The organism is Dongia sp., from assembly GCF_041906375.1.
Classification (GTDB): Bacteria; Pseudomonadota; Alphaproteobacteria; order Dongiales; family Dongiaceae; genus Dongia.
In genome coordinates this window covers 1-48,959 of the sequence record NZ_JAYRJJ010000010.1, presented here as the reverse complement: position 1 = coordinate 48,959, position 48,959 = coordinate 1, and the positions used below count along the sequence as shown (strand labels likewise).

Genomic DNA, 48,959 nt, shown 5'->3' with positions numbered 1-48,959 from the left:
GCGAGTTGATGCGTATCGTCATCGTCGGCCATGTCGATCACGGGAAGTCGACCCTGGTCGGCCGCCTGTTCCACGATACCGGCTCATTGCCCGAAGGCAAGTTCGAGGCCATCAAGGCGATGTGCGAACGGCGCGGCATGCCGTTCGAATGGGCCTTTCTCATGGATGCGTTCCAATCGGAGCGCGATCAGGGCATCACCATCGATACCGCGCAGATCTGGTTCAAGACCGCAGCGCGCGACTATACCATCATCGATGCACCGGGGCACCGCGAGTTCATCAAGAACATGATCACCGGCGCCTCCAGCGCCGAAGCAGCTTTGATGCTGATCGATGCAGGCCAGGGCATCCAGCAGCAATCGCGCCTGCACGCCTTCCTGCTCAACCTGCTCGGTGTCAAGCAGATCGCGGTGCTGGTCAACAAGATGGATCTGGTGGATTTCCAGGAACAGCGCTTCAACGACATTGCGCAGGAATACAGCCACTATCTGGGCTCACTCGGCATTGCAGCCAACTACATTATTCCGATGACGGCGCGCGATGGCGACAATATCGTCCAGCGCTCGGCGCGGATGAGCTGGTATCAGGGGCCGACCCTGGTGGAAGCGCTCGACAGTTTCGAGCCGGCGGCACCTCTTGCCGCTTTGCCGCTGCGCCTGCCGATCCAGGATATCTACAAATTCGACGACCGGCGCATCCTGGCCGGCCGTATTGCCAGCGGCAGGCTGGCCGTGGGCGATACGCTGCTGTTCTCGCCCAGCAACAAGACAGCGCGGATTGCCTCGATCGAAGCCTGGGCGGCACCGGAACCGCAGAGCGGCGAAGCCGGCCAGTCAGTCGGCATCACGCTCGACGAGCAGCTGTTCATCGAGCGCGGCGAGATGGCGAGCCATGTCGATGCGGCCCCGCTCGAGAGCCATGTCTTCAAGGCCAAGCTCTTCTGGCTGGCGAAAACGCCCTTGCAGCTCGGCGCCAATTACCGGCTGCGCTTGCAGACGCGTGACGTCAACGTCGTCGTCGAGAGCATCGCCTGCGTCTACGATCCCGAAAGCTTCAGCGCGCGGCAAAGTGCGGCGGTCGAGCGCAACGACATCGCCGAGGTCGTGCTGCGCTCGCCGGCCCTGCTGGCGCTTGATTCGGTTGAAGCCAATCCGAAGACCGGCCGCTTTGTGCTCTCCGACGGGCGCAACATTCTGGCCGGCGGCACGATCGCCGTCGAAGGCTATCCGGACCAGCGGCGCCTGGTGACGATCCGTTCCAGCAACATCACCGAAGTGGCGCATGGCGTGACGCTGGCACAGCGCAGCTTGCGCAACGGGCATTCCGGCGGCGTGCTGTGGTTGACCGGTCTCTCCGGTGCCGGCAAATCGACCATCGCCATGGCGCTGGAGCAGGAATTGTTCCGTCGCGGTTTCCACGTCTTCGTGCTGGACGGCGACAATGTGCGCCGGGGCTTGAGCGCCAATCTGGGCTTTGCACCGGAAGACCGTGCGGAGAACATCCGCCGCATCGGCGAGGTCGCGGCGCTCTTTGCCGAATCCGGGCAGATCGTGATCACGGCATTCATCTCGCCCTATCGCGGCGATCGCGACCGTGCGCGCCAGGCGGTGGCCAAAAGTCTCGCGGGGAGCGAGCGTGCTGAGGCCGGTGCCGGCGCTTTCCATGAAATTTATGTAAAGGCGGATCTCGCCACCTGCGAAGGGCGCGATCCAAAGGGGCTCTATCAGAAGGCGCGTGCCGGCCAGATCGCCGAGTTCACCGGCATCAGCGCGCCCTACGAACCCCCGGTCGAGCCGGAACTCGTCATCGACACGGAGAAGCTGAATATTACCGAAGCCGTTGCTTTGGCCGTGCGCTATGTCGAGGCCCATTTCCGTCGGCCTGTGTGAGTTGCGCAGATTATATCAACTCATTGATCTAGAATGTTTTTCATATAAATGAGGGGCGCCCCTACCCGAGGCGGGTTGATTCGGCTTGCGTCCCCTTTTCGGTCCGCCTAAGTTAAATCCGATAATAATAAATTAACGATTTGCCGTGGCAGCAACAGCTGCCTTCGGTGCAATCGTCAGGGGGGCCAAGATCGCTTGGTCCGGTATGTGTCACGCGCCACACGGCGTCGGCTATCCGAGGGGTTCGCGGGTCGGTCGGGGAACGTAGGGCGGCTATGGGTCAATTGAGCGTCCTACCGTGGGGATGGGATCGTGGTAACCGGAAGAAAACCTGAAAAATTGTCACCGCGTCATATGGTATCGCGCGTTGCCGCGACTCTCTCGAAGCATTTCTCGCCGCGCGAACTCATCGTGCGCAGCGACGGCAAGATCAAATATGTGCGCCTGTCGACGCGCAGCCAGCTGGTCGGCGCATCGCTCATCGGCGGCATCGCTGTCCTGTCGCTGGCGACCTCGATCGGTCTTGCCATGCAGCAGGTGACGTTGCACGGCCGCGATATCGCCGTGCGCGAGGCCGAGGGCGCCTATACGGGCCTGCTTGCCGAAGTCGCCGATTATTTCGACCAGTTCAAGGGCAGCACCGGTAAGCTCGGTGACGATGAGGCTTATCTGCTGGGCCTGTCCGGCGAAAACGCCACGATGCGCGACGGGCTGCGTTCGATCGCCACACAGATTGAAGGCCCGGCACCGCTCGATGGCGCTGCCACTGGCAGGACTGTGGCCGCGGGCGAGGATCCGCTGCGCGCCAAACTGCGCGAAGCGCTGAAGAATCGGCTGCTCGCCTTCGACAGCGATCTCAAGCGCATCGCCGCGCGCAACCAGTCGCTGACCAACCAGATTGCCGATCTGAAGTCGGAAATCCGCGGCATTGAAGGCGATCGGCGCCGCATGGCGGCCGAACGCGACGAATTGACGGCGATGCTCGAACAGAGCCGCCAGAGCAACGGCAATCTTGCGACCCAGGTTGCTGACCTGACCGGCCGCCTCAATACATTGCGCCGCGATCATCAGGCCGCGACTGAGCAGGTCGCGAGCCTCACCGCCAAAGTCGGCTCGCTGCAGTCCGAGTTGCAGGTGGCGCAGGCGAGCAACGCCGATCTCACCCGCCAGGTGGCGCAGACCAAGCTGGCGCTCACCACGGTGATCAGCCAGCGCAATGCGTTGCAGCTCGGCCGCTCGGACCTCGGCCGCACCATCGACGAACTGCGCGACAAGGTGGCCTCCGTTCAGGAGAGCCAGGCGAATTTCGTGGCCTCGGTCACCGAGCGCACGCGCAACAGCCTCGAGGAAATGGAAAAGACCCTGGTGATGACCGGGCTCGACGTCGAGAACATGATTGCGGCGGCCGAGCAGAACGGCATCGGCAAGGGCGGTCCGTTCCTGCCGGACCCGGCGACCGGCGCCGATGAGACGGAACAGAAGCTGCTGGCCAACGTGGCGACGCTCGATGACGAAGTCGCGCGCTGGGAGAAGATGCAGGTCGTGCTGCGCTCCGTGCCGCTGGCGGCTCCGGTCGACCATTACTACATCTCCAGCGGCTTTGGCGCCCGCGTCGACCCGTTCAACGGCGCCCGTGCGCGCCATGAAGGCCTCGACATGGTCGGCACCCTGCGTTCGGACGTGCTGGCGACGGCGCCCGGAACCGTGATCGCCGCCGGCTGGAAGGGGAATTACGGCCGTGTCGTCGAAATCGACCATGGTCTTGGCATACATACGCTTTATGCCCATCTGGATTCGGTTGCCGTGAAGGTCGGGGATGTGGTGGACTACCGGCAGCTGGTCGGCAAGCTCGGGTCATCCGGGCGGTCGTCCGGCCCGCATTGCCATTACGAAGTGCGCTACAACGACAAACCGCTCGATCCCATGGGCTTTCTCAAGGCAGGTCGCTATGTTTTCAAAGGTTAACAAATCCGGGCAGCCGACGACGGTTCATGACTCGCCGCGGCCGAGCGTGAAGGCCGGCATTCCCTCCATCATCAGTGCCGATCTGCGCATCACCGGCGACCTCGTCTGCAGCGGCGACGTGCAGATTGACGGCTGGGTCGAGGGCGATATTCAGAGCCGCAATATCACCATCGGCGAGGGCGCCACGGTCCAGGGCGGCCTGCAGGCCGAATCCGTGCGCATCTGCGGTCTGGTGAATGGCGAGGTCCGCGCCGACATGGTCGTGCTGGAAAAGACCGCGCGCGTGACCGGCGACATCCTTCACAAATCGCTCGCCATTGAGCAGGGCGCTTACCTTGAGGGCATGTGCCGCCGCACGGATACGCATCCGGTCTCGGCGGTCGCGACCACCACGGTCGAGCCGGCCAAGGAAGTGACCAAGGAACCGCTGGAGAAGAAGGCCGCGACGGCCTGATTCTCCCGCCTAGCGATTAAGTTCAGACAAGCGGGTCGTCCCTGTCGGCGGCCCGCTCGATCATTTCGGGATCGGCATTGCCGCCCGAGCAGACGATGGCGACCGTCTTGCCGGCAAGCTCTCGCCGCATCGCCAGCGCACCGGCCAGAGCCGCAGCCCCACCGGGCTCCACCACCAGTTTGAGATGCCGGAGGGCGAAGTTCATCGCATCCAGCACGGCATCGTCGCTCACCACGCATGAGCCGGCCAGCAGCTTGCGGTGGATCGGGAAAGTGAGCGCCCCGGGCCGCTCCGCCATCAGCGCGTCGCAGATTGAGGGCGTCTTGCCCTGGTTGGGAAGGCGCTCTCCAGCGGCCAGCGAAAGATTGAGATCGTCGAAGCCCGCGGGTTCGGCGGCATAGATCGCGGCGTCGGCGAACTGGTCCTTCACTGCAAGTGCGACGCCGGCCACCAGCCCGCCGCCACTGCAGGGCGCCATCACCACGTCGGGCCTGGCATTGAGCGCCAGCGCTTGGCTGCAGATCTCCAGCCCCACGGTGCCCTGGCCGGCGATGACGAAGGGATCGTCATAAGGTGGGACGATGAGCCCGCCTTCTTTCGTCGCAATCGCACGGGCGATCGCCTCGCGATCCTCACTGCGGCGTTCATAGGGGACCACCTCGGCGCCATAGCCCTTGGTGTTGGCGACCTTGATCGCCGGCGCGTCGGACGGCATCACGATGGTGGCCTTGAGGCCAAGGAGCTTGGCCGCGGCGGCGACGCCCTGCGCATGATTGCCGGAGGAGAAGGCGACGACGGCACGCAAGCCCGGATCCGCCGCCTTGGCGGCGAGCAGCCGGTTGCAGGCGCCGCGGAACTTGAACGAGCCGGTGAGCTGCAGCGTCTCCGCTTTGATCAGCAGGCGGAAGCCCAGCCTTTCGCTCACCAGCGGATAATCGAGGAGCGGTGTGACGACCGCTCGTCCCTGCAGCCGTTCGGCTGCCTTTCGCACATCGGCGGCACTTGCCGCGAAGGCGGCTTCAGCCTGGATCGGCACGCTCACGATCGGACCTCGTCAGTTCAGGGTGAGGTTAGTTGATGGCAGGACGGTTGAGGTCGTCCTCTAGGGCGATGCGGGCACCATTCTCGGAGAGGCGGCTGCGATAGATCTGCAGATTCTCCATCACGCGCTGCACATAGTTGCGGGTTTCGTCGAAAGGGATGTTCTCGACCCAATCGATCGCGTCGGTTTCGGCCGAGCGCGGATCGCCATAGAGAATCGTCCAGTCGCGCACCCGGCTGGGGCCCGCATTGTAGGCAGCCACGGCCATGATGTAGGAGCCGTTGAAACGGTCGATCAGCTTTTCGAGATAGAGGCGGCCGAGGCGTACGTTGAACGCCGGATCGCTGGTGAGCTTCTTCTCCTGCAGCTTCTTGACGCCAAGCTCCTTGGCCAGCGGGCGCGCGGTCGAGGGCATCAGCTGCATCAGGCCCATGGCGCCGGCCGGTGAACTGATCCGCGCGTCGAAGGCGCTTTCCTGCTTGATGATGGCGAGGACCAGCGCCGGTTCCGGCTCCTTGCCGGCCGGCAGCTTGATGGTGGGGAAGAGGTATTCGGACAGCTCGAAACCCTTTTGCCGAGCATCCTTGGCGACGGCGATGGCAAGATCCTCGCGCTTGGCCGATTTGGCGAGGTCAGCCAGCAGCACGTAATCGGTGGCCTTGGTCGCGCGTGCCGTCATCGTCATGATGAAGGGGCGCACGCGCTCTTCGGCGCCGACCTTGGCCAGCAATTGCACGACCCGGACCATCTCGCGCTTGGCGAAGGCCGCTTTCTCGGCACCGCTCGGGCGAACGCCGCTGTCGAGCACCAGATGCTTCGGGTCGGTGAGGCGGGCCGCGGCCAGCTGGCCGTAATAGACGCTCAGATTCTTGGCGGCGTTGCGGTACCAGTCGGTTGCCGCCGCCATGTCGCCCTTGGCTTCGGCGGCACGACCGTTCCAATAGGCGGCCCGCGTCTTGCTGATGACCGATTTGGCGCCGTTATAGAGATTGGTGAAATGCTTGCGGGCGACGTCCGGCTCCTCAAGATAGCGCAGCGCCACCCAGCCGGCGAACCACTCGCCCTCGACGAAAGCATCGCCCGTATCGGCATTGTGCGCGGCGGCGAGGCGATAGGCGGCGCTGATGTCGCCATTGCCCAGCAGCTCGCGCGCGGCACGATAGAGTTCGTCCCACATGAGGTCGGGCCGCGCCACCTTTGCCGGCGGCGGATCGAGGAGCTGGAGCGCGCGCTCGATCTTGCCCTGCTTGCGCCAGGCGCGCGCCATTTCGTAGATGAGGCCGGCATCGTCGCGCAGTTCCAGCGGCACGAGGCCGCCGACCGCTTCGGGCGATATCTTTTTGTCCTGCAGCCGCATACGCGCGCTGGCAAGGGCGGCATGGCCGGAATCGACGCGCTTGAGCATGCGCACGGCCTGCTCGCGATCGTCTTCCCACAGCAAATTGTCGAGCCGCACGACATGGTCGGCCATGGTGATGATGTCGCCGAAGCGCAGCAGGAAGGTGTTCTCCTGCTCCTTGTTGAAGTCCTCGGTGGTCCAGGCAAGGACCGCGACCTTGCGGGCGCGGTCGAACTGGCGGTCGGCGCGGAGCGCGCCCAACAGCTTGATGGCCCCATCTGCCGTCAGCGGGTCGCGCGCGCCAAACCAGTTCAGCACCGCGGCGGTCGGGTAGATGTCCGGCATGGCGCGCTCGGCCTGGGCGGTGAGCGTGTCCCGCAGCGGCCAGTCCGGGTTGGCCTTGAGGAAGCGGGTCATTTCATCGAAGGAACGGCCCGGGCCCGGCCGGGTGAGGTCCAGCCACTGGACCACCTTGCCGAGCAGCGGCTCCTTGGCGAGGTCGGCGAGGCGCCGCGCTTCCTTCCAGCGGTCCTTTTCGATGGCCTGGAAGGCTTGCTGATAGAGTTTCTTGTCGTGCGCGCTGAGATTGACACCGTCGGCAAGGCCCGGCCGGACCAGGCCGGCGAGGCAGAGGAAGGCGGCAAGAGAGAGCCAGATCAGGCGCGACAGGAAGGCTCGGGGCAGGATGGCTGACCCCGATCGGGTGGTGCCGGACGGTGCCAAGGCACCGGAATTGAGAATTATGTGCTTCATTTCCTCGCTCGGCTGCGCGCGAATCGGCAGGCGCAGGCCCAGCATTCTATGAGCCAATTGCCTCTCACTCAATGGATTCAATGTGTTGGCCATCACACACTGATGCAGCACCTTCATTTATTGAGGCTAACTGACGCCAAAATACCACAGGCGGCGATTCGTCGGTTTTTTCGGCAGAACGCTTGCGGCGGGTTCGGTGGGCCGCTATTTTCCGGGCCCGATTTGCAACCACCCGCGGCGCCGGCCGCTCTGCGGGCGACCTGATGGAGCCAGACATGTTCAAGGGTTCGATGACCGCTTTGGTCACCCCGTTCCGCAACGATGCGGTGGACGAGGCTGCGTTCCAGAAATTCGTCGACTGGCAGATCAAAGAGGGGATCGACGGCGTGGTGCCGGTGGGCACCACCGGCGAATGCCCGACGGTCAGCCATGAGGAACATCACCGCATCGTCGAACTGGCCATCGAGGTGGCCAAGGGCCGCGTCCCCGTCATCGCCGGCACGGGTTCCAATTCGACCCAGGAAGCCATCGATCTGACCCGCCATGCCGAGAAGGCCGGCGCCGATGCCGCGCTGGTGGTGCTGCCTTATTACAACCGCCCCACCCCGGAGGGGCAGTTCCAGCATTTCAAGGCGATCCACGACGCCACCAACCTGCCGATCATCATCTACAACGTGCCGCCCAGGAGCGCCGTCGACATGTCGATCGACACGATGAAGCGCTGCGCCGAACTGCCGCGCGTGATCGGCGTCAAGGATGCGACGGCGGATCTTGCGCGGCCTGCCCGCACCAAGCTCGCCATCGGCGCCGATTTCTGCCAGCTTTCGGGCGAGGATGCGACGGCGCTGCCGTTCCTCGTGCAGGGCGGGGTAGGCTGCATCTCTGTCACCTCGAACGTGGCGCCGAAGCTCACGGCGCAGATGCACGCGGCCTGGCGTGCCGGTGATTTGAAGCAAGCGATGGAAATCAACGAGCGCCTGATGCCGGTCAATGATGCGATGTTCTGCGAGACCAGCCCGGGGCCGGTCAAATACGCACTCTCGATCATGGGCCATATCCAGCCGGACCTCAGGCTGCCGCTGGCACCCATCTCGGATGCCTCCAAGCAGAAGGTCGAGGCGGCATTGAAGAAGGCCGGCCTGATCGGCCAGTAAAAGAGCCAGTAACAGAACATGGCGCGCGACATCTCGACCAACCGCTTTGCGGCGCAGAACCGCAAGGCCCGGCATGATTATGCCATCACCGATACGATGGAAGCCGGACTCCAATTGATGGGGTCGGAGGTGAAGTCGCTGCGTCTTGGCCGTTGCAGCATCAACGAGGCCTTCGCTGCCGAACGCGATGGCGAGTTCTGGCTGCTCAATGCGCATTTCCCGGAGTATGAGGCGGCCAACCGCTTCAATCACGAACCCGGCCGGCCGCGGAAGCTACTGCTGAAGAAGCGCGAGGTCGTGAAGCTGGTGAATGCCACCCAGCGCGAGGGCATCACCGTGGTGCCGCTCTCGATCTATTTCAACGAACGCGGCCGCGCCAAATGCCAGCTCGGCATCGCCAAGGGCCGCCGCCAGGTCGACAAGCGCGCCGCCATCAAGGAACGCGACTGGAAACGCGACCAGGCCCGCGTCGTGCGCAACCGCGGCGGGGATTGAATCTCGCAAGCTGCTGCGCGACGGAGCATTTGCTGACATCCCCCCTCACCCTGACCCTCTCCCGCGAGGGGAGAGGGAATGAGATGCCGGTGGCAGAAGTCATCGACTTTGAAAGTTGTTGCCCAGGCCGCACCAAGCCCCTCTCCCCTCGCGGGAGAGGAGTTGGGGTGAGGGGGCGTCAGAGCCCCGCTGCCTTCTTCACCTGGTTCATCGCCTCACGGAACATCGCGGGCGTCAGCACGCCGGTATTCGTGTTGTAGCGCGAGCAGTGATAGCTATCGATGAGGACGCGGCCGTCGCTTAAATCGTGGCGACGGTTATGGCCGAATTTGAAGGCGCTGCGTTTTTCGCCGAGCGCCATCAGCGCCGCGTCATGGGCGATGGCGCCCAGGGCCAGATAGCAGCGCGCCGGTGAGGCTTCGAGTTCGCTTTTCAGGAAGGTGTTGCAGGTCCTGATCTCGGCCGGCAGCGGCTTGTTCTGTGGTGGCACACAGCGCACGCCGTTGACGATGCGGCAGCCCTTCAGCGTCAGCCCGTCATCGGGGCGCTCGTCATAGGTGCCGGTTGCAAGGCCCAGTTCCAGCAAGGTCGCAAAGAGCAGGTCGCCGGCCCAATCGCCGGTGAAGGGGCGGCCCGTCCTGTTGGCGCCGTGCAGGCCGGGCGCCAGGCCGATGATCAAGAATTTTGGCTTCGCGTCGCCGAAGGCGGGCACCGGTGCATTGAAGTAATCCGGCAGCTTCCGACGATTCTCGGCGCGGAAATCGGCGAGGCGCGGGCAGAGCGGACAGTCCAATCCCGGCGATACGGGGGCGGCTGGCATGGTGGATCAGACGTTGTCGCGGATCATTGGCCGCTCGGTTCATCATCCGGATGCGGTTCGCGCGGCGGCTGGTCGCGCGACGGGTCGCGATTGGGATCGCGCGGGCGCGGGTTATGCGCGCGGGCGACGATGGATGAAAGCTCCTCGAGCTCGACGAACATGTCGGCCTGACGCCGGAGTTCGTCGGCCACCATGGGCGGGTTCGAACGTACCGTCGAGACGACCGAGACGCGCACACCGCGCCGCTGCACCGCTTCGACTAGGCGGCGGAAATCGCCATCGCCCGAAAACAGCACGACATGGTCGAGATGCGCCGACATTTCGAGGACGTCGATGGCGAGCTCGATATCCATATTGCCTTTGATCTTGCGCCGGCCCATGGCGTCGGTGAATTCCTTGGTCGGCTTGGTCACCATGGTGAAGCCGTTATAGTCGAGCCAATCGACCAGGGGGCGGAGCGGTGAATACTCCTGGTCCTCGACCAACGCCGTGTAATAGAAGGCGCGGATGAGGCGGCACTGCTCCTGGAAATGCTTCAGCAGGCGCTTGTAGTCGATGTCGAAACCGAGCGCGCGGGCGGCGGCATGGAGGTTGGCGCCATCAATGAAGAGACCGACCCGTTCCTGGGCGTAAAAGCGAAGGGGCATTATGTTGTCCTCGTCGGCAATATGAATGAAAGATATGTTGGTCCGGTGAGCCGGCATCTATATGAGACGCTCTGCGCGGACCTTAGTGCCGATGGCCGGCGCCTCGCAAGATTTAATGAGGCGAACCATCCAATCCCGGTTCGGCGCTGGCGCGATACGGACAAGTGCAATCGAAAGTCGGAAAAAGCGGCGTGACGGAAAGCATTTTTATCGGATTGGGAGCGAACCTGCCCAGCGATGCGGGGAGCCCGGTGGCGACGCTGGAAAAGGCGGTGGCCGACATCGCCGCGGCCGGGATCGACATCCGCCGCCGCTCGCCCTGGTATGAATCCGCCCCCGTGCCAGCGGCACCCGACCAGCCCTGGTATGTGAACGGTGTCATCGAGGTGGCGACGGAACGCTCTCCGGCCGCGCTTCTGGTTTTATTGCAGCAGCTGGAAGCCGCCAGCGGCCGGATCCGCTCGGTCGCCAACGCCGCCCGGCCGCTCGATCTCGACATCATTGCCTATGGTGAGCGCGTGGCCCAGCATATGATGGGGGATGTGGCCGGGGATGTGGTGGGGAATTCTGGGCCCCTGCTGCCGCATCCGCGGATGCAGGACCGCGCTTTCGTTCTGCTGCCGCTCCAGGCCATCGCGCCCCATTGGCGCCATCCGGTGAGCGGCCGGAGCGTGGCCGAGCTCATTGCGGCCCTGCCCGCAGGCCAGGAAATCCGTTTGCTTTGAGGCGCTTGCGGCGTTGTTTCGCACGGTCGCAGCGCCATGCGCCTGCGGCATGATGCCTGCCCGGCCCCGCTGCTTGAACCAGCAAAATCAATATAGTAGGTTCAGGCAATTAGGCGAATTCCTGGAGATTATCGAAAATGGCGCGCGTTACAGTCGAAGATTGCGTAGACAAGATCCCGAACCGGTTCGAATTGGTCATGCTGGCTGCCCAGCGGGCCCGCGAAGTGTCGGCCGGTGCCCAGATCACCGTCGATCGCGACAATGACAAGAACCCGGTCGTGGCCCTGCGCGAGATTGCCGACGAAACCGTCGTCCTTGCCCAGCTCACCGACAACCTCATCACCGGCCTGCAGCGTCATGTCGAAAATGACGAGCCGGAAGAAGAAGGCACCGGCTTTGGCACCGGCGCCGGCGATCTGCTGGCGGAAATGCAGCAGGCGCAGATTTCCGATGACGAGGCCGAAGAGGCCGACATGGCTATCGACGGCGAGTTCGAAGATGCCGCGGAGGCCGATGACGGCAACTGATCGGGCATTCCCGTCGTCAGTTACCTTATTCCTGAACAAGGGAAAGGATTGGTTTCACCCGCATGTAGGTAGAGCCGCAGAAGCGGCGAGAGGTACATCGAGGACCGCATGATCCGGCAATTCGAACTGGTCGAGCGGGTGAAATCTTACGATCCAGGCGCGGATGAGGACCTCCTCAACCGCGCCTATGTTTTTTCAATGAAGGCCCATGGCAGCCAGGCGCGTGCCTCGGGCGATCCCTATTTCTCGCATCCCCTGGGCGTCGCCGAGATCCTGACGCGGTTGAAGCTCGATTCCGCTTCGATCGCCACCGGCCTCCTCCACGACACGGTCGAGGACACCGAGGCGACGCTCGAGCAGGTGCAGAGCATGTTCGGCGGCGAGGTGGCGCAGCTGGTCGACGGCGTTACCAAACTCTCGCGCCTGGAACTGCAGTCGGACAACACCAAGCATGCGGAAAACTTCCGCAAGCTGGTGCTGGCGATGTCGAACGATATCCGCGTGCTGCTGGTGAAGCTCGCCGACCGCTTGCACAACATGCAGACGCTGCATTTCATCAAGAATGCGGACAAGCGCCGGCGCATCGCTGCGGAGACGATGGAAATCTATGCGCCGCTCGCTGAGCGCATGGGCATGCATCAGCTGAAGGACGAGCTTGAAAACCTCGCTTTCTCCGAACTCAATGCCGATGCCTATCAGTCGATCATCCAGCGCCTCTCATACTTGCGCGAGCAGGGTGCGGATATCTGCACCAAGATCATCGCCGAGCTCTCGAAGACGCTGAAGGAAGCAGACGTCGTGGCCGAAGTGTCGGGGCGCGAAAAGACGCCCTTCTCGATCTGGCGCAAGATGCAGAAGAAGCGCATGGAGTTCGAGCAGCTCTCCGACATCATGGCCTTCCGCGTGATGGTCAAGGATATCGGCCAGTGCTACCAGGCGTTGGGCGCCCTCCACGGCAAATATTCGATGATCCCCGGGCGCTTCAAGGATTACATCTCGACGCCCAAGCCCAATAACTACCAGTCGCTCCATACCGGCATCATCGGCCCGCAGCGCATGCGTATCGAAGTGCAGATCCGCACCGAAAACATGCATGAAATCGCCGAAATGGGTGTGGCGGCCCATTGGGGCTACAAGCAGGGCGCCAACAAGATCGACGGCCGGCAATATCGCTGGCTGCGCGAGCTCCTGGATATTCTCGAACATGCCTCCGGCCCCGAGGAATTCCTCGAGCATACCAAGCTCGAAATGTTCCAGGACCAAGTGTTCTGCTTCACGCCTAAGGGCGATCTCATTGCGCTGCCGCGCGGGGCGACGCCGGTCGATTTCGCCTATGCGGTGCATTCGGAAGTGGGCGACACCTGTGTCGGTGCCAAGATCAACGGCCGCATCATGCCGCTGCGCACGGAATTGCAGAATGGCGACCAGGTCGCCATCGTCAATTCCAAGGCGCAGACTCCCTCGCCGGCCTGGGAACGCTTCGTCGTCACGGGCAAGGCGCGTGCCTGCATCCGCCGCTTCATCCGCACGCAGCAGCGCGCGCAATACATGGAACTCGGCCGGGCGATGCTGCACAAGGAATTCGCCCATGCCGGCTATGAATATACCGAAAAGGCGATCGACGGCGTCCTCAAGAAGTTCAAGGCGGACGAGATCGAAGACCTGGTGACACAGGTCGGCGAAGGCCTGGTCAGTGCGCGCGAAGTCGTCAACGCGATCTTCCCCGGCAACAAGACGCAAGGTGCGCCCAGCGACAAGGTGGTGCCGCTCAAGCGCGACGCCAAGAAGGGCAAGGGCGCCCATGCCATTCCCATTCGCGGCCTCATTCCCGGCATGGCGATGCATTTTGCCGGCTGCTGCCACCCGCTGCCCGGCGACCGTATCGTCGGCATCGTGACGACCGGCAAGGGTGTCACCATCCACACCATCGATTGCGAAACGCTGGAAAGCTTTGCCGACACGCCGGAGCGCTGGCTCGACGTCGCCTGGGACCAGGACAAGAACGCGGTCGAACAGCATACCGGGCGGCTCGACGTCGTCATCGCCAACCAGCCGGGCAGCCTCGGTTCGCTCACCACCGTCATCGGCAAGAATTCCGGCAATATCTCGAATTTGAAGATCATCAACCGCTCGATCGACTTTTTCGAAATCATCGTCGATGTCGAGGTGAAGGATCTCAAACACCTCACCAACATCATCGCCGCCTTGCGCGCGACACCCTCGGTCAATTCGGTCGACCGGGCCAGGGGCTGAGGGCTAGGTGTACAATGTCACCTCTCCATTCTCCGTCATGCCCGGGCCCTGTCGGCGCATGCCGACATGCGTCGGCGGGGCCCCGGGCATCCACACGTTCAACTGCAGCAGTGGATCCCCGGGTCTTCGCCCGGGGATGACGACATAAGAAATGCAGGGCCTGTCAGTTTCATGATCCTCGGCATCGGCAACGACCTCATCGACATCCGGCGCATCGAGAAATCGATCGAGCGTTTCGGCGACCGCTTCATCCAGCGCGTCTTCACCGAGGTGGAGCAGAAGAAGTCCGACCGCCGGGCGCAAAGGGCCGCCTCCTATGCCAAGCGCTTTGCCGCCAAGGAGGCTTGCTCGAAGGCGCTGGGGACCGGTTTTCGCGACCAGGTCTTCATGAAGGATATGGGGGTGGTGAACCTGCCCAGCGGCAAGCCGACCCTCGCCCTCACCAATGGTGCCCTGCGGCGCCTCCACGAGATCACGCCCCCCGGCATGGTGGCGCAGATCGACCTCACCATTACCGACGACTTTCCCCTGGCGCAGGCCATCGTGATCATTTCGGCGATGCCGGCTCCGGCCAAATAGTTATCCGCACCCCCTCACCCCGACCCTCTCCCCGCTATCGCGGGGCGAGGGGGTTTCGACCCAGGCAGTTGGAAAGCCCCTCGCCCCTTTTGGGGAGAGGGGTTGGGGTGAGGGGTTTCGGCTAAACCAGCGGAATATCTCGTAAAAATCCTGGTGCAAAGACGCTGAATCGGCCTTAAAGCCTTGACTTTGCTGGGGTTGGCTGGCTTGATCCGCCCGAAACGCATGCTGCAAAGGCATGCCTGACGCTCCACCCGATTCCCACGCATAAGGCCCTTTTACCCACCATGGCGCGAAAGACAGAGACCGAGCCCAGCCAGATCGTCGAGACCGTAAAGACCATAGCCTGGGCCGCCGTGATCGCCGTGGTGATCCGCACCTTCGCCTATGAACCGTTCAGCATCCCGTCGGGCTCGATGATCCCGACCCTGCTCATCGGCGATTATCTCTTCGTCTCCAAGACCGCCTATGGCTACAGCCGCTTTTCCTTCCCCTGGGGCGTGGTACCCCTCAAAGGGCGCGTCTGGGAAGACAAGCCCGAGCGCGGCGACGTCATCGTCTTCCGCCCGCCGGGAGAGCCGCAGACCGATTTCATCAAGCGCCTCATCGGCCTGCCGGGCGACACTGTCCAGGTCCGCGACGGCCTGCTCTACATCAATGGCGCGCCGGTGAAGCGCCAGCGCATTGAGGATTTCGTCAATCTCGATAACGGCCTGGCCTCGCCCCAATATGTCGAGACGCTGCCGGGCGGCGTTGCCCACCGCATCATCGAGACCCGCGGCGACCAGGGCGAGCTCGACAACACGGCGGTCTATGTGGTGCCCGAGGGGCATTACTTCATGATGGGCGACAATCGCGATTCATCGAGCGACAGCCGCGTGCTGGCGGGCCTGCCGCCGGCCGACCTCAACACCCGCATTACCGATCCGGCGCAGCTCGGCAATGTCGGCTTCGTGCCGGCCGAGAACCTGATCGGTCCCGCCAAGGTGCTGTTCTGGTCCTATGACAACAGCCTGAAACTTACCAATCCGATCACCTGGGTCACGGCGTTGCGCTGGCGGCGCCTGGCTGATCTCGTGGAGTGATGGGTGGCCAAGGCTGCCCTACCTGAGCTCGCCCCGATCCTCGGTCATGTCTTTGCACGGCCGGATCTGCTGGACACGGCCATCACGCATCCCAGTGCCACCGGGCGCAACCGCACCAAGCGCGTCCGCCGCACGGCCAAGGCTGCTGCCGAAGCCAAGCTCGCGGACAATCAGCGCCTGGAATTCCTCGGCGACCGGGTGCTCGGCCTGATCGTCGCCGAGATGCTGTTCGCAACCTTCGCGGAAGAGGATGAAGGGGCGCTGGCCAAGCGCCTGGCCTCCCTCGTGCGCCAGGAAGGCTTGGCGCAGGTGGCGCAGGGCATCGGGCTCGGCCGCTTCCTGGTCCTTTCCAAGGGCGAGGAGGAAAGCGGCGGCCGCGAGAATCCGGCGACCCTCGCCGATGCCTGCGAAGCCATTATCGGGGCGCTCTATCTTGATGGCGGCATCGATGCGGCGCGGATCTTCATCGAGCGTTACTGGCGCCCGATGATGACCGCCGACCTCAATCCGCCGCAGGACGCCAAGACGGCGCTGCAGGAATGGGCCCAGGCCGCCGGGCTCAATCTGCCGCGCTACCGGGTCATCCGCAGCGAAGGCCCGCCGCACGACCCGGTTTTCGAGGTCGAGGCCGCCGTCGAGGGCCATCCGGCCCGGAGCGGTACGGGCCGTTCCAAGCGCGCTGCCGAACAGGCGGCCGCCACCCAATTGCTGGCTCTGGTGCGACCCGAGGGCTTGAGCGAAGATCAGACCGTCGCGGTCAACCCGGCTTGAGGCCGCGTTTCAGGAAAGCAGGCGTCCCATGACTATCGAAACCGCATGCGGCTTCATCGCCGTGCTCGGCGCCCCCAATGCCGGCAAGTCGACGCTGGTTAATCGCGTGGTCGGGCAGAAAGTGTCGATCGTCAGCCCCAAGGTGCAGACGACCCGCGCCAAGGTGCTGGGCATCGTCATGCACGGGCCCGTGCAGATGATCTTTGTCGACACGCCGGGCATCTTTGCGCCCAAACGCCGACTCGACCGTGCCATGGTGGCCGCGGCCTGGAGCGGGGCCGGCGATGCCGATGCCGTTCTCCTCATGGTCGATGCCAGCCGCAAGGGTATCGATGACGACACCAGGCGCATCATCGAGGGCCTGAAGGCGCACAAGCGCAAGGCGGTCCTGGTTCTCAACAAGATCGACCAGGTCAAGGAACGCGAGCGCCTGCTGGCCAAGACCGCGGAACTCAATGCCCTGGCCAATGAGGGCGAGGAGCTTTTCACCGACACCTTCATGATCTCGGCCGAGCAGGGCGACGGGGTCGACGATCTGGTGGCTGAACTGGCGCGCCGCATGCCGAAGGGGCCGCATCACTATCCGGAAGACCATATCACCGACGCGCCGCAGCGCTTCCTCGCGGCCGAGGTGACGCGCGAGCATCTCTTCCGCCAGCTCCATGACGAAGTCCCCTATGCGCTGACCGTCGAGACGGAAGGCTGGGAGGAATTCAAGGACGGCTCGGTCAAGATCACGCAGATCGTCTTCGTTGCCAAGGAAGGGCAGAAGGCCATCGTCATTGGCAAAGGCGGCGCCAAGATCAAGGCGATCCGCGAAGCGGCGCAGCGCGAGATGCAGCAGGCGTTCGAGCGCCAGGTGCATCTCTTCCTTTTCATCAAGGTGCGCGGCAGCTGGGCCGAAGACCCCGAGCGCTACCGCGAAATGGGCCTCGATTTCGAGAACTGACGCGCGGCAGGCGGCAGTGGATTTCACCGACACCGCCTTCGTTCTGTCCGCCCGCCGCCATGGCGAGGGCGATCTCATTCTCTCCTGCCTCACGCGCGCGCATGGACGGCATATGGGGCTGGTGCGGGGCGGGGCCGGGCGCCGGTCGCGTGCCACCTACGAGGTCGGCAATGCGATCAGCGTCAATTGGCGGGCGCGGCTTTCCGAACAGCTGGGGCATTTCCAGGCCGAGATGATCGAGGCCAATATCGCGCATCTGATGGACGATGCCGATCGCCTCTCGGCCTTGAGTGCCGCCGCCGGTGTCATCGATGCGACCCTGCCGGAGCGGGAGCCGCATCAGGACGTCTATAACGATTTCGCAGCGCTGATCGCCGGGCTGGTGGCTTCCGTGCCGGATTGGGGACGGCTCTATCTGCGCTGGGAACTCAAATTGCTGGCCGATCTCGGCTTCGGTCTCGATCTCACCCGCTGCGCCGTCACCGGCGCCACCGATGGTCTGGTCTTCGTCTCACCCAAGACCGGCCGCGCGGTCAGCCGGGCCGGGGCCGGGCAATATGCCGAGCGCTTGCTGCCGCTGCCGGCCTTCCTGCTGGCCGATGACGCAGCCGCGGACGCAACGGCCTTGGCGCAAGGGCTGCGCCTCACGGGCCATTTCCTCCACGCCCATCTGCTGCCCACCGGCGGTGCCGAAAAACGCTTCAGCGCCCGGGACCGGCTGGTCGAACGCCTGACGCGCTGAGTGTTTTTGCCGCAGCTTGATTTGGCGGCCGGCCTTCGCCATGCTCCCCCATTCGAGTATCGGGGGTCATCGGGGTATCATGAGCAATCGGCATTTCATCGTCATCGGCGCCGGCATCGTCGGCATTTCCACGGCACTCTATCTGCAGAAGGATGGGCATCGCGTCACCGTGATCGACGGGCGCGACCCGGGCGAGGGCACGTCGAAGGGGAATGCCGCGGTCATCGCGACCGAATCCTGCATCCCGGTGGCGACGCCAGGCATCCTGTGGGATGTGCCCAAGATGCTGATGGACCCGCTGGGGCCGCTCGCCATCCGCTGGGGATACCTGCCCAAGATCGCGCCCTGGTTGCTGCGCTTTGTTGCCAATAGCGGCGAGAAGCGGGTCGAGCAGATTTCGATCACGCTCCGCGCCGCCCTGGTGCAGGCGCTGGCAGCGCATAAGGAATTGGCCGCACTTGCCAACCAATCGCTGATGATCAAGGACACAGGCTGGCTCGGCGTCTTCGAGAAAGACGAAAAGTTCCAGAGCTATCAATGGGACCTTGCCCTGCAAAAGCGCCGCGGCATCGATTTTCAGGTGCTGAAGAAGGAAGAGATCCGCCAGTTCGAGCCGAGCCTGCAGCCGATCTACAATCACGCGGTCTATTACCCGGAAAATTCCTTCGTCACCGACAACTTTGCGCTGGTGCAGCGCCTCGCCAATCATTTTGTCGCCAATGGCGGCAAGATCGTGAAGGCTGACGTGACGGGTTTCGAGATCGGTACCGACGGGCCGAGAGCGGTCAAGGCCGGCGGGCAATCATATGCGTGCGACGCCGTGGTCGTGGCGGCCGGCGCCTGGTCGAAGAAACTGAGCGCCATGCTGGGACATAAGGTGCCGCTCGATACCGAGCGCGGCTATCATGTCACCCTGCCCAATGCGCAGAAGCGCCCGCGCATGCCGCTTTATTCCGGCGATCATTCCTTCGCCATCACGCCGCTCGATGTGGGCCTGCGCTTTGCCGGCACGGTCGAACTGGGCGGGCTGGAGGCGGAGCCCAATTACGCTCGCGCGCAGAAGCTGATGAACCATGGCAAACGCATGTTCGGCGATCTCGACGAAACCGGGCGCAGCGACTGGATGGGCTTCCGTCCCTCGATGCCGGACTCGGTCCCCGTGATCAGCCAGGGCGGGCGCTTCAAGAACACCTATTTCGGCTTCGGCCACGGGCATATCGGCCTCACTTTGGGCCCAGTGACGGGCCGCATCATTGCCGATCTGGCGGCCGGGCGCGATCCGGGGCTCGACATGCAGCCCTTCCGCATCGACCGGTTCTGAGACCATGCGCGCGCCCGACAGGCCAGCCGAAGGCGGCTTTTCGCTGCGTCTGCTCCTGCCCTCGGATGCGCCGCAATACCGGTTGTTCCGGCTCAACAATCTGCGGCTCTATCCGACACTCTTCCGCGCCGATGCGGCGGAAGAGTCGCTGAAACCGCTGGCGACGTCGGAGCGGCGCTTGAAACCGACGCCGCTCAACCGCTGGCAGGGCGCCTTCGATCAGGCCGGCATTCTCATCGGCGCAGTCGGCTTCCGGCGCGAACCCGGCGCCAAGCGCCAGCATATCGGGCAGATCATCGGCCTCTCCGTCTCGCCGGATTGGCAGGGGAAGGGCATCGCCACGGCGCTGATGCTCGGCGTCATCGATTATGCGCGCAGCCTCGACGGGCTGCGGCAACTGCAGCTGACCGTCACCATTCCCAATCCGGCGGCCGAGCAGCTTTACGACCGGCTGGGCTTCCAGGTCTTCGGGCTGGAGGAAGACGCACTCAGGATCGGCGGCGAATCGCATCCGAAACAGCATCGGCAATTGTTCCTCGACCGCTAAGCGATTGATCGGCCTTGAAAGATAACAGGACTCGCAGGCTTGACGTGGGGCCAGCGCCGCCTAGGATGGCGCCCGATTCACGCCTTTAGCTGAAAGCTGATTCCCCTTATGGCCAAAAAAGCCGCTTCGACCACGCCGCCCCCACAGGGTGAGATCAAACTGACCAACCTCGCCGAGGCCCTGGGCGAGCGTTATCTGTCCTACGCGCTCTCCACCATCATGTCCCGCTCGCTGCCCGATGTGCGCGACGGCTTGAAGCCGGTGCACCGGCGCATTCTCTATTCCATGCGGCAGCTCAGGCTCGACCCGGGTTCCGGATTCAAGAAATCGGCCCGCGTGGTCGGCGACGTCATGGGTAAGTTCCATCCCCATGGCGATGCCTCGATCTATGACGCCATGGTGCGCTTGGCGCAGGATTTCGCCGTCCGCTATCCGATGGTCGAAGGCCAGGGCAATTTCGGCTCGATCGACGGCGATAACCCGGCGGCGATGCGCTATACCGAGGCGCGCCTCACCGAGGCCGCGGCCCTCATGCTGCAGAACCTCGACGAGGATACGGTCGATTTCCGCCCGTCCTATGACGGCGAAAATCTGGAGCCAATGATTCTGCCGGCGGCCTTCCCCAATTTGCTGGCCAACGGTTCGCAGGGTATCGCGGTCGGCATGGCGACCAGCATCCCGCCGCACAATGTGGCCGAGATCTGCGATTGCTTGTCGCATCTTCTCAAAACGCCCAATGCACGCATCGAGACGCTGGTGAATTTGATGCCGGGGCCGGATTTCCCGACCGGCGGCCTGCTCTGCGAAACGCGCGAGACCATTGTCGAGGCCTATCGCACGGGGCGCGGCTCGTTCCGCATCCGCGCGAAATGGGTGAAGGAGGAATTGAAGGGCGGCGGCTACCAGATCGTCGTCACCGAAATTCCCTACCAGGTCGCCAAATCGCGCCTCATCGAAAAGATCGCCGAGCTGCTGCAGGACAAGAAGCTGCCCTTCCTCGACGACATCAACGATGAATCGACCACCGACATGCGTCTGGTGCTGACGCCCAAGTCGCGGAACATCGAGGCCGAGCATCTGATGGAGCAGCTGTTCCGCCAGACCGACCTCGAGACGCGCTTCAGCCTCAATATGAACGCGCTCGATGCCAACCAGACGCCGCGCGTCATGCCGCTCAACGAGGTGCTGCAGGCCTATCTCGACCATCGCCGCGTCGTGCTGCAGCGGCGCTCGAAATTCCGCCTCGGTGAAATCGAACGGCGTCTCGAAATCCTCGACGGCTATCTCGTCGCCTATCTCAACATCGACGAGGTGATCCGCATCATCCGCTTCGAAGACGAGCCCAAGGCCGTCATGATGAAGAAGTGGAAGCTTTCGGACATCCAGACCGACGCCATCCTCAACATGCGCCTCAAAGCTTTGCGCAAGCTTGAGGAAATGGAGATCAAGGGTGAGCACAAGGAGTTGTCGGCCGAACGCAAGGCCTTGCAGGCCCTGCTGGCCTCCGACGACAAGCAATGGGAAGCGATCGGCACCGAGGTGCTGGAGCTGAAGAAGCTCTATGGCCCGAAGACGACCCTGGGCAAGCGCCGCACGGAACTCGGCGAGGCGCCCTCGGCCATGATCATCCCGCTGGAAGCAATGATCGAGCGCGAGCCGATCACGGTGGTTTGCTCGTCGAAGGGCTGGATCCGCGGCATGAAGGGCCATGTCGAGGAAGGTGCCGAGATCAAGTTCAAGGAAGGCGATTGGGCGAAGTTCCAATTGCATGCCGAGACGACCGACAAGCTGGTGATCTTCGCCACCAACGGCAAGTTCTATACGATCCCTTGCGACAAGCTGCCGGGCGGGCGCGGCCATGGCGAGCCGGTCAGGCTCTATATCGACCTCGGCAACGAGCATGACATCGTCACCATGATGATCCACAAGCCGGGCCGGAAGCTGCTGGTGGCCAGTCATGACGGCCGCGGCTTCGTCGTCTCGACCGACGAGATCCTGGCCCAGACCAAGAACGGCCGCCAGGTGCTCACCGTGCCGGAAGGCGAGGAAGCCAATGTCTGCGTGCCGGCCGATGGCGACATGCTGGCCGTGATCGGCGACAACCGGAAGCTCCTGATCTTCAAACTCGCGGAAGTGCCGGAGATGACGCGCGGTCGCGGCGTCATGCTCCAGAAATACAAGGACGGGGGTCTCTCCGACGCCAAGGTCTATACCAAGGCGGAAGGCTTGACCTGGCGCCTCGGCGACAAGATCCGCACCGAGACGCACGGCAACCTCAAGGACTGGATCGGCGAACGCGCCCAGGCCGGCCGCCTGCCGCCCAACGGATTCCCGAAGGCGAACAAGTTCGGCTGAGGCCTGATAGAGACAGATTGGATCTAGATCCCCGCGCTGCCGACAGGCTCGCGGGGATTTTGCTTTGAGTGCGCATCGCTCTGTAACAAACAGAACGATGCCGGCGAAACCTCCTTTGCTGGCCGGGTTCTGCGCCTGACGCGCTGCCCCGCCCGCACCAACAACACTTCTGGAGGGAGCGCTTTATGACGACCATGACCAAGATCACCACCAGCACTTTGGCCGCCGCAGCTATGGCTCTGTTGGCCGGCGGCACGATCAGCCTCAGCACCACGCCTGCCCAAGCCGATGCGGTGCATTGCGCCGGCATCAATGCTTGCAAGGGCCAGGGTTCCTGCAAGAGCGCCAACAATTCCTGCAAAGGCCTGAACAGCTGCAAAGGCCAGGGCTGGATCGAACAGCCGAGCGCCGAAGCCTGCACCGGCGCCGGCGGTATGGTAGTGGAATAAGCGCGACCATCGGTTAGGCGGGGCGGTTGGGCGGGCGGCATCATCCCCGTGGCTGCCGCCCGCCAGCCACCATCGGCAAGTAGAGTTGAGGCAAACATGTCCTCTCCCTTGAGCGGCTTCGGCCTCGGGCTGCGCCCGGTTCATTATGACGATCTGGCGGCGCATGCCGACGCGCCGGCGCGGCGCGTCGATTGGCTGGAGATCATCTCGGAAAACTACATGCGTGTCGGCGGCAAGCCGCGTCGGCATCTGGTTGAACTGCGTGCGCGCTACCCGATGGCGATGCACGGCGTATCGTTGTCGATCGGTTCAACGGCACCGCTGGACCGGGACTATCTTGCTGCCTTGAAGGAATTGGCCGAGGATCTGGAGCCGGCCTGGATTTCCGACCATCTATGCTGGACCGGCATGGCCGGGCTCAATATGCACGATCTGCTGCCGTTACCCTTCACCGAGGAAGCGCTGGGCCATGTGGCGGAGCGGCTGCTGCGGGTGCAGGATTTTCTAGGGCGATCCATCCTGCTTGAGAACACATCGAGCTATGTGACGTATGTTCAGTCGGCGATGCCGGAATGGGAATTCATTGTCGAACTTGCGCGCCGCACGGGATGCGCCCTTCTGCTCGACGTCAACAATGTCCATGTGAATGCGTTCAACCACAATTTCAATCCGCTGGACTTCCTGCGCGCCATCCCACCGGCATTGGTGCGGCAGATTCACCTGGCCGGCCACGAAGATCACGGCACGCATATTATCGACACGCACGATCACAAAATCGCGCCGGCAGTCTGGGATCTGTATGCCGAAGCTGTCGCGCGTTATGGTGCGATACCGACCATGATCGAGCGTGACGATCACATCCCGCCGCTGGGCGATCTGCTCGTCGAGCTTGATCAGGCCCGAGAAGTCGCCGCTACTGCAATGCGTGCGATGCGGGTGGCATGATGCAGTTGCCGGTGTTACTGGCCGCGTTCCAGGCGTATCTGCAGCGGAAATCCAGCGACATGCTGTGCCATGTCCGAGGCAATGAGCGGCTTCCGGCAGCAGATCTGCTGGAGGTCTACCGGCGTGGTTACGGGTTGCGGCTGGTGGAAGCTCTGGGGAATGATTTTCCGGGCCTCAGGGGATTGCTGGGCGAAGACGATTTCGCCAATGTCGCGCGAGACTATGTGGCCACACATCCGTCGCGGCATCCGTCACTGCGGTGGCTGGGGTCCGGCCTGGCGGATTTTCTCGCCGACCATGGAAGCGTCCTTTCTGCCGACATGGCGCGATTCGATTGGGCCGTTGCCCTTGCCTTTGATGCCCCCGACCAGTCCACCGCCTCGCTTTCCGACCTGTTTTCCCTGCCGGCCGAAACATGGGAGACATTCGGTCTGCGCTTTGCCGATTGCGTCAGCGATCTGACGGCCGATAGCTCTATCGCCGCGCTACGTCATGCGTTGTTGCGCAGCGAATCGGATCTCCCGCCCGCCACGGGATACGAAATGTCCTGGTTGGTCTGGCGCCAGGGTGAGGACGTGCAGTACCGTCCATTGCCGGAAGACGAAGCGCAGGCATTCGCGTTCATGCGCGCTGGCGGTTCGTTCGGCAACATGTGCAGCCTGCTGGCATCGACTTGCAATGAAAGCGAGCCATCCCGGCGCGGTGCCGAGATACTGCAAGATTGGTTGTCGCGCGGACTGGTGGCGGAAATTCCACCGCTGGCGCCCGAACTCAGGCCGGCTGCAGTTCCTGCCTGAGCGGCAACTTCAACGTGACGGTCGTGCCCACCTCCGGCTCGGAGGCGACCGAGAATTCGCCGCCGAGGATGGCGGTGAAGCGTTGTACCAGGGTGAGGCCGAGGCCGGTTCCCTCAATCGTCCGGCTATGCGCCCGCTCGACCTGGGCAAAAGGCTGCAGCGCCCGTTCGATTTCCGGTCCGGACATGCCGATGCCGGTATCGGCGATGGCGATCACAAGATGTTCGCCGTCGTCATGGTGTGCGGCGCTGAGGCTGATGCGGCCGCCCTCCCGGTTGAACTTGACCGCGTTGGACAGGATGTTGAGCAGCAATTGCTTGAGCAGCCGCCGGTCACTGCGCAATTCAATTGGCGGGATGTCGAGCTCGATCGAGAGCGATTTCGGACGCGCCGCCGGTTCCAGATAACCGACGCATTCCTGGGCCACCACCTGCAGCGGCACGTCGACCGGTCGCAATTCCAGACGGCCGGATTCGACCTTGGCCAGGTCGAGAATGTCGTTGATCAAGCTCAGCAGATGGCGGCCGCTCTGCAGGATGATGCCGTGATATTCGCCCTGCTTGTCCGTCGCCATGTTGGCGCCGAAGGTCATCAGCAATTCGGAAAAGCCGATGATGGCGTTGAGCGGCGTGCGCAATTCGTGGCTCATCGTTGCCAGGAATTCGGACTTTGCCCGGTTGGACTGTTCGGCTAGCTGCGCCAGCCGACCTGATTCTTCGATAAGGCGGCGCAGCTCGGCTTCGCTGTTCTTGGTGTCGGTCACGTCCTGGGTGACACCGACCGCCCACAGCCTTCCCGTCTCCGCATTGCGATAGACATGGCCGATCTCGCGGAACCAGCGCAGCTCGCCGTTCTTGGTGAGGGCACGGAATTCCTCCTCATAGCGCCGACCGGCCTCGGTCAGGCCCCTTTCGTCGTCTTCAGGCCGATAGCTCGGCAGGGGATCGTGTCTGATCTTCCGGTCGCTGTTCCGCTCGCGCTCGAATTCCGCCACCGACATGCCGAAGAGGGCCGCCAGTTCTTCCGAGCAGACCATGCAGCGATCGTCGGTGACGTCCCACATCCAGGTGCCGAAACGACCGATCTCGGCGCCTTGCCGCAGCAGGTTCTCATGCCCCCGCAGCGCCTCTTCGGCCAATCGGCGCGCGCTGACGTCGATCACGGCGCCGATCGTGCGCAAGGGGCGCGATGCGGCACCCGTTCCTGCAAAATAGGTTTGCGACCGGTTGTCGAGCCACCGCACCGTGCCATCGCGGTGCAGAATCCGGTATTCGATATCGAATCTGCCGTCACCGTCGGGGTCGTGTGCCGCCTTGAGGGCGGCAAGAACGCGGGCGCGGTCCTGTAGATGAATTTGCGCGGCGAGCTTCTCGATGGTGACCGGCTCGGTCATGTTCCAGCCGAAGATGCGCCGTTGTTCGGGCGACCAGAAGATGGCATCGGATTCGTGATCGTGATCGAATATCCCGATATGCGACAGCTGCGCCACTTCCTGCGTCAGCTGTTCCTTGCGCCGCAGCGTGTCCTGTATTTTCAGCCGCTCGGTTACGTCATGCCCGATCGCCAGAAGTGCAATCACGCGGCCATCGCCGTCACGGATGGGCGTGTCCGACCATTCGATCATGCGTTCCTGCCCGCTACGCAACCGGACCGGATTGACATGGCCGCGCGTGGGCGTACCGCCCAGCGCAGCATGCATGGCGAGACGAATCTTTCCCTGGAGGGGCTCGGGCACGAAGGTTGATATCCAATCCCTGCCGCGAACCTCCTCAAGGCGGTATCCGGTCAACTCCTCGCAATAGGGATTGACGCGCTGGATCACACCTTCGGGCGAGAGCAGCAGAACGAGGGCGGGGACGGCGTCGATGAGCGCGTCAGAGAATGCGCGCTCGGCTTCAGGCGGCGTCCCGTCCGCTTCCGACCCGGTAAGGTCGTTGAAGGACAGGCAGCAGCCCCAGACATGGCCGTCGCCATCCTGCTGGGGTGCGCAATCAAGCCTGACGCGACGCCGGATCTCGCCGGCAAAGGGGAATGCCAGATGCAGGGTGACAGGCGTGCCGGCCAAGGCGCCGTTGATCGCATCCACCAATTGTTTCGGCGCCGATCCCGCCGGCAGGATGTCGGCCAGTTGCCGGCCGGTTGCGGCGTGTCCGTCGACCGCACACCAGCGGGCCATCGTACGGTTGAGATAGAGCAGGCGATGGGATGCGTCGAGAAGCAGGATTCCGCCTGGCAACGTATCCAGGATGTCGCTCAGCATTGACGCGTTGGGCAATTGAATGGTCATGCCGCGACGTTAGGCGGGACGACCTTAAATTTGATTTAAAACCCGACAGGTGTGCCCGACAGGTATGGTTGCCACGCAATACGCATTCACTCCCAAGGACAGGCATGAATACCGGCATGAATTCTGTCTCTTGCCGTATCCGCGGCAAGGCCATACCGGTATGGGAGTGATGATCTGCGGATAAGACACTGGACCCATACCTATGTTTCCTAGAGATCGCGGGTCGGACGGAAACCGGGGATCCTTTCGTATCCCCGGCCATCAACCGGGTCGCGGCGGGCCAAGCGACGGCCCCATTGCCCGCCGACCCTGCGCCGCCACGGCAAAACCCGGCGCAGGGGTGTCGTTCTCCACGCGGGCGATTAAGGATCCATGCTTTGAAGGTGCGTTGCCGGGTGGCCGGGGTGAATAAGGGAGGGGGAGCAATAAGGAGCTTCGACTCCGGGCCGAGCCGGCGGGCAACGATCTGAATTGATTTTTAGGTAATTTAATTACCAAAAAGCTGAGCTTTTCAGTCGGAAAGGCCGGGCGAGGCTAGAAGTAGGGGGCTGGGGCCCTCAAGGGCCCAGCGTATGGTAGTTATGCACAGACCGTCGTGCTGCTGTTAAGCCTTTGAAAAATCCCGATTTCAGCCCGGATTCTTCTGCTTGACCGGGGGTATTCGAATCAATATATTCCGCCCGCCTTTAAGGGGGCTGGTGGTAGACCTTTGGCGCGCAAGCGCCACCACAGTCTAGACGCTGTCCCCGCTTAAGCATCCGAAGCGACATATGGCTCCTCTGCCTTTGAGCATGAGCAATCTGGCGTTTTTAGCGACCGCATCGAGACGCGAAAGCGTCGGTAGTTCGATGAGGTCGCGTTTGCATATGGCAACCATTTGCATGTCGCAAATCTGCGCCAATGGGCTCGGCCCGGACGCGCAACGAGGTGAGGAAGAAGAATGCCGACGATTAACCAGCTGATCCGCCAGGGCCGTGCGCCCCTGAAGGCCCGTAACAAGGTCCCGGCGCTTGAAGCGAGCCCGCAGAAGCGTGGCGTGTGCACCCGCGTCTACACGACGACGCCGAAGAAGCCGAACTCAGCGCTGCGTAAGGTCGCGCGCGTGCGGCTCACCAACGGTTTCGAAGTCACCTCATACATCCCCGGCGAAGGCCATAACCTGCAGGAGCACTCGGTCGTCATGATCCGCGGTGGCCGCGTAAAGGATTTGCCGGGCGTTCGCTATCACATCATCCGCGGCACGCTCGATACCCAGGGCGTGAAGGACCGCAAGCAGCGTCGTTCGAAGTACGGCGCGAAGCGGCCGAAGTAAGGAGATCCAGAGATGTCGCGTCGTCACGCAGCTGAAAAGCGCGAAGTTCTGCCGGATGCCAAGTTCGGCGACATCGTGCTCACCAAGTTCATGAACAGCCTTATGTATGCCGGCAAGAAGTCGACGGCAGAAACCATCGTCTATGGCGCTCTCGCCAATGTCGAGAAGAAGTCCAAGGGCGATCCCATCAAGTTGTTCCACGAAGCCCTCACCAACGTGAAGCCGCACCTCGAAGTGCGCTCGCGCCGCGTCGGTGGCGCGACCTATCAGGTGCCGGTCGAAGTTCGCCCGGACCGCGCCCAGGCGCTGGCGATCCGCTGGATCATCACGACCGCCCGCGGCCGTTCCGAGCAGACCATGACCGACCGTCTCGCCGCCGAAATCCTCGACGCCGCCAACAACCGCGGCGCCTCGGTGAAGAAGCGCGAAGACACCCATCGTATGGCGGAGGCGAACAAAGCCTTCTCCCATTATCGCTGGTAAGAGCAAGGAAACCGCATCATGGCGCGCACTACCCCGCTCGAGCGATACCGCAATATCGGCATTATGGCCCACATCGATGCCGGCAAGACCACCACGACCGAGCGCATCCTCTATTACACCGGCAAGTCCTATAAGATCGGCGAAGTGCATGAAGGCACGGCGACGATGGACTGGATGGAGCAGGAGCAAGAGCGCGGCATCACGATCACCTCGGCCGCCACGACCTGCTTCTGGAACGACCACCGCATCAACATCATCGACACCCCGGGCCACGTCGACTTCACCATCGAAGTCGAGCGTTCGCTGCGCGTGCTCGACGGTGCCGTGACGGTGTTCGATTCGGTTGCCGGCGTCGAGCCGCAGTCGGAGACGGTGTGGCGCCAGGCCGACAAGTACGGCGTGCCGCGCATCTGCTTCGTCAACAAGATGGATCGCATCGGCGCCGACTTCTATCGCTGCGTCGACATGATCGTCGACCGCCTCGGTGCGAAGCCGCTCGTCATCCATCTGCCGATCGGTTCGGAAAGCGAATTTGCCGGTCTCGTCGACCTCGTCGCCATGAAGGGCGTCATCTGGAAGGATGAGAGCCTCGGCGCCGAATTCGTCATCGGCGACATCCCCGCCGACATGAAGGAAAAGGCCGAGGAATATCACGCCCGTCTCGTCGAGATGTGCGTCGAACTCGACGACCAGGTCATGGAAGCCTATCTCGAAGGCAAGCAGCCGGACGTCGCGACGCTGAAGAAGCTCATCCGCAAGGGCACCAACTCAGGCGCGTTCGTGCCGGTCCTGTGCGGCTCGGCCTTCAAGAACAAGGGCGTGCAGCCCATGCTCGACGCCGTCGTCGATTTCCTGCCGTCGCCGCTCGACGTGCCGGACATGAAGGGCGTTGCCGTCGATTCCGACCAGGAAATGACCCGCAAGAGCTCGGATGACGAGCCTTTCTCGGGCCTCGCGTTCAAGATCATGACCGATCCGTTCGTCGGCTCGATCACCTTCGTGCGCATCTATTCCGGCATCCTCAACTCGGCCACCACCGTGCTCAACACGGTGAAGGAAGAGAAAGAGCGCGTCGGCCGCATGTTGCTCATGCATGCCAACAGCCGCGAAGACATCAAGGAAGCCCGCGCTGGCGACATCGTCGCCCTCTGCGGCCTGAAGAACACCACCACCGGTGACACCCTCTGCGATCCCGCGCACCCGATCGTTCTCGAGCGCATGGAATTCCCGGAGCCGGTCATCGAAGTGGCGGTCGAGCCGAAGTCGAAGGCCGACCAGGAAAAGATGGGCGTGGCCTTGAACCGCCTCGCGCAGGAAGATCCCAGCTTCCGCGTCAATTCCGATCCGGAAAGCGGCCAGACGATCATCAAGGGGATGGGCGAACTCCACCTCGAAATTCTCGTCGACCGCATGAAGCGCGAATTCAAGGTCGAGGCCAACGTGGGTGCGCCGCAGGTGGCGTATCGCGAAAGCATCACCAAGAAGGTCGAACACGACTACACGCACAAGAAGCAGACCGGTGGTTCGGGCCAGTTCGCCCGCGTCAAGATCCGCTTCGAGCCGCTTGAGGCGGGTTCGGGCTTCGTGTTCGAGAACGCCGTCGTCGGCGGTTCGGTGCCGCGCGAATACGTGCCGGGCGTCGAAAAGGGCCTGAAGCTCGCCAAGGAAACGGGCGTCATCGCCGGCTTCCCGCTGATCGACTTCAAGGCGACCCTGATCGACGGCGCCTATCACGACGTCGACTCGAACGTGCTGACCTTCGACATCGCGGCGCGCGCCTGCTTCCGCGAAGGCATTCCGAAGGCCGGCCCGAAGCTTCTCGAGCCGATGATGAAGGTCGAGGTCGTCACCCCGGAAGACTACATGGGTGACGTGATCGGCGATCTCAATTCGCGTCGTGGTCAGGTCCAGGGCATGGACAGCCGCGGCAATGCGCGCGTCATCACGGCGATGGTGCCGCTCGCCAACATGTTCGGCTATGTGAACACTCTGCGCTCGATGAGCCAGGGCCGTGCCCAGTACAGCATGACTTTCGACCACTATGAGCAGGTTCCCCAGGCGGTTGCGGACGAAGTCCGCGCCAAGATGGCCTAACGGAACCGCGACAGATACTGACGGAGTAAAGAAGATGGCGAAGGCTAAATTTGAGCGTAACAAGCCGCACTGCAACGTTGGCACGATCGGCCACGTTGACCACGGCAAGACGTCGCTGACGGCGGCGATCACGAAGGTTCTGGCGGAAACGGGCGGTGCGACGTTCACGGCCTACGACCAGATCGACAAGGCGCCGGAAGAGCGTGCGCGCGGCATCACGATCTCGACGGCTCACGTTGAGTACGAGACGAAGAACCGCCACTACGCCCACGTCGATTGCCCGGGCCATGCCGACTACGTGAAGAACATGATCACGGGTGCGGCGCAGATGGACGGCGCCATTCTGGTGGTTTCGGCCGCTGACGGCCCGATGCCGCAGACCCGCGAGCACATCCTCCTGGCCCGTCAGGTCGGCGTGCCGGCGCTGGTGGTGTTCATGAACAAGTGCGACATGGTGGACGACGCCGAGCTGCTCGACCTGGTCGAGCTCGAAGTGCGCGAGCTGCTGTCGAAGTACGATTTCCCGGGCGACAAGATTCCGATCATCCGCGGTTCGGCCCTGTGCGCGCTGGAGAACAAGAGCCCGGAATTGGGCCATGACGCGATCCTGAAGCTGATGGCGGCGGTTGACGAATACATCCCGCAGCCGGAGCGTCCGAAGGATCGTCCGTTCCTGATGCCGATCGAAGACGTGTTCTCGATCTCGGGCCGCGGCACGGTGGTCACGGGTCGCGTTGAGCGCGGCATCGTGAAGGTCGGCGAGGAAGTCGAGATCGTCGGCCTCAAAGCCACGGTGAAGACGACGGTGACCGGCGTTGAAATGTTCCGCAAGCTGCTCGATAGCGGTGAAGCGGGCGACAACATCGGCGCGCTGCTGCGCGGCACCAAGCGCGAGGACGTCGAGCGCGGCCAGGTCCTGGCGAAGCCCGGCTCGATCACCCCGCACACCAAGTTCAAGGCGGAAGCCTACATTCTGACCAAGGAAGAGGGTGGCCGTCACACGCCGTTCTTCTCCAACTATCGCCCGCAGTTCTACTTCCGCACGACGGACGTGACGGGCACGGTCGAGTTGCCGGAAGGCACCGAAATGGTGATGCCCGGCGACAACATCTCGATGGTGGTCAACCTGATCGCCCCGATCGCCATGGATGAAGGCCTGCGCTTCGCCATCCGCGAAGGCGGTCGTACCGTCGGCGCCGGCGTCGTCGCCAAGATCGTCGAGTAAGGCCTTTAGGCCCAAAGGATCCAGAAGATGGAAAGCCAGAATATCCGCATCCGCCTGAAGGCGTTCGATCATCGTGTGCTCGACCAGTCGACCAACGAGATCGTCTCCACGGCGAAGCGTACGGGTGCCCAGGTCCGCGGTCCCATTCCGCTGCCGACGCGCATCGAGCGCTTCACCGTTAACCGTTCGCCGCACGTCGACAAGAAGAGCCGCGAACAGTTCGAGATCCGCACCCACAAGCGGCTGCTCGATATCGTTGATCCGACCCCGCAGACGGTGGACGCGCTGATGAAGCTCGACCTCGCCGCCGGCGTGGACGTCGAGATCAAGTTGAAGAATTAAGAGGAGGGGCACCTATGCGAACCGGCCTCATCGCCCAAAAGCTGGGCATGACCCGCGTCTTCGCCGAAGATGGCGCGCACGTGCCCGTGACCTTGTTGAAGGTCGCTGGTTGTCAGGTCATCGCCGTCCGGACCGAAGAGCAGAATGGCTATAACGCCGTTCAGCTTGGTCTCGACAAGGCGAAGGTGAAGAATGTCTCGAAGGCCCAGCGGGGCCATTTCGCCAAGGCGAAAGTCGAGCCGAAGAAGAAGATCGCGGAATTTCGCGTGGATAAGGACGCCCTCCTGGAAGTCGGCGCCGAGCTCAGTGCTGATCATTTCGTCGCCGGCCAGTTCGTCGACGTCACCGGCACCACGATCGGCAAGGGCTTCGCGGGTTCCATGAAGCGCTGGAACTTCGGCGGTCTGCGTGCGACCCACGGCGTGTCGGTCTCGCACCGCAGCCATGGTTCGACCGGCAACCGTCAGGATCCGGGCCGTACCTTCCCGGGCAAGAAGATGGCCGGTCATCTGGGCGACGAGCGCGTCACCACCCAGAACCTGAAGGTCGTCGGCACTGATCCGGCTCTCGGCATCGTCATGGTGAAGGGCGCCGTTCCGGGCCACGAGGGCTCCTATGTCCTCATCAAAGACGCCGTCAAGCGGCCCCTGCCGAAGGAGGCGCCGTTCCCGGCCGCCCTCAAGGCAAAAGCCGAAGCGGCTGAGTGAGCGAGGAAATCATGAAGCTCAAGGTCATCGACATCAATAACAAGCCCAAGGGCGAGATCGAGTTGGACGACACCACGTTCAACGACATCTTCGGTCGTCCGGTCCGCAAGGACATCCTGGCGCGTGTGGTCAACTGGCAGCTGGCCAAGCGCCGCTCCGGCAACCACAAGACCAAGGAAATCGGCGACGTCTCCGGCACCACCAAGAAGCCGTACTCGCAGAAGGGTACCGGCCGCGCCCGTCAGGGCTCGCTGCGCTCGCCGCAGTTCCGTGGCGGCGCCACCATTTTCGGCCCCGTCGTGCGCAGCCATGCCCACGACCTACCGAAGAAGGTCCGCGCCCTCGGCCTCAAGACCGCCCTCTCGGCCAAGGCCAAGGAAGGCAAGCTCATCGTCCTCGATGGCGTCGGTTCCGACTCCAAGACCAAGGACGTGGTGAAGAAGTTCGAAGCTCTGGGTTGGAAGTCGGTTCTTCTCATCGAAGGCCCGGCGGTCACCGAAGGCTTCGCCCGCGCCGCGCGCAACATTCCCCATGTGGATGTGCTGCCGCAGCAGGGTGCGAACGTGTACGACATCCTGCGCCGCGACACCTTGGTTCTCACCAAGGACGCCGTGCAACATCTGGTGGAGCGCCTGAAATGAGCCGCGCACGTAAGATGGTCACGCCGAAGGTGAAGCTCTCCGACGCAGCGATGCTGGAGATGATCCGCCGTCCCCATGTGACCGAAAAGTCGACCATGGGGTCGGAGCATAACCAGGTCACCTTCAAGGTGCCGCTCGATGCCAGCAAGCCGGAAATCAAGGCTGCGGTCGAAGGCGTGTTCAAGGTGAAGGTCGATGCCGTCAACACCATTCGTGTCGAAGGCAAGTCCAAGCTGTGGCGCGGCCGTGCCGGCAAGCGTCCGGATTTCAAGAAAGCGATCGTGACCCTCGCCGAGGGCCACAAGATCGATGTGACGACGGGGATCTAAGCCATGGCTTTGAAGAATTTCAAGCCGACCTCCGCCGGTCGCCGCCAGCTGGTGCTGGTCGACCGTAGTGAGCTCCACAAGGGCGAGCCCGTTAAGGCTCTCACCGAGGGTCTCAAGAAGTCGGGTGGTCGCAACAACTATGGCCGTATCACGGCTTTCCGCACCGGTGGTGGCCACAAGCGCCGCTACCGCATGGTCGACTTCAAGCGCGGCAAGTTCGACGTGCCTGCGACGGTCGAGCGCCTGGAATACGATCCGAACCGCACCGCGTTCATCGCCCTCATCAAGTATGCGGACGGCGAACTGGCCTACATCCTGGCACCGCAGCGCCTCAAGGCCGGCGACCAGGTCGTCTCCGGCGACCGCGTCGACGTGAAGCCGGGCAATGCGATGCCGCTGCGCTCGATCCCGGTCGGCACCATCATCCACAATGTCGAACTGAAGCCCGGCAAGGGTGGCCAGATGGCCCGTTCCGCCGGCACCTTCCTGCAGCTGGTGGGCCGCGACCAGGGCAATGCGCTGCTGCGCATGCCGTCGGGCGAAGTCCGCATGGTCAAGGCCGAATGCATGGCCACGATCGGTGCGGTCTCCAACCCGGACCAGCAGAACACTTCGATCGGCAAGGCCGGTCGCGCCCGTCATCTCGGCTACCGCCCGACCACGCGCGGTATCGTGATGAACCCGGTCGACCATCCGCACGGCGGTCGTACCAATGGCGGCCGTGCCTGGGTCACTCCCTGGGGCAAGCCGACCAAGGGCAAGAAGACGCGTCACAACAAGAAGACGGATGGCCAGATCGTGCGCCGCCGTCATGCAGCGAAGAAATAAGGAGGGCGACTAAAAATGGCTCGCTCCGTATGGAAAGGTCCGTTCGTTGACGGTTATCTGCTGAAGAAGGCAGATGCCAGCCGCGCTTCGGGCCGCAACGAGGTGATTAAGACTTGGTCGCGCCGCTCGACCATCCTGCCGCAATTCGTCGGCCTCACCTTCGGCGTCTATAACGGCCAGAAGTTCCTGCCGGTCCTCGTCACCGAGAACATGATCGGCCACAAGTTCGGCGAGTTCTCGCCGAGCCGGACCTTCCACGGCCATGCCGCCGACAAGAAGGCTAAGAGGGCCTAAAGATGAGCAAACAGAAGAAAGCACGCGCGCTGAAGGACACCGAGGCGAAGGCTGTTGCCTCGGTCGTGCAGACCACACCGCGCAAGCTTAACCTTGTTGCACAAATGATCCGCGGTCTCGACGCCCAGCCGGCCCTGGCCGCCCTCACCTTCTCCAAGAAGCGTGCGGCCCAGGACGTCAAGAAGGTGCTGCAGGCAGCGATCGCGAATGCCGAGAACAACCATTCGCTCGACGTCGACCGCCTGTTTGTCGCCGAGGCCTATGTCGGCAACAGCTTCCGACTGAAGCGCTTCCATGCCCGCGCCCGCGGCCGTGGCGTGAAGGTGGTGAAGCTCTGGAGCAACCTGACCGTGGTCGTGCGCGAGCGCGTCGAAGCAGCCGAGGAGGCAAAGTAATGGGTCAGAAAGTCAACCCGATCGGCCTGCGCGTTGGTATCAACCGCACCTGGGATTCGCGCTGGTTCGCCGACAAGGACTACGCCCAGCTCCTCCACGAGGATCTGCGCATTAAGAAGTTCCTGACTGAGCGCCTCAACCAGGCCGGTGTCGCCCGCGTCGTCATCGAACGTCCGGCCAAGAAGGCCCGCGTCACCATCCACACGGCTCGTCCGGGTGTGGTGATCGGCAAGAAGGGCGCCGACATCGAGAAGCTGCGCGGCGAATTGTCGAAGATGACGGGTTCGGAAGTGAGCCTCAACATCATCGAAATCCGCAAGCCGGAAATCGATGCCAAGCTCATCGCCGACAACATCGCCCAGCAGCTCGAGCGCCGTGTCGCGTTCCGTCGCGCCATGAAGCGCGCGGTCCAGTCGGCCATGCGCCTTGGCGCGCTGGGCATCCGAATCAACTGCTCGGGCCGTTTGGGCGGCGCCGAGATCGCGCGTCTCGAATGGTATCGCGAAGGTCGCGTGCCGCTCCACACGCTGCGCGCCGAGATCGATTTCGGTGAAGGTACGGCCAAGACCACCTACGGCACCTGCGGTGTCAAGGTGTGGGTGTTCAAGGGCGAGATCATGGGCCACGACCCGATGGCGATGGACAAGCGCTCGATGGAGCATCAGTCCACCGGTCATCAAGGCTCAGGTCATCAGGGTGCCGGCGCTGAGCGTCGGGCCTGATTGAGCGATAGGGAATAAGAAGATGCTTTCTCCAAAGCGAACGAAATTCCGTAAGGCCCACAAGGGCCGCGTCAAGGGTGTCGCCAAGGGCGGCTACACGCTCGACTTCGGCGCCTTCGGCATGAAGGCGATGGAACCCGGCCGCATCACGGCGCGCCAGATCGAAGCGGCCCGCCGCGCGATCACGCGTCACATGAAGCGCGTTGGCAAGGTCTGGATCCGCATTTTCCCGGACGTGCCGATCAGCCGGAAGCCGGCTGAAGTGCGCATGGGCTCGGGCAAGGGCAACCCGGAATACTGGGTCTGCCGCGTGAAGCCCGGCCGCATCATGTTCGAGATCGACGGCGTGCAGAAGAGCCTGGCTCAGGAAGCCTTCACGCTCGCCGCCGCCAAGCTGCCGATCAAGACGCGCCTCGTCGGCCGTCTCGGCGAAGAATAAGAAACGAGGAACCCGATCATGAAGGCGAAAGACGTTAGCCTGAAGACCGAGGACCAGCTCAAGGCGGACCTCGTTAATTTGAAGAAAGAGGCCTTCAACCTGCGCTTCCAGCGTGCGTCGGGCCAGCTCGAGAACACCGCGCGCGTGCGCGTCGTTCGTCGTGACATCGCCCGTATCGAGACTTCGCTGCGCCAAAAAGCGCTGGCGAAGGCGTAAGGAGAAAGAGAATGCCCAAGCGCGTTCTGCAAGGTACCGTGGTCAGCGACAAGACCGACAAGACCGTCACCGTTCTGGTCGAGCGTCGCGTCATGCACCCCGTGTACAAGAAGTTCATCCGCCGTTCGAAGCGTTACGCTGCGCACGATGCGGACAACAAATGCAAGGTCGGCGACGTGGTCTACATCCGCGAATGCCGCCCCTTGTCGAAGACGAAGCATTGGGAAGTGGTCGACGCTGCCACCGCCCAGGCTTGAACGATAACCAGCGTAATTGTAACGAGAGGATCTGAACCATGATCCAGATGCAGACGAACCTGGATGTCGCCGACAACTCAGGCGCGCGCAGGGTGCAGTGCATCAAGGTGCTGGGTGGCTCGAAGCGCCGCACAGCCGAGGTCGGCGACGTCATCGTCGTGTCGATCAAGGAAGCCATTCCGCGCGGCAAGGTGAAGAAGGGCGATGTCCATCGCGCCGTCATCGTGCGCACCGCCAAGGAAATCCGCCGCGCCGACGGCAGCGCCATCCGCTTCGACCGCAATGCTGCGGTGTTGATCAACAAGCAGGGTGAACCTATCGGCACCCGCATCTTCGGCCCGGTGACTCGCGAGCTCCGCGGCAAGAAGTTCATGAAGATCATCTCGCTCGCTCCCGAAGTGTTGTGAGCGCGAGAGGCAAGGTGCTGAAAATGGCAACGAAGCTTAAAGTCAAAAAGGGCGACAAGGTGGTTGTGATCACCGGTCGCGACAAGGGCAAGACCGGCGAGATCATCGAGGTCAACCCGACTGAAAACCGCGTCAAGGTGCGCGGCGTCAACATGGTGAAGCGTCACCAGAAGCAGTCCATGCAGACGCCGGGTGGGATCATCGAGAAGGAGGCGCCGATTCACGTCTCTAACATCGCCCACATCGACCCGAAAACGCAGAAGCCGACCCGTGTCGGCTACCGGACCGAAGGCGAGGACAAGATCCGTTTCGCCCGTCGTTCTGGCGAAAAGATTGGTTGAGGGAGCGCTAGGAAATGGCACGCACCCGTTTGCAAGATCATTACGAAACCGTCGTTCGTCCGGCCCTGATGAAGGAGTTCTCCTACGAGAACGCCATGCAGGTCCCGAAGATCGAGAAGATCGTCATCAACATGGGTGTCGGCGAAGCGACCGCCGACAGCAAGAAGATCAACGTCGCGGTCGATGAGCTCACCGCCATCGCCGGCCAGAAGCCGGTGGTGACCAAGGCTCGTAAGTCGATTGCGACCTACAAGCTGCGCGAAGGTATGTCGATCGGCACCAAGGTGACGCTCCGCCGCCAGCGCATGTACGAGTTCCTCGATCGTCTGATCACCATCGCCCTGCCGCGCGTCCGCGATTTCCGCGGCGTCAACGGCAAGAGCTTCGATGGCCGCGGCAATTATGCCCTGGGCCTGAAGGAGCAGCTGGTGTTCCCCGAGATCGATTACGACAAGGTCGATGCAGTTCGGGGCATGGACATCATTATCGTCACAAGCGCCAAGACCGATGCTGAGGCCAAGGCGTTGCTGAAGGGCTTTCAAATGCCCTTCATCAATTAAGCCGAAGCCGGAGGAAAAGACATGGCTAAGACAAGCTCCGTCGAGAAGAACAAGAAGCGCGAGAAGATGGCGAAGCAGTATGCTGCCCGCCGCGCCCGCCTGAAGGCTGTTGCCGATAACGAAGCACTGCCGATGGAAGAGCGTTTCGCCGCGCGCCTCAAGCTCGCCGAACTGCCGCGCAACTCGTCCAAGGTCCGTATTCGCAACCGTTGCGAACTGACCGGTCGCCCGCGCGCCACCTATCGCAAATTCAAGCTGTCGCGCATTGCGTTGCGCGAGCTCGCTTCGACCGGCCAGATTCCTGGCATGGTCAAGTCGAGCTGGTAAGGAGCAAGAGATCATGGCAATGAACGATCCCTTGGGAGATCTCCTGACGCGCATCCGCAACGGCCAGAAGGCCCGGATGTCGGCAGTGACCAGCCCCGCTTCGCGTCTTCGCGCCAACGTGCTCGATGTGCTGAAGCGTGAAGGCTATATCCGCAACTACAGCGTCGACGGCTCCAAGCCCGGCGGCGAAATCACGGTCGAGCTCAAGTATCACGAGGGTCAGCCCGTGATTCAGGAGATCGCCCGCGTGTCGACCCCCGGTCGGCGCGTCTATTCGCGGATTTCCGATCTGCCGCGTTACTATAACGGCCTCGGTATCTCCATTTTGTCGACGCCCCGTGGCGTCCTCTCGGACAGCGAAGCGCGCACCCAGAACGTGGGTGGCGAAGTGCTGTGCCGCGTATTCTAAGCGAGGAGGACCCAAGTCATGTCTCGCGTTGGTAAAAATCCCGTCGCCCTGCCGCAAGGTGTGAGCGTCGACCTCGCCGGTGGCCTGGCCACGGTGAAGGGCAAGCTCGGCGCTCTCAAGCTGCCGATCTCTGCGCATGTCGAAGTCAAGGTCGAGGGCGACAAGGTGTGGGTGAAGCCCATCACCGAAACAAAGCAGGCTCGTATGAGCTGGGGCGCTACCCGCGCCAATCTCAAGAACATGGTCGAAGGCGTTTCCAAAGGCTTCACCAAGGTTCTCGAGATCAACGGCACCGGTTACCGTGCTGCCGTCCAGGGCAAGAACCTGCAGCTCAATCTCGGCTATTCCCATGACGTGAGCTATCCGATCCCGGAAGGCATCACGGTGAAGTGCGATAAGCCGACGTCGATCTCGATTACCGGGTTCGACAAGCAGAAGGTCGGCCAGGTGGCCTCGGAAATCCGTGAATACCGCAAGCCGGAGCCCTACAAGGGCAAGGGCATCAAGTATTCGGACGAGACCATCCTGCGCAAGGAAGGCAAGAAGAAGTAAGGGCTGGACATGTCGAAAACGAAAGAACTTTTCGAGCGCCGCAGGGCGCGCGTCCGGACCCAGATCCGGAAGAAGTCGATCGGGCGCCCGCGTTTGTCGGTGTTCCGTTCGAGCCTGCACATCTATGTTCAGATCATCGACGACGTGAACGGCAACACGCTTGCCGCCGCTTCGACGGTCGATAAGGAACTCAAGGGCAAGATCAAGACCGGCGCCAACATCGATGCCGCCAAGGCCGTGGGCAAGCTCATCGCCGAACGTGCCGTCTCGAAGGGCATCAAGGAAGTCGTGTTTGATCGCGGCGGTTACATTTACCACGGTCGGGTCAAGGCCCTGGCCGACGCTGCCCGCGAAGCCGGGCTGGCGTTCTAAGGAAGGGACCGGAAACAATGGCCAAACCAGCAAAAAGCGAGCGCCGCGACCGCGAGCGCCGTGACCGGGAGACCGAGGTCGAGCTCATCGAAAAGCTCGTCGGCATCAACCGCGTTGCAAAGGTGGTGAAGGGTGGTAAGCGCTTCGGCTTTGCCGCGATCGTCGTCGTCGGTGACGGCAAGGGTCGCGTCGGCCACGGCTCGGGCAAAGCCCGCGAAGTGCCGGAAGCGATCCGCAAGGCGACCGAACATGCCAAGCGCGGCATGATCCGTGTCGCTCTGCGCGAGGGCCGCACGCTGCATCATGACGTCACCGGCCATTACGGTGCCGGCCGTGTCGTGCTGCGCGCTGCCGATGCCGGTACCGGCATCATCGCCGGCGGTCCGGTCCGTGCGATCTTCGAAGCGCTCGGCGTCAATGACGTCGTCGCTAAGTCGGTCGGCACCTCCAACCCGCACAACATGATCCGCGCTGCGTTCGACGCGCTCAATCATTGCTCCTCGCCCCGTTCCGTGGCTGCCCGCCGCGGCAAGAAGGTGAGCGACGTGATTGGCCGCAAGGACGCCGCCGCCGAAGCCCGCGAATAACGGGGGAAGTGAAAAATGGCTGACAAAGTCAAAATCACCCAGGTCGGCAGCCGCATCGGTCGCAAGTTCGACCAGCGCGATACGCTGAAGGCCCTGGGCCTCGACAAGATGAACCGTTCGCGCGTGGTCGAAGACACGCCGTCGATCCGCGGCATGATCCGCAAGGTCCAGCATCTGCTGCTGATCGAACCGGTGAAGTAAGGAAATCCATCATGAAGCTTCATCAGCTTTCCGATAACCCGGGCGCCCGCAAGAAGCGCATCCGCGTCGGCCGCGGTATCGGTTCGACCAAGGGCAAGACCGCCGGCGTCGGCGGCAAGGGTCAGCACGGTCGTTCCGGCGTCGCCATCAACGGCTTCGAAGGCGGCCAGATGCCGCTCTATCGTCGCCTGCCCAAGCGCGGCTTCAACAACATTTTCCGCCTCGATTTCTCGGTGGTGAATGTCGGCGCGCTGCAGGATGCGATCGATGCCAAGCGCCTCGATGCCACCAAGCCGATCAACGGCAAGGCGTTGAAGGCTGCCGGCCTCATCGGTCGCGTGCGCGACGGTGTGCGTTTGCTCGCCAAGGGCGAATTGAAGACCAAGGTCAACATCACGGTGGTCGGTGCCTCCAAGGCGGCGGTTGCGGCAGTGGAAAAGGCCGGCGGTTCGGTGACCATCAAGGCGCCGAAGCAGCCCAAGGAAGCGGCCGCCCAGGCCTAAACGATAATCGGGCCTCCGGTGGCAAATCGGGGGCCCGATCCCTATATGCTTGAGATCACCCCGCCTGATTCACCCGCACTGACCGCGCCGAAGGGTAACTGATGGCCTCCGCTGCTGAACAACTTGCCGCCAATATCAATTTCGGTGCCTTCGCCAAGGCCGAAGAGCTCAAGGCGCGCATCTGGTTCACGCTCGGCGCCCTGATCGTCGCCCGCATCGGTGCCTATATCCCGCTGCCCGGGATCGATGCCGCGGCCTTTGCCGCCATCTTCCAGCAGCATTCGGGCGGCGTGCTCGGCATGGTCGACATGTTCGCCGGTGGTGCCATCAGCCGCATGACGGTCTTCGCGCTCGGCATCATGCCGTACATCTCCGCCTCGATCATCATGCAGCTCCTGACCTCCGTCTCGCCCCAGCTCGAGGCGTGGAAGAAGGAAGGCGAATCGGGTCGCAAGAAGATCAACCAGTACACCCGCTACGGCACCGTCATTCTCGCCATGGTCCAGGCCTTCGGCATGGCCAATGGCTTGCAGAACATGGCTGGTCCCTCGGGCGGCGCCGTCATCAACCCGGGCATGATGTTCGTGCTGGTCACCGTCTTCACCCTGACCGGCGGCACCATGTTCCTGATGTGGCTGGGCGAGCAGATCACCGCCCGCGGCATCGGCAACGGCATTTCGCTCATCATCTTCGCGGGTATCGTCTCGCGCCTGCCGACCTCGCTCGGCCAGCTGCTGGAACAGCTCTGGGCCGGGTCGATCTCGGGCCTCACTGTCCTTCTCTTCGCCGTGATCGCGGTCGCAGTCATCACCGGTATCGTCTTCTTCGAGCGCGCCCAGCGCCGCCTCATTGTGCAGTACCCCAAGCGCCAGGTCGGCAACCGCATGTTCGGCGGCGAATCCTCGCACCTGCCGATGAAGCTGAATGCCTCAGGCGTCATCCCGCCGATCTTTGCGTCCTCGATCCTGCTCCTCCCGCTGACCGTCGCCGGATTCTACGGTACCGGCGCCGATACGCCGGGCTGGCTGCAGGAGGCGATGGCCTATTTCGGCCACGGCAGGCCGCTTTACATCGTTTCCTACATCGCCCTCATCGTCTTCTTCGCCTTCTTCTACACGGCGATCGTCTTCAACCCCGAGGACACCGCTGAAAATCTGAAGAAGCATGGCGGCTTCCTGCCCGGGATCCGTCCCGGCAAGAACACGGCTGAATATTTCGACTATGTGCTGACGCGCCTCACCGTGATCGGTGCTGCCTATCTCGCGGTCATCTGCGCGCTGCCGGAAGTCCTCATCGCCAATTACGCCATGCCGTTCTATTTCGGTGGCACCAGCCTGCTCATCGTCGTTTCGGTCACGATGGACACGGTGGCGCAGATTCACTCGCATCTGCTGGCGCACCAGTACGAAGGTCTGCTGAAGAAATCCAAGCTGAAGGGGCGGCGCGGATGAAACTGATACTGCTGGGCCCGCCGGGGGCGGGTAAGGGGACCCAGGCAAAGCGTCTTTACGATCGGCATCATTTGGTTCAGCTGTCGACCGGCGACATGCTGCGCGCCGAAGTGGCGTCGGGCTCGGCCCTGGGGGCGGAAGCCAAGCGCGTGATGGATGCCGGCCAGTTGATGCCGGACGCCATCGTCATCGGCATGATTGAAAAGCGGATCGAGCAGCCCGACTGCAAGGATGGCTTCGTCCTCGACGGTTTCCCGCGCACGGAAGGCCAGGCGACGGCACTCGACGAGATGCTGGCGCGGCACAAGGCCAGGATCGACGGCGTCATCGAACTCGCGGTGGATGAGAACGCGCTGGTCGAGCGTATCTCCGGCCGCTATGCCTGCGCCAAATGCGGTGCCGGCTATCACGACAAATTTCAGAAGCCGAAGGTTGCCGGCGTTTGCGATTCCTGCGGTGGTACCGACTTCACCCGCCGCAAGGACGACAACGCCGAAACGGTCAAAGCCAGGCTGGTCGCCTATCGCGAGCAGACAGCCCCGATTCTGCCCTATTACAAGGGCAAGGGATTGCTGCATCAGGTGGACGGCATGGCGGAACTTGATGAAGTCACCAGTCAGATCGAACAGGTATTAACGAAAATCAAGGGGTAAGCCTTTGAATTCGTTAATATAACAGAATCGCCTCGAATGCGGGGTGGTGGTTGACGGGCGGGCATTTCGCCATATAATGCGCGCCTTCTCGACCCACCCGGCTGAACCCTGGGGTTTAGGGCGTTTCGACTTGCGTCAATCGAAGGATTGGCGTTGATCGCATGAATTAAGGAGAGCCGACGTGGCGCGTATTGCTGGCGTGAACATTCCGACGCAAAAGCGGGTGGTCATCGCACTGACCTACATCACTGGCATTGGCCCGAAGAAGGCCAGCGAGATCTGCACGAAGGTTGGCATTCCGGCCGAACGCCGCGTGCATCAGCTGACCGACGCCGAAGTCGGTAAGATCCGTGAAACCATCGACCAGGATTACATGGTCGAGGGCGATCTGCGCCGCCAGACGGCGATCAACATTAAGCGCCTGATGGACCTGGGCTGCTACAAGGGCCTGCGTCATCGCAAGGGCCTGCCGGTCCATGGCCAGCGCACCCATACCAATGCCCGCACCCGCAAGGGCAAAGCGGTTGCCATCGCCGGCAAGAAGCAGGCGACGAAGTAATTTAAAGGACGGACTTAGAAAATGGCGAAAGCTGCAGCAGCCGCACCGGCGGGTCGCGTACGTAAGCGCGAACGCAAGAACATCACGTCGGGCATCGCCCATGTGAATGCGTCGTTCAACAACACCATGATCACCATCACCGATGATCAGGGTAACACCGTCGCCTGGGCCTCGTCCGGCGCGCAGGGCTTCAAGGGTTCGCGTAAGTCGACCCCGTATGCCGCCCAGGTCGCTGCCGATGTTGCCGCCAAGAAGGCGATGGAGCATGGCGTGAAGACCCTCGAGGTCGAAGTGAAGGGTCCGGGTTCGGGCCGCGAGAGCGCGCTCAGGGCCTTGCAGGCCGCTGGCTTCACCATCACCTCGATCCGCGACGTGACGCCGATCCCGCATAACGGCTGCCGCCCGCCCAAGCGTCGCCGCGTCTAAGAAGAATTTGGTTCCGGCGCGGTTTAAGCCGGTGCCACCAGCGACGTGAGCGGGAAGCAATGCTTCCCGCCACACGCGTTTTAGGACCAACCGATCGCACGACCTGCCAAATCGGATCGCCGGACCGGAAACGACAGAATGGTTTCTGGCCGGATTTGAGAAAGGATACGACCCGTGATTCAGAAGAACTGGACCGAACTGATTAAGCCGAACAAGAAGTTCGACGCCGGCCACGATGCCAAGCGCGGCGGCACGCTTATCATGGAACCGCTTGAGCGCGGCTTTGGCCTGACGCTCGGCAACGCGCTGCGTCGCGTGCTGCTCTCCTCGCTGCAGGGCGCTGCCGTGACCGCCATCCATGTCGATGGCGTGCTGCATGAGTTCAGCTCGATCCCGGGTGTGCGCGAAGACGTGACCGACATCGTCCTCAACGTGAAGCAGATCGCTTTGCGCATGGGCGGTGACGGCCCGAAGCGCATGCGCCTCAAGGCGCAAGGCCCCGGCGAAGTGAAGGCCGGCCAGATCGAAGTCGGCCATGACATCGAGATCTTGAACCCGGATCTGGTGCTCTGCACCCTCGATCAGGGCGCCAATCTCTCGATGGAATTCACGGTCGAAGCCGGCAAGGGCTATGTCCCGGCCGCCAACAACCGCCCGGAAGATGCTCCGATCGGCCTCATCCCGGTCGACGCCATCTTCTCACCCGTGAAGAAGGTTTCCTACAAGATCGACAACAGCCGCGTCGGCCAGGTGACCGACTATGACCGTCTGTCGCTCTCGATCGAGACCAACGGCGCCGTGACCCCGGAAGATGCGTTGGCCATCGCCGCGCGCATTCTCCAGGACCAGCTGCAGCTCTTCATCAACTTCGAAGAGCCGACCGCTGCCGTCGCCGAAGTGGCCACGTCCGAGCCGCCGTTCAACCGCAACCTGCTGCGCAAGGTCGACGAGCTCGAGCTCTCGGTGCGTTCGGCCAACTGCCTCAAGAACGACAACATCGTCTATATCGGCGATCTCGTTCAGAAGACGGAAGCCGAAATGCTGCGCACGCCGAACTTCGGCCGCAAGTCGTTGAACGAGATCAAGGAAGTCCTCGCCCAGATGGGTCTCCATCTCGGCATGGAAATCCCGAACTGGCCGCCAGAGAACATCGAAGACCTGGCCCGCCGTCTCGACGAGCCGTATTGAGTTTTGTGATTGGGATGTGACCGGCATATCCGCCGGTCATGTCCTGTTTTGGGTCATGGTGACCCGCCCCTGCCGCGCCTGAGGCCGCCCAGAGATCTACTCTGGTACCTTGCGCCGGATCTGGGATTGCCATCGGATCTACGGCCGCCGCCGATTTCGATCGCCGGCATGGAGCCGCAGGCCAGGAAGAGGAAGGAGCCAAAAAATGCGTCACGGTTTAAGGGGTCGTAAGCTCAACCGGACCAGCAGCCATCGTAAGGCGCTGTTCATGAACCTGTCTCAGGCTTTGATTAAGCACGAGCAGATCACGACCACATTGCCCAAGGCGAAGGATCTGCGTCCGATCGTCGAGCGTCTGGTGACCGTCGGCAAGAAGGGCGGCCTCGCTGCCCGTCGTCAGCTGATCGCTCAGCTGCAGGACGAGAAGCTCGTCGAAAAGCTCCTCACCACCCTGGCCACCCGTTACAAGACCCGCGCCGGCGGCTACACCCGCGTGCTGAAGGCCGGTTTCCGTCATGGCGACATGGCGCCGATGGCCGTGATCGAGTTCGTCGATCGCGACGTCAGCGCCAAGGGCCAGGATTCGGGTCCGAAGCAGAATGCGGGCGAAGCCGAAGCGGCCTGATCAGGCCGGGCTTACAGCCCCAGGAAGTAGAGAAGGGCGGCCTTGTCGGCCGCCCTTTTTGCTATCATCTACTCACCATGACAACTGATGGAATGACGGGCCGTCGATGAAAAGCATATACGCCGCATTTGCCGCCCTTCTGCTGCTGGCGCCATCGCCGGTCCTGGCCGAGGATGCGGTGCCGCAATCGCAGGGGCAGATCGACCTTACCTTCGCGCCGCTGGTCAAGGCCGCCGCGCCGGCGGTGGTCAACATCTACACCCGTACCGTCATCAAGGAGCGGCAGGCCTCGCCCTTTTTCGATGATCCCTTCTTCCGCCAGTTCTTCGGCGACCAGTTCAAGTCCGGCCAGCCCAAGGAGCGCGTCCAGGGGTCGCTGGGGTCGGGCGTCATCGTGCGCACCGACGGCCTCATCGTCACCAACAACCATGTCATCGAGGGCGCCGACCAGATCCGCGTCGTGCTCAATGACAAGCGCGAGTTCGAGGCCAAGGTGATTGCGGCCGAGGAGCGGCTCGATCTCGCTTTGCTCAAGGTCGAAACCAAGGGCGAGGCCCTGCCGGTGCTGACCTTGCGCGATTCCGACGAGCTTGACGTGGGCGATCTCGTCCTGGCAATCGGCAATCCCTTCGGCGTCGGGCAGACGGTCACCTCGGGCATCGTTTCCGGCGTTGCCCGCACCAATACCGGCATCGGCGATTTCGGCTATTTCATCCAGACTGACGCTGCCATCAATCCCGGTAATTCCGGCGGCGCCCTCATATCCACCGACGGCAAGCTGATCGGCATTCCGACGGCGATCTTCTCCAAGACCGGCGGCTCGGTCGGTATCGGCTTTGCCATTCCCAGCAACATGGTGGCGGCGGTGATCAAGGCCGAAGGGAATGGCGGCAAGCTGGTGCGCCCCTGGATCGGCGCTGCCGGCGAAGCGGTCACCAACGACATCGCCCAGAGCCTAGGCCTGGCCCGCCCGGTCGGCGTGGTCGTGCAGCAGCTATACGCCGACGGCCCGGCCGAAAATGCGGGCATCAAGCCCGGCGACATCATCGTCGGCGTCAATGGCCGTGAGGTCGAGGATCCCGAAGGCCTCCGCTTCCGCCTCGCGACCCTGCCGGTCGGCGAGAATGCGACGCTCAACCTTATCCGCAAGGGTGCGGCAATCGATCTGCCCGTGGCGCTCATCGCCCCGCCGGACCAGCCGGCCCCGGGTGAAACGCTGCTTAGCGGGCGTCAGCCATTGTCCGGTGCCCTCATCGTCAATCTGTCGCCGGCCACCGCCGACGAACTCAATATCGGCGCCTGGGAGGGTGTTGCGATCGCCAAGATCAAACGCGGCAGCATCGCCGACCGCATCGGCTTCGAGGCCGGTGACTTGATCGTCAAGATCAACGACCATGAGATCACCTCGGCGGCCGATCTCGCCAACTTGATGGATGAAACGCCGGCGCCCTGGTCGATCACCGTAAATCGGGGCGGCAAGGTCAAGACCTTCAATCTCGACTGAAGAAAGGCGAGGGGTGCTTTGAGCGGTCTTTTCGAATCCCAGGCACCCCGCCCGCTCGCCGACCGGCTGCGCCCGCAGAAGCTCGTCGATATCGTCGGCCAGGACCATCTCATCGGCCCCACCGGGCCGATCACGCGCATGCTGGCGGCGGGCCAGGTCTCCTCGATGATCCTGTGGGGGCCGCCGGGTTGCGGCAAGACGACGCTCGCCAAGCTGCTGGCCGACGGAGTCGATCTTCATTTCGAATTGCTTTCGGCGGTCTTTTCCGGTGTCGCCGACCTGCGGAAGGTGTTCGAGGCGGCCCGCGAGCGCCGCCGCATGGGGCAGGGGACACTGCTCTTCATCGACGAAATCCACCGCTTCAACCGCGCCCAGCAGGATGGTTTCCTGCCCTACGTCGAAGACGGCACCATCGTGCTCGTGGGCGCCACGACCGAAAATCCGTCTTTCGAACTCAACGCGGCGCTTCTCTCCCGCGCGCAGGTCTTCGTGCTCAACCGGCTGGATGCGGCGGCCGAGGAATTGCTGCTGGCGCGTGCCGAGGATCTGATGGGCTATCGCCTGCCGCTCAACGAGGCGGCGCGCAAGGCCCTCCTCGACATGGCCGATGGCGACGGGCGCTATCTCCTCAACCTCGCCGAGGAACTCTTCCGCCTGCCGCCAGAGATCGAGCTCGACCCGGCCGGTCTCGGGAAGGCGGTGCAGCGGCGCGCACCCCTCTACGACAAGGCGCAGGAAGGGCATTACAATCTCATCTCGGCCCTCCACAAATCCTTGCGCGGTTCGGATACCGATGCCGCCCTCTATTGGTTCGCGCGCATGCTGGATGGGGGCGAGGACCCGCTCTACATCGCCCGCCGCCTGGTCCGCTTCGCGGTCGAGGATGTGGGGCTTGCCGATCCGCAGGCGCTGCCCCAGGCCCTGGCCGGCTGGGATACCTATAAGCGCCTCGGTTCGCCGGAAGGCGAGCTCGCTCTGGCGCAGGTGGTGATCTATCTCGGCACCGCACCCAAATCGAATGCCGCCTACAAGGCCTATAACACCGTCCGCCGGGCAGCGAAGGCCAACGGCTCACTCATGCCGCCCAAGCATATCCTCAATGCGCCCACCAAGCTGATGA

57 protein-coding genes are annotated in these 48,959 nt (G+C 62.9%); 52 read left to right on the top strand and 5 right to left on the bottom strand.

Going from position 1 to position 48,959, the window contains the following annotated elements:
- Positions 1-8 precede the first annotated feature (8 nt).
- The 3 genes from cysC (at position 9) to ACE3OA_RS20435 (ending at position 4,308) form a co-directional block, all read left to right on the top strand.
- Complete coding sequence (gene cysC / locus ACE3OA_RS20445; protein ID WP_374314284.1) at positions 9-1,889, top strand: adenylyl-sulfate kinase; 1,881 nt, start codon at positions 9-11, stop codon at positions 1,887-1,889.
- A gap of 339 nt (positions 1,890-2,228) precedes the next feature.
- A complete protein-coding gene (locus tag ACE3OA_RS20440; protein ID WP_374314277.1) occupies positions 2,229-3,854 on the top strand; it encodes a peptidoglycan DD-metalloendopeptidase family protein in 1,626 nt (541 codons plus the stop codon).
- Entirely contained in the window at positions 3,838-4,308 is a 471-nt protein-coding gene (locus ACE3OA_RS20435; RefSeq protein ID WP_374314275.1) for a polymer-forming cytoskeletal protein, read from the top strand. Before ACE3OA_RS20440 ends, ACE3OA_RS20435 begins: the two co-directional genes overlap by 17 nt.
- Positions 4,309-4,330: 22 nt before the next feature.
- Here ACE3OA_RS20435 and ACE3OA_RS20430 read toward each other — a convergent pair whose 3' ends face one another.
- Together ACE3OA_RS20430 and ACE3OA_RS20425 are read right to left on the bottom strand one after the other, a co-directional pair.
- Positions 4,331-5,350 (bottom strand): threonine/serine dehydratase, encoded by a 1,020-nt coding sequence (locus tag ACE3OA_RS20430; RefSeq protein ID WP_374314273.1) that lies wholly within the window; start codon positions 5,348-5,350, stop codon positions 4,331-4,333.
- 28 nt (positions 5,351-5,378) lie between these two features.
- Positions 5,379-7,499 carry a lytic transglycosylase domain-containing protein gene (locus ACE3OA_RS20425; RefSeq protein ID WP_374314271.1) on the bottom strand — a complete coding sequence of 707 codons (2,121 nt, stop codon included), beginning with the start codon at positions 7,497-7,499 and terminating at the stop codon, positions 5,379-5,381.
- 218 nt (positions 7,500-7,717) lie between these two features.
- On the opposite strand from ACE3OA_RS20425, the gene dapA reads away from it, so the two are divergent.
- Both dapA and smpB read left to right on the top strand, forming a co-directional pair.
- Entirely contained in the window at positions 7,718-8,596 is an 879-nt protein-coding gene (gene dapA, locus ACE3OA_RS20420) for a 4-hydroxy-tetrahydrodipicolinate synthase (protein WP_374314269.1), read from the top strand.
- Between the two features lie 18 nt (positions 8,597-8,614).
- Positions 8,615-9,091 carry an SsrA-binding protein SmpB gene (gene smpB, locus ACE3OA_RS20415; RefSeq protein ID WP_374314267.1) on the top strand — a complete coding sequence of 159 codons (477 nt, stop codon included), beginning with the start codon at positions 8,615-8,617 and terminating at the stop codon, positions 9,089-9,091.
- Between the two features lie 178 nt (positions 9,092-9,269).
- Here smpB and ACE3OA_RS20410 read toward each other — a convergent pair whose 3' ends face one another.
- Complete coding sequence (locus tag ACE3OA_RS20410; protein WP_374314265.1) at positions 9,270-9,911, bottom strand: uracil-DNA glycosylase; 642 nt, start codon at positions 9,909-9,911, stop codon at positions 9,270-9,272.
- 23 nt (positions 9,912-9,934) lie between these two features.
- Entirely contained in the window at positions 9,935-10,558 is a 624-nt protein-coding gene (locus tag ACE3OA_RS20405; protein ID WP_374314262.1) for an NYN domain-containing protein, read from the bottom strand.
- 191 nt (positions 10,559-10,749) lie between these two features.
- On the opposite strand from ACE3OA_RS20405, the gene folK reads away from it, so the two are divergent.
- The 14 genes from folK (at position 10,750) to ACE3OA_RS20335 (ending at position 24,603) form a co-directional block, all read left to right on the top strand.
- Positions 10,750-11,283, top strand: a complete 534-nt coding sequence (gene folK / locus ACE3OA_RS20400; RefSeq protein ID WP_374314260.1) for a 2-amino-4-hydroxy-6-hydroxymethyldihydropteridine diphosphokinase — start codon at positions 10,750-10,752, stop codon at positions 11,281-11,283.
- A gap of 137 nt (positions 11,284-11,420) precedes the next feature.
- A complete protein-coding gene (rpoZ, locus tag ACE3OA_RS20395; RefSeq protein ID WP_374314258.1) occupies positions 11,421-11,810 on the top strand; it encodes a DNA-directed RNA polymerase subunit omega in 390 nt (129 codons plus the stop codon).
- A 108-nt stretch (positions 11,811-11,918) separates the two neighbouring features.
- The gene (locus tag ACE3OA_RS20390) at positions 11,919-14,063 is read left to right on the top strand and encodes a bifunctional (p)ppGpp synthetase/guanosine-3',5'-bis(diphosphate) 3'-pyrophosphohydrolase (protein ID WP_374314256.1); all 2,145 of its coding nucleotides are present in this window, start codon (positions 11,919-11,921) and stop codon (positions 14,061-14,063) included.
- Between the two features lie 171 nt (positions 14,064-14,234).
- Positions 14,235-14,642, top strand: a complete 408-nt coding sequence (acpS, locus tag ACE3OA_RS20385; protein ID WP_374314255.1) for a holo-ACP synthase — start codon at positions 14,235-14,237, stop codon at positions 14,640-14,642.
- A gap of 287 nt (positions 14,643-14,929) precedes the next feature.
- Positions 14,930-15,727 (top strand): signal peptidase I, encoded by a 798-nt coding sequence (lepB, locus tag ACE3OA_RS20380; RefSeq protein WP_374314253.1) that lies wholly within the window; start codon positions 14,930-14,932, stop codon positions 15,725-15,727.
- Between the two features lie 3 nt (positions 15,728-15,730).
- The gene (rnc, locus tag ACE3OA_RS20375; protein WP_374314251.1) at positions 15,731-16,498 is read left to right on the top strand and encodes a ribonuclease III; all 768 of its coding nucleotides are present in this window, start codon (positions 15,731-15,733) and stop codon (positions 16,496-16,498) included.
- A gap of 28 nt (positions 16,499-16,526) precedes the next feature.
- The gene (gene era, locus ACE3OA_RS20370; protein ID WP_374314249.1) at positions 16,527-17,447 is read left to right on the top strand and encodes a GTPase Era; all 921 of its coding nucleotides are present in this window, start codon (positions 16,527-16,529) and stop codon (positions 17,445-17,447) included.
- Between the two features lie 16 nt (positions 17,448-17,463).
- The gene (recO, locus tag ACE3OA_RS20365) at positions 17,464-18,189 is read left to right on the top strand and encodes a DNA repair protein RecO (RefSeq protein WP_374314247.1); all 726 of its coding nucleotides are present in this window, start codon (positions 17,464-17,466) and stop codon (positions 18,187-18,189) included.
- A 79-nt stretch (positions 18,190-18,268) separates the two neighbouring features.
- A complete protein-coding gene (locus ACE3OA_RS20360) occupies positions 18,269-19,510 on the top strand; it encodes an NAD(P)/FAD-dependent oxidoreductase (RefSeq protein ID WP_374314245.1) in 1,242 nt (413 codons plus the stop codon).
- A 4-nt stretch (positions 19,511-19,514) separates the two neighbouring features.
- Complete coding sequence (locus ACE3OA_RS20355; RefSeq protein WP_374314243.1) at positions 19,515-20,057, top strand: GNAT family N-acetyltransferase; 543 nt, start codon at positions 19,515-19,517, stop codon at positions 20,055-20,057.
- A 108-nt stretch (positions 20,058-20,165) separates the two neighbouring features.
- The gene (gene parC / locus ACE3OA_RS20350) at positions 20,166-22,412 is read left to right on the top strand and encodes a DNA topoisomerase IV subunit A (protein WP_374314241.1); all 2,247 of its coding nucleotides are present in this window, start codon (positions 20,166-20,168) and stop codon (positions 22,410-22,412) included.
- A gap of 185 nt (positions 22,413-22,597) precedes the next feature.
- Complete coding sequence (locus ACE3OA_RS20345) at positions 22,598-22,861, top strand: hypothetical protein (RefSeq protein WP_374314239.1); 264 nt, start codon at positions 22,598-22,600, stop codon at positions 22,859-22,861.
- Between the two features lie 96 nt (positions 22,862-22,957).
- The gene (locus ACE3OA_RS20340) at positions 22,958-23,806 is read left to right on the top strand and encodes a DUF692 domain-containing protein (RefSeq protein WP_374314237.1); all 849 of its coding nucleotides are present in this window, start codon (positions 22,958-22,960) and stop codon (positions 23,804-23,806) included.
- A complete protein-coding gene (locus tag ACE3OA_RS20335) occupies positions 23,803-24,603 on the top strand; it encodes a putative DNA-binding domain-containing protein (RefSeq protein WP_374314235.1) in 801 nt (266 codons plus the stop codon). The genes ACE3OA_RS20340 and ACE3OA_RS20335 overlap by 4 nt, the downstream gene beginning before the upstream one ends.
- Here the strand turns inward: ACE3OA_RS20335 and ACE3OA_RS20330 are convergent.
- The gene (locus ACE3OA_RS20330) at positions 24,578-26,890 is read right to left on the bottom strand and encodes a PAS domain S-box protein (protein WP_374314232.1); all 2,313 of its coding nucleotides are present in this window, start codon (positions 26,888-26,890) and stop codon (positions 24,578-24,580) included. The genes ACE3OA_RS20335 and ACE3OA_RS20330 overlap by 26 nt on opposite strands.
- Before the next feature lie 940 nt (positions 26,891-27,830).
- Here ACE3OA_RS20330 and rpsL point away from each other — a divergent pair.
- The 33 genes from rpsL to ACE3OA_RS20165 all read left to right on the top strand — a co-directional run.
- Positions 27,831-28,202, top strand: coding sequence for a 30S ribosomal protein S12 (gene rpsL / locus ACE3OA_RS20325; RefSeq protein ID WP_374314230.1), 372 nt, complete (start codon positions 27,831-27,833; stop codon positions 28,200-28,202).
- Between the two features lie 12 nt (positions 28,203-28,214).
- Entirely contained in the window at positions 28,215-28,685 is a 471-nt protein-coding gene (gene rpsG, locus ACE3OA_RS20320) for a 30S ribosomal protein S7 (protein ID WP_374314228.1), read from the top strand.
- Between the two features lie 18 nt (positions 28,686-28,703).
- A complete protein-coding gene (gene fusA, locus ACE3OA_RS20315) occupies positions 28,704-30,779 on the top strand; it encodes an elongation factor G (RefSeq protein WP_374314226.1) in 2,076 nt (691 codons plus the stop codon).
- A 34-nt stretch (positions 30,780-30,813) separates the two neighbouring features.
- Complete coding sequence (tuf, locus tag ACE3OA_RS20310; RefSeq protein WP_374314224.1) at positions 30,814-32,004, top strand: elongation factor Tu; 1,191 nt, start codon at positions 30,814-30,816, stop codon at positions 32,002-32,004.
- Positions 32,005-32,031: 27 nt separating this feature from the next.
- Positions 32,032-32,346 (top strand): 30S ribosomal protein S10, encoded by a 315-nt coding sequence (gene rpsJ / locus ACE3OA_RS20305; protein WP_298681953.1) that lies wholly within the window; start codon positions 32,032-32,034, stop codon positions 32,344-32,346.
- A 14-nt stretch (positions 32,347-32,360) separates the two neighbouring features.
- Complete coding sequence (gene rplC / locus ACE3OA_RS20300; protein ID WP_374314221.1) at positions 32,361-33,053, top strand: 50S ribosomal protein L3; 693 nt, start codon at positions 32,361-32,363, stop codon at positions 33,051-33,053.
- Between the two features lie 11 nt (positions 33,054-33,064).
- On the top strand, positions 33,065-33,694 hold the full coding sequence (rplD, locus tag ACE3OA_RS20295; protein WP_374314282.1) for a 50S ribosomal protein L4: 630 nt from the start codon (positions 33,065-33,067) through the stop codon (positions 33,692-33,694).
- A 14-nt stretch (positions 33,695-33,708) separates the two neighbouring features.
- Complete coding sequence (locus tag ACE3OA_RS20290) at positions 33,709-34,023, top strand: 50S ribosomal protein L23 (protein WP_374314279.1); 315 nt, start codon at positions 33,709-33,711, stop codon at positions 34,021-34,023.
- A gap of 3 nt (positions 34,024-34,026) precedes the next feature.
- Positions 34,027-34,851: a 50S ribosomal protein L2 gene (gene rplB / locus ACE3OA_RS20285; protein WP_374314219.1), complete on the top strand. Its 825-nt coding sequence runs from the start codon at positions 34,027-34,029 to the stop codon at positions 34,849-34,851.
- Between the two features lie 15 nt (positions 34,852-34,866).
- A complete protein-coding gene (rpsS, locus tag ACE3OA_RS20280; RefSeq protein WP_374314217.1) occupies positions 34,867-35,145 on the top strand; it encodes a 30S ribosomal protein S19 in 279 nt (92 codons plus the stop codon).
- A 2-nt stretch (positions 35,146-35,147) separates the two neighbouring features.
- A complete protein-coding gene (gene rplV, locus ACE3OA_RS20275; RefSeq protein ID WP_374314215.1) occupies positions 35,148-35,540 on the top strand; it encodes a 50S ribosomal protein L22 in 393 nt (130 codons plus the stop codon).
- Positions 35,540-36,262 carry a 30S ribosomal protein S3 gene (rpsC, locus tag ACE3OA_RS20270; protein WP_374314213.1) on the top strand — a complete coding sequence of 241 codons (723 nt, stop codon included), beginning with the start codon at positions 35,540-35,542 and terminating at the stop codon, positions 36,260-36,262. Before rplV ends, rpsC begins: the two co-directional genes overlap by 1 nt.
- 22 nt (positions 36,263-36,284) lie before the next feature.
- Positions 36,285-36,701, top strand: coding sequence for a 50S ribosomal protein L16 (gene rplP / locus ACE3OA_RS20265; RefSeq protein ID WP_374314211.1), 417 nt, complete (start codon positions 36,285-36,287; stop codon positions 36,699-36,701).
- A gap of 18 nt (positions 36,702-36,719) precedes the next feature.
- Entirely contained in the window at positions 36,720-36,917 is a 198-nt protein-coding gene (rpmC, locus tag ACE3OA_RS20260) for a 50S ribosomal protein L29 (protein WP_374314209.1), read from the top strand.
- Positions 36,918-36,928: 11 nt separating this feature from the next.
- Positions 36,929-37,174 carry a 30S ribosomal protein S17 gene (gene rpsQ, locus ACE3OA_RS20255; RefSeq protein WP_374314206.1) on the top strand — a complete coding sequence of 82 codons (246 nt, stop codon included), beginning with the start codon at positions 36,929-36,931 and terminating at the stop codon, positions 37,172-37,174.
- A 38-nt stretch (positions 37,175-37,212) separates the two neighbouring features.
- A complete protein-coding gene (gene rplN / locus ACE3OA_RS20250; RefSeq protein WP_303980476.1) occupies positions 37,213-37,581 on the top strand; it encodes a 50S ribosomal protein L14 in 369 nt (122 codons plus the stop codon).
- A 23-nt stretch (positions 37,582-37,604) separates the two neighbouring features.
- Entirely contained in the window at positions 37,605-37,922 is a 318-nt protein-coding gene (gene rplX, locus ACE3OA_RS20245; RefSeq protein WP_374314204.1) for a 50S ribosomal protein L24, read from the top strand.
- 14 nt (positions 37,923-37,936) lie between these two features.
- Positions 37,937-38,482 carry a 50S ribosomal protein L5 gene (rplE, locus tag ACE3OA_RS20240; RefSeq protein WP_374314201.1) on the top strand — a complete coding sequence of 182 codons (546 nt, stop codon included), beginning with the start codon at positions 37,937-37,939 and terminating at the stop codon, positions 38,480-38,482.
- A 21-nt stretch (positions 38,483-38,503) separates the two neighbouring features.
- Positions 38,504-38,809 (top strand): 30S ribosomal protein S14, encoded by a 306-nt coding sequence (rpsN, locus tag ACE3OA_RS20235; protein WP_133611794.1) that lies wholly within the window; start codon positions 38,504-38,506, stop codon positions 38,807-38,809.
- A gap of 13 nt (positions 38,810-38,822) precedes the next feature.
- On the top strand, positions 38,823-39,218 hold the full coding sequence (gene rpsH / locus ACE3OA_RS20230) for a 30S ribosomal protein S8 (protein ID WP_374314197.1): 396 nt from the start codon (positions 38,823-38,825) through the stop codon (positions 39,216-39,218).
- An 18-nt stretch (positions 39,219-39,236) separates the two neighbouring features.
- On the top strand, positions 39,237-39,770 hold the full coding sequence (rplF, locus tag ACE3OA_RS20225; protein WP_374314195.1) for a 50S ribosomal protein L6: 534 nt from the start codon (positions 39,237-39,239) through the stop codon (positions 39,768-39,770).
- 9 nt (positions 39,771-39,779) lie between these two features.
- Complete coding sequence (rplR, locus tag ACE3OA_RS20220) at positions 39,780-40,142, top strand: 50S ribosomal protein L18 (protein WP_374314194.1); 363 nt, start codon at positions 39,780-39,782, stop codon at positions 40,140-40,142.
- A 17-nt stretch (positions 40,143-40,159) separates the two neighbouring features.
- Positions 40,160-40,729: a 30S ribosomal protein S5 gene (rpsE, locus tag ACE3OA_RS20215; RefSeq protein WP_374314192.1), complete on the top strand. Its 570-nt coding sequence runs from the start codon at positions 40,160-40,162 to the stop codon at positions 40,727-40,729.
- A 15-nt stretch (positions 40,730-40,744) separates the two neighbouring features.
- Positions 40,745-40,930 (top strand): 50S ribosomal protein L30, encoded by a 186-nt coding sequence (rpmD, locus tag ACE3OA_RS20210; RefSeq protein WP_374314190.1) that lies wholly within the window; start codon positions 40,745-40,747, stop codon positions 40,928-40,930.
- Positions 40,931-40,941: 11 nt separating this feature from the next.
- Complete coding sequence (gene rplO / locus ACE3OA_RS20205; RefSeq protein ID WP_374314188.1) at positions 40,942-41,433, top strand: 50S ribosomal protein L15; 492 nt, start codon at positions 40,942-40,944, stop codon at positions 41,431-41,433.
- Between the two features lie 101 nt (positions 41,434-41,534).
- Positions 41,535-42,884 carry a preprotein translocase subunit SecY gene (secY, locus tag ACE3OA_RS20200; protein ID WP_374314186.1) on the top strand — a complete coding sequence of 450 codons (1,350 nt, stop codon included), beginning with the start codon at positions 41,535-41,537 and terminating at the stop codon, positions 42,882-42,884.
- Complete coding sequence (locus ACE3OA_RS20195; RefSeq protein ID WP_374314184.1) at positions 42,881-43,537, top strand: adenylate kinase; 657 nt, start codon at positions 42,881-42,883, stop codon at positions 43,535-43,537. The genes secY and ACE3OA_RS20195 overlap by 4 nt, the downstream gene beginning before the upstream one ends.
- Before the next feature lie 181 nt (positions 43,538-43,718).
- Positions 43,719-44,096, top strand: a complete 378-nt coding sequence (rpsM, locus tag ACE3OA_RS20190) for a 30S ribosomal protein S13 (protein WP_374314182.1) — start codon at positions 43,719-43,721, stop codon at positions 44,094-44,096.
- A 21-nt stretch (positions 44,097-44,117) separates the two neighbouring features.
- Positions 44,118-44,522, top strand: coding sequence for a 30S ribosomal protein S11 (rpsK, locus tag ACE3OA_RS20185; RefSeq protein WP_374314180.1), 405 nt, complete (start codon positions 44,118-44,120; stop codon positions 44,520-44,522).
- Positions 44,523-44,696: 174 nt separating this feature from the next.
- Positions 44,697-45,710, top strand: coding sequence for a DNA-directed RNA polymerase subunit alpha (locus tag ACE3OA_RS20180; RefSeq protein ID WP_374314178.1), 1,014 nt, complete (start codon positions 44,697-44,699; stop codon positions 45,708-45,710).
- Positions 45,711-45,915: 205 nt separating this feature from the next.
- Positions 45,916-46,335 carry a 50S ribosomal protein L17 gene (gene rplQ, locus ACE3OA_RS20175; protein WP_374314176.1) on the top strand — a complete coding sequence of 140 codons (420 nt, stop codon included), beginning with the start codon at positions 45,916-45,918 and terminating at the stop codon, positions 46,333-46,335.
- A 106-nt stretch (positions 46,336-46,441) separates the two neighbouring features.
- Positions 46,442-47,839 (top strand): Do family serine endopeptidase, encoded by a 1,398-nt coding sequence (locus ACE3OA_RS20170; protein ID WP_374314173.1) that lies wholly within the window; start codon positions 46,442-46,444, stop codon positions 47,837-47,839.
- A gap of 18 nt (positions 47,840-47,857) precedes the next feature.
- The coding region (locus ACE3OA_RS20165; protein WP_374314171.1) for a replication-associated recombination protein A at positions 47,858-48,959 on the top strand (1,102 nt) is incomplete at its 3' end.

Coding starts and splice junctions, on each gene's coding strand:
- rplD (WP_374314282.1), top strand. CDS start 33,065: ATGAAGCTCAAGGTCATCGACATCAATAACAAGCCCAAGGGCGAGATC.
- secY (WP_374314186.1), top strand. CDS start 41,535: ATGGCCTCCGCTGCTGAACAACTTGCCGCCAATATCAATTTCGGTGCC.
- rplE (WP_374314201.1), top strand. CDS start 37,937: ATGGCACGCACCCGTTTGCAAGATCATTACGAAACCGTCGTTCGTCCG.
- rplC (WP_374314221.1), top strand. CDS start 32,361: ATGCGAACCGGCCTCATCGCCCAAAAGCTGGGCATGACCCGCGTCTTC.
- rpsH (WP_374314197.1), top strand. CDS start 38,823: ATGGCAATGAACGATCCCTTGGGAGATCTCCTGACGCGCATCCGCAAC.
- rpmD (WP_374314190.1), top strand. CDS start 40,745: ATGGCTGACAAAGTCAAAATCACCCAGGTCGGCAGCCGCATCGGTCGC.
- rplN (WP_303980476.1), top strand. CDS start 37,213: ATGATCCAGATGCAGACGAACCTGGATGTCGCCGACAACTCAGGCGCG.
- rplX (WP_374314204.1), top strand. CDS start 37,605: ATGGCAACGAAGCTTAAAGTCAAAAAGGGCGACAAGGTGGTTGTGATC.
- rpsN (WP_133611794.1), top strand. CDS start 38,504: ATGGCTAAGACAAGCTCCGTCGAGAAGAACAAGAAGCGCGAGAAGATG.
- rplB (WP_374314219.1), top strand. CDS start 34,027: ATGGCTTTGAAGAATTTCAAGCCGACCTCCGCCGGTCGCCGCCAGCTG.
- lepB (WP_374314253.1), top strand. CDS start 14,930: ATGGCGCGAAAGACAGAGACCGAGCCCAGCCAGATCGTCGAGACCGTA.
- ACE3OA_RS20410 (WP_374314265.1), bottom strand. CDS start 9,911: ATGCCAGCCGCCCCCGTATCGCCGGGATTGGACTGTCCGCTCTGCCCG.
- smpB (WP_374314267.1), top strand. CDS start 8,615: ATGGCGCGCGACATCTCGACCAACCGCTTTGCGGCGCAGAACCGCAAG.
- ACE3OA_RS20335 (WP_374314235.1), top strand. CDS start 23,803: ATGATGCAGTTGCCGGTGTTACTGGCCGCGTTCCAGGCGTATCTGCAG.
- rpsL (WP_374314230.1), top strand. CDS start 27,831: ATGCCGACGATTAACCAGCTGATCCGCCAGGGCCGTGCGCCCCTGAAG.
- ACE3OA_RS20360 (WP_374314245.1), top strand. CDS start 18,269: ATGAGCAATCGGCATTTCATCGTCATCGGCGCCGGCATCGTCGGCATT.
- rplV (WP_374314215.1), top strand. CDS start 35,148: ATGAGCAAACAGAAGAAAGCACGCGCGCTGAAGGACACCGAGGCGAAG.
- rpsQ (WP_374314206.1), top strand. CDS start 36,929: ATGCCCAAGCGCGTTCTGCAAGGTACCGTGGTCAGCGACAAGACCGAC.
- rplQ (WP_374314176.1), top strand. CDS start 45,916: ATGCGTCACGGTTTAAGGGGTCGTAAGCTCAACCGGACCAGCAGCCAT.
- rplF (WP_374314195.1), top strand. CDS start 39,237: ATGTCTCGCGTTGGTAAAAATCCCGTCGCCCTGCCGCAAGGTGTGAGC.
- rplP (WP_374314211.1), top strand. CDS start 36,285: ATGCTTTCTCCAAAGCGAACGAAATTCCGTAAGGCCCACAAGGGCCGC.
- dapA (WP_374314269.1), top strand. CDS start 7,718: ATGTTCAAGGGTTCGATGACCGCTTTGGTCACCCCGTTCCGCAACGAT.
- era (WP_374314249.1), top strand. CDS start 16,527: ATGACTATCGAAACCGCATGCGGCTTCATCGCCGTGCTCGGCGCCCCC.
- rpoZ (WP_374314258.1), top strand. CDS start 11,421: ATGGCGCGCGTTACAGTCGAAGATTGCGTAGACAAGATCCCGAACCGG.
- ACE3OA_RS20170 (WP_374314173.1), top strand. CDS start 46,442: ATGAAAAGCATATACGCCGCATTTGCCGCCCTTCTGCTGCTGGCGCCA.
- rpsG (WP_374314228.1), top strand. CDS start 28,215: ATGTCGCGTCGTCACGCAGCTGAAAAGCGCGAAGTTCTGCCGGATGCC.
- ACE3OA_RS20195 (WP_374314184.1), top strand. CDS start 42,881: ATGAAACTGATACTGCTGGGCCCGCCGGGGGCGGGTAAGGGGACCCAG.
- rpsK (WP_374314180.1), top strand. CDS start 44,118: ATGGCGAAAGCTGCAGCAGCCGCACCGGCGGGTCGCGTACGTAAGCGC.
- rpmC (WP_374314209.1), top strand. CDS start 36,720: ATGAAGGCGAAAGACGTTAGCCTGAAGACCGAGGACCAGCTCAAGGCG.
- rpsJ (WP_298681953.1), top strand. CDS start 32,032: ATGGAAAGCCAGAATATCCGCATCCGCCTGAAGGCGTTCGATCATCGT.
- rpsC (WP_374314213.1), top strand. CDS start 35,540: ATGGGTCAGAAAGTCAACCCGATCGGCCTGCGCGTTGGTATCAACCGC.
- rpsE (WP_374314192.1), top strand. CDS start 40,160: ATGGCCAAACCAGCAAAAAGCGAGCGCCGCGACCGCGAGCGCCGTGAC.
- parC (WP_374314241.1), top strand. CDS start 20,166: ATGGCCAAAAAAGCCGCTTCGACCACGCCGCCCCCACAGGGTGAGATC.
- rplR (WP_374314194.1), top strand. CDS start 39,780: ATGTCGAAAACGAAAGAACTTTTCGAGCGCCGCAGGGCGCGCGTCCGG.
- ACE3OA_RS20345 (WP_374314239.1), top strand. CDS start 22,598: ATGACGACCATGACCAAGATCACCACCAGCACTTTGGCCGCCGCAGCT.
- cysC (WP_374314284.1), top strand. CDS start 9: ATGCGTATCGTCATCGTCGGCCATGTCGATCACGGGAAGTCGACCCTG.
- acpS (WP_374314255.1), top strand. CDS start 14,235: ATGATCCTCGGCATCGGCAACGACCTCATCGACATCCGGCGCATCGAG.
- ACE3OA_RS20330 (WP_374314232.1), bottom strand. CDS start 26,890: ATGACCATTCAATTGCCCAACGCGTCAATGCTGAGCGACATCCTGGAT.
- ACE3OA_RS20340 (WP_374314237.1), top strand. CDS start 22,958: ATGTCCTCTCCCTTGAGCGGCTTCGGCCTCGGGCTGCGCCCGGTTCAT.
- ACE3OA_RS20405 (WP_374314262.1), bottom strand. CDS start 10,558: ATGCCCCTTCGCTTTTACGCCCAGGAACGGGTCGGTCTCTTCATTGAT.
- rpsS (WP_374314217.1), top strand. CDS start 34,867: ATGGCTCGCTCCGTATGGAAAGGTCCGTTCGTTGACGGTTATCTGCTG.
- ACE3OA_RS20355 (WP_374314243.1), top strand. CDS start 19,515: ATGCGCGCGCCCGACAGGCCAGCCGAAGGCGGCTTTTCGCTGCGTCTG.
- tuf (WP_374314224.1), top strand. CDS start 30,814: ATGGCGAAGGCTAAATTTGAGCGTAACAAGCCGCACTGCAACGTTGGC.
- ACE3OA_RS20390 (WP_374314256.1), top strand. CDS start 11,919: ATGATCCGGCAATTCGAACTGGTCGAGCGGGTGAAATCTTACGATCCA.
- ACE3OA_RS20290 (WP_374314279.1), top strand. CDS start 33,709: ATGGTCACGCCGAAGGTGAAGCTCTCCGACGCAGCGATGCTGGAGATG.
- fusA (WP_374314226.1), top strand. CDS start 28,704: ATGGCGCGCACTACCCCGCTCGAGCGATACCGCAATATCGGCATTATG.
- rplO (WP_374314188.1), top strand. CDS start 40,942: ATGAAGCTTCATCAGCTTTCCGATAACCCGGGCGCCCGCAAGAAGCGC.
- ACE3OA_RS20435 (WP_374314275.1), top strand. CDS start 3,838: ATGTTTTCAAAGGTTAACAAATCCGGGCAGCCGACGACGGTTCATGAC.